Raw genomic sequence first — 56889 nt, 5'->3', positions numbered from 1 at the left:
GATACGGCAATCGGGATCGCCACGCGAACACTCGCGGCCGAACAATAACGCTACGTTAATCCAGAGTTATTTGTGGGATCGTGGCGCCCTCCTCGGGCGACGCTCATAATTGCATCGCGTTGCACACAACTCACGCGCAGTTTCAGCATCTCCTGAAGCCCGGTAGACAACGTAAGAGCATGTCTGCATACACGCTTGCATGGTCGAGCGGCTTCCTGAAGTGCAACGCATACCTGCAAACGGTGAGGACACGATGAAGAACCATCAACTTCGCGCGCTCGTCGCCATTGCGGACGCGGGCAGCGTTCGCGGCGCAGCCCGGGCATTGGAACTGTCGCCGTCGGCGATCACCCAGGCGCTTAAAGATCTCGAAGACGACGTGAATGCCCCGTTGATTCAGCGTACCTCTTCGGGTGCGACGTTGACCGAATGCGGCAATACACTTCTCACTCACGCGAGACTGATCGTGGCGCAAGTGGAGCGCGCTCATGGCGCGATGAAAGAGATGCGGGCTGAGCCGTCCGGCAAGCTTGCCGTTTCCATTACGCCATGGATAGCACTCTGTTTTCTTCCGGAAATATTTATCCAGTTCCGCAAGAGAATGCCGAATGTCCAACTGGAGATGTTCGAAGGTCTTATGTCGATTGCGAATCCCCGCTTGCGCGACGGGAGCATCGAGCTATTCGTGGGACGGCAGGCGCCCGACATCGCCAATACGGAATTCAATTTCCGCCCGCTCTTTTCTTGCGGCCTGGCCGTTGTCGCGCGGCAGGGGCACCCGCTTGCGCAGTCGCGCTCTCTTGCCGACCTCATGGATGCCGACTGGCTCGTCTCGCTCGACTCGGACATGGAGTGCCGTCTCTCGAAGAAGATGTTCTATCGCAATGGCTTGCCGGAACCACGTAACGTCCACTTCACCCATTCATTGACAGTGGCCGCATCAGTACTGCAAAGAACCGATGCAGTTTCTATCTTTCCGTGGCCACTCGCAGAGATTTGCGTGACGCGCTATAAGTTCTGCGCTTTTCCGCTGAGAGAAGAACTTGCCGACACTTCGGTCGGCATCGTCTCGCGCAACGGGAATCCTCTCAGCGCGGCGGCGAATTGCCTCGTCGACATACTGCTGGAAACTATCCGCGACAGCGACAAGGCAGGAACGGCAGAAGCGAAGCGGGTGCTGCAATCGACGGAGCTGCTTTTCTAGCACGCTGACAGTTAAGTCGTGCCGGCGTCCAGGTACTGCTGCGAACGCAGTACCCGGACGCCGGCTGTTCATAGGGTCAACGAATTGGCTTGCCGTCGCGCGTGATCAGAATCGCTGTCTCTGCATGATATTTCGCGTGCACGCTGTCACCAACGGCAATCTTATCGAGAGGTACGTCAGGCGCTATCTGCAACAGCATGCTGCGCGTGGGGCCACGCAATACGATCTGCCGATTCTTACGATCCAAACGCTGCACGGTTGCGACAATGTCGACGTTGCGAAGCTTGACGGACATACCGTGAGATATCGGCGTCGCCGTCTCTTCCTCGACGCGCGAACGGACGCCCTTCGTCTCTACCTTTTCCGCCGACAGCAGCAATGCGCCTGAGTACTCGACATGAACTTCGTCGCCTACTTTGAGAAGTCGCACGTCCGCAACCTCGGGATCGACTTCCACGACCACCGTTTCCCCGCGCGCTCCCTGGACCGTGATGCGACTCGTCTGCACATCGACGTTGATGATACGGCTGGTAAGCCGGGCCATCGCATCTGCACCCACTGCACTGGCCGCAGTGGCTGACGCAGGCGCACGCGTCACTTGTGCGTGGGCCGCTAGTGGGTGACTCAGCAATATCGCCGTAGCAAAGGCGAGGTTCAGCATACCCGGCGATCGTAGTGTGAGTGCACGCATGTCTTGCTCCTGTTCCTGATTATTAAGTGTGGCCAAAGTCTCGTGACAACTCGCAGCGTTTGAACGATTCGGTCATCCGATCGGTGTCAGTAGCGAACGTATCGCGAGCCGATAGGGACTGTGAAGACGCGCGATCGTGAACGCGTTAATCGCCTGCGAACAGCGTGCGCAAATGGCCTTCGAACTTCAGGGGACACGGGGTGCACGACGGATACATAGCACCGGCGGAACGCAATGTGTTTGCATCGCGCTTAATGGTTCGTGTTTGGTTTTCCTTTACATGTACGTCATTTCCGTTCTTTCCGCTCACTGTCGCTTGCATTAACTTCTCATCACGTTGCAGCGAGTAACGAACCCCGAGCCTCCACTTTCAAGGTCTGAGTGGTGGACTTTCGCGGCCGCTTAACGCGGCCGTTTTTTTCGCAGGAGCGTCTATGAAGAAACTCGTTTCCACTGTGTTGTTCTGCCTGTTCAGCGCCGCATCTGCATGCTGGGCACAGACCGAAACGGAAAAACCGTCAGCGGGCACAAATGACCAGATCGTCCAGATGCATCAGCAGATCTCCGCGGCCAATCGCACCTATGACGCAAAGGTGGCAGCAGCGAAACGCGTCTATCTGCGGCAGAAAGCAGCCGCAGGCAAAGAGCGCGACGCGTCCATCGCCGCGGCGCGCGACGGTGTTCCCTCATCTGGAACGCAGTAAGCGGTTGCATTGAAGCGGCCGGAAAACGCATGTTCCGGCTCGCGATGTGAAGACGATCCAGCACTGGTAAAACAGGAAGAAGAGAGGCGTCGAACATGAAAAGAGACCATACCGCGCGAGCGTCGTTGCGCGACAACTATCAAGAGCCGGACGCGTGCACCGTCGTCGCTTCGGATAACGAAGCGGAGAAGAACAAGGAGGCGGCAAAGCGCAAGAGGCTGAGTGCGTCGAACCTCGACGCCATCATGACGCCGGGAGTCCGATACACCTGCGTCGCGCTCGCGAAACAGTTGAACAGCAGTACGCGGCAAGTGAAGGCTTCGCTGAGCCAGTTAGTCAGCGCCGGCACGATTCGCCACGTGCAGGAAGACCGCATCGGCAGATACTGGGTTCCCACCAAGGAAGAGAGGCGCGAGTTCGAGCAAGGGCGCCGTGAGCGCAGAAGGTCGCTTGGCCATATGCTCGAAGGTTACGACTCCGAGTTGCGCCGGATACAAAGTCTCTGCATGCTCGTGCGCAGATCGTGATCGTGACGACAGCCGTTTTTGCGTAAACTGGCAAATGCCGGCATTCGCCGGCTTGCTTGCGCGCATCGGATTAATCTGCCGGCGACGCCCGACGTGGCGCGCATCGTGCTCCCGCGTATGCAATCGCTGCTTACCGAAGAGCCATCGAATGAGTCGACAGAAGTCCCTTCCTCACACGCCGACGCACTGCGGCCGCGCGCGGTGCGGCATCGAACGCTAGCAATGGTCGATATCGTCGATAGCGCGACCCGCAGCCGCATGATGTCCGGCATTCGCGGGCGCAACACCAAGCCCGAAGTTCTGATCCGCAGCCTGCTGCATCGGCAGGGCTTTCGCTTTCGTCTCGATGCGCGCGATCTGCCGGGACGTCCCGACATCGTGCTGCCGCGCTATCGCGCCGTCGTGCTCGTACACGGCTGCTTCTGGCATGGCCACGACTGTCATCTTTTCAAATGGCCGCAGACGCGCCCCGAGTTCTGGCGCGAGAAGATTGGCCGTAATCGCAGCAACGACGACAAGGTGCGCGCCGCGTTGCTCGACGGCGGCTGGCGCGTCGCGGTCGTATGGGAATGCGCTTTGCGTGGCGCCAATCGCGATATAGAAGGCGTGCTAACGCGGCTCGTCGAATGGCTGAAAAGCGATGCGCCGAGCTTCGAGGAGCGCGCGTAGCACCTTACACCGGGCGTTGCGGCGAGCGAACCGAAAGCACGCGGTGATACACTCAATCGGCTTACCCGAAGCGACGCTCGGCCGCCCGGCATGACGTCGGCGCGGCGCTGAAACCGTTCGCTTCGGCCATCGAAAACCCGTCAAGAAGGGAGGCACATAATGGCTGATTTCCGTCTCTGGTCCGACGATTTCTCCAACAACGGCTTCATGCCGAAGGCACACGAATACAGCGACAAAGCCTTTGGCGTCGATGGAGAAAACATTTCGCCCGCGCTGCAGTGGGAAGGCGCGCCGGCTGACACGCAGAGCTTCGCGCTCACCGTGCACGATCCCGACGCGCCGACTGGCAGCGGGTTCTGGCACTGGGTGGTGGTGAATATTCCCGCCGACGTGCGTTCGCTGCCGCGCAACGCCGGCAAGGCCGACGGCTCGCTGCTGCCGCAAGGCGCGCTGCAGGTGCGCAACGACTACGGCACGGTCGGCTTCGGCGGTGCTGCGCCTCCGCGCGGCGACAAGACACATCGCTACATCTTCCGCCTGCATGCGCTGAGCGTGCCGCATCTGCCGATCAATGCCGAAACCACCAATGCGGTCGCGCGTTTCATGACGCATATGAACGAGATCGACTCGACGACTCACACCGGCCTCTACGAACTCAAATAACGGCAAGCTTGCGATGCCGCGCCGCCCGAACGCGGCGCGCATGTGACATGGGCGATGCCGGCGCGCTCATCCGTTGCACGCCGGCATCGCCGCGTCCCGCGAACCGTTTTGCAACGGCGCGCGATACCCACGGCTCGCTGTCCGACCGGCGGTTTGTCCAAGGCACATTCAACAACCGATGCACGCACAACCATCGCGCAATAGTGGCGCAGTACCGCCCGACGCAGAGCAGACAGGCGCGGCCGACAGCGCCGCAGCGTCCAATCCCGAACACGGCCTGCCGACGCCGCAACGCTATTGGGCGATGCTGGTCATTGCGCTCGCCCTCACGCTGGCAGTACTGGACAGCGCCATTGCCAATGTCGCGTTGCCCACTATCGCGCGAAACCTCCGGGCGAGTGCGGCCGGCTCCATCTGGGTCGTCAATGCGTATCAGCTTGCCATCACCATTTCGCTGCTGCCGCTCGCGTCGCTTGGCGACCGCATCGGCTATCGGCGCATTTATCTCGGTGGCCTGATTCTGTTCACGGTCGCGTCTTTCGGCTGCGCGCTTTCCACGTCGCTGTCGACGCTCGCGATTGCTCGCGTCGTGCAGGGCTTCGGCGCGGCGGGTGTCATGAGCGTGAACACGGCGCTCGTCCGCATGATCTACCCGCCGACGCAACTCGGGCGCGGCGTCGCAATCAATGCGATGGTGGTCGCCGTGTCCTCGGCTGTAGGACCCACCGTGGCCTCGGGGGTGCTCGCCGTGGCCTCGTGGCCGTGGCTCTTCGCGATCAATGTGCCGATCGGCATCGCGGCGATTGTGGGCGGCTTCAAGGCTTTGCCGATGAACCGCGGCCACGATTCGCCGTACGACCTGTTGAGCGCGGTCATGAACGCGTTCGTATTCGGCCTGCTGATTTTCGCGGTCGATGGTCTCGGGCACGGTGAACGGCTCGGCTATGTCGCCGTGGAATTCATCGGCGCGGTGGTGATCGGCTACTTCTTCGTGCGTCGTCAATTGAGCCGTCCGGCGCCGCTGCTGCCGATCGATTTGCTGAGGATTCCGATCTTCGCGCTGTCGATCGGCACCTCAGTCTGTTCGTTTTGCGCGCAGATGCTCGCTTTCGTGTCGCTGCCTTTCATGTTGCAGGACACGCTCGGTTTCTCGCAGGTCGATACCGGTCTCCTGATGACGCCATGGCCCGCGGTCATCATCATCGCTGCGCCGATTGCCGGGGTGCTGTCGGACAAAGTGTCGTCAGGCTGGCTGGGCGGCGTCGGACTGGCCACCATGACCGTCGGACTGCTGCTGCTCGCCACGCTCGGAGCGCATCCCGAGCCGGTGCAGATCGCATGGCGCATGGCGTTGTGCGGCGCCGGTTTCGGTATCTTCCAGTCGCCTAACAACCGCACGATGCTGTCGTCGGCGCCGCGTGAGCGCAGCGGGGGCGCGAGCGGCATGCTGGGCACCGCGCGCCTGACCGGGCAGACGCTCGGCGCGGCGCTTGTCGCGTTGATTTTCGGAGTGGCGCCGCACAACGGGCCAGTCCTCGCTCTGTATGTGGCCGCAGGGTTTTCGGCAGTGGCAGCGGTGGTCAGCACCCTGCGCGTAACGCAACAGGCGAAGGCGCGGCCGGCCTGATCAACATTTTTTGTGAACTCAACGCAAAAAAGGCGCGGATCGCTGCGAACGATCCGCGCCCTTCTCTTTCTTTTCTTCGACAACCTCGCTCAGACGTGACGAGCGCGCGCGGCTCTGCGAGAGCCGCGCTGCCGCAAAATTCCTATGACGACGCCGTCACGTCAGCGAGCTTTACCGCTTTGGCCGTCACGGAAGACGCCGTAGCGACGTTGCGCAAATCGCCGAGGAAGGTATCGCGCCACACGGACAGGTTGTTCTCGCGCATCGGCGCCATCATGTCCGCATGGCGGGCCTGACGTTCGGCGAGCGGCATCGAAAGCGCACGTTCGAGCGCTTCGGCCATCTGCGAGAGATCGAACGGATTGACAACCAGCGCACCCGGCAGCTGCTCGGCCGCGCCGGCGAATTGCGAGAGCACCAGCACGCCCGGATCGGCCGGATCTTGCGACGCGACATATTCCTTGGCGACCAGGTTCATGCCGTCGCGCAGCGGCGTCACGTAGCCGACCTGCGATTGACGGAACAGCGCCATCAGCAGATTGCGTTCGTACTTGCGGTTCAGGTACTGGATCGGCGTCCAGTCGAGCTGCGCAAAGCGGCCATTGATACGCCCGGCCTCGCCTTCCAGCGTCTGACGAATCCGTTGATAGGTCTGAACGTCCGCGCGCGTCGGCGGTGCGATCTGCACGAGCGACACACGCCCGTGCCATCCCGGCGCATTCAGCAGCAGGCGCTCGAACGCCTGGAAGCGTTCGACCAGACCCTTCGAATAATCGAGGCGATCGACGCTCATGATCAGCTTGCGGCCGCGCATGCCGTCGCGCAGGCTGCGCACCGGCTTGCGGTCGGTGAACTGCTCGGCGGCCTTGGCGATCGCGTCCGGATAGATACCGATCGGATACGCACCCACCTTGAGGAAACGGTTGCAGGCGTGAACCATGCCGTCTTCACTCGACGTGCCATGATGGCCCCGCTCGATGAAATCGACGAACGACTGGCGATCCGCCTCCGTCTGAAAGCCGATCACGTCGTAGCTGCACATCGCCTTCACGAGTTCTTCATGCGGCGGGATCGTGCGCAGCACCTCGGGGACCGGAAACGGAATGTGCAGGAAGAAGCCAATCGGGTTCTTCACGCCGAGGTCGCGCAGGCAGCGCGCAAACGGCAGCAAGTGGTAGTCGTGAACCCAGATAATGTCGTCGGGCCTCAGAAGCTCCTTGAGCTGCTTGGCGAGCGTCGCATTGACGCGCTGATAGCCCGCATATTCCTGTCGATCGTAACGCGACAGGTCATTGCGATAGTGAAACGTCGGCCACAGCGTCGCATTCGAAAAGCCGCGGTAATACTGGTCGTAGTCACGCTTGGTCAGGCCAACGGTCGCATAGGTCACGTTGCCTTGTTTCTCAATCAGCGGCGGGGACGGCTCGCTCACCGTCTCACCGCTCCAGCCGAACCAGACTCCGCCTGTTTCCTTCAACGCATCCAGCACGCCGATCGCCAGGCCGCCCGCTGCGGGCCGCCCTTCCTGGGTCGGCGCAACACGATTCGATACCACGATCAGTCTGCTCATTGGTGCTCCACCTAGTTCAGTTGTTTCGTTGCATACGGACATGTGCCAAAAAGGTGCATGCAAGTCGCGTGCCGTTTTTGCGGAAGCGGAGGACAAAAAATGTATGCAAATGTGACGGGCGAGCAAAAACCCGCAGCACGGGAACGCCGCGAAGAACTTCCTTCCGTTTCCTACGACGAATCGGCGAACGCCGTTCTCGCGTGATTATTTGCTGGGCGGAGAGCCTCACGCGTCCTGCTCGGAGCCCAGGTCGCGCTGGTAGTCGAGGCCTTCCGGGCGGACTCCGCCCTGGTTGTACTCCCCGTCAGGTGGTGCGTGCGGAGCGACGCGATTCTGCGCGGACGGATCGTGGTGAGGCGCCTGAGGGGCGGGTGCGGCCGATGAATCAGGCGCGGGCGCGGGGGGCGACTCGGTAGAAAGCGGCGGACCATTCCTGGTCGCCGGGGGACGGCCGTCGCGCTTGGAGTGACGCGCCGAACGCCGCAGTGCTGGATGTCTCATGGTCGATGCCTCCGGGCAAAGCCGCGCCGCCCAGACAGTGGCGGCATCTACAAGTCTCGGAACGACGCCGTAACTGCCGGTAAAACGTGCGCCGCATTTGTAACATGTACACAAGTTTGCGGCGCGTGACTAGGGCGCAACCCGCTCGCCATGTCAGAGTTGCAGAGAGATTGGCGGGCGCTGACTGGCTTGGGGAGTTTGCGTGGGCTGCGGCGGCGGATCGCCGATCGGCGGCTCGACCGGTTCGATCGGCTGAGGACTCGGGTCGGGCACAGTGTCGGGTTCGCCCGGCGTCGGCGGCTCGATCGGCTCCGGACGATGTGCATGCTTTTGAAGCGGCGACGCGGGAGCGGCAACGTGTTCCGGCATGTCAGTGATCCTCGTTATGCGTTCTACCGAAACGCAGCAAGGGTTGTGCCGTTACCGAAGCGCTCCCCGGCTAAAGCGGGGGCGACTGAGCGCTAAGCGTCCGCGCCGCCCAGCGCGCGCGATTCGTCGGCGGAATCGCCTTCTTCACGCGCGTCATTGCCGTATTCCACGAGGCGGTTATAGAGCGTCTTCAGGCTGATGCCGAGAATCTCGGCAGCGCGCGTCTTCACGCCCCCACACTGCTCGAGCGTGGCCAGAATCAGCTGACGATCCGCTTCTGCGAGCGACGTGCCGAACGGGATGGTGATCGCCGTACCGGCCGCCGGCTTCGACAGCGTGATCTGCAGCGGCACGGTGGCCGTGCTGTCCGAATCCGTGCCGGACATGATGTGCGCACGCTGCACGTAGTTCTTCAGTTCGCGCACGTTGCCCGGCCACGGGTACGACAACAACATTTCCTTCACCGCGGGCGGGAAATGTTTGCGCGTGCCATGACGCTCGTTGAGCTCGTCGAGAAACGCCTGGGCCAGCAACTCCACGTCTTTGCCCCGGTCGCGCAGCGGCGGCAAGCTGATCGGGAATACGTTCAGCCGGTGGTAAAGGTCCAGCCGCAGCTTGCCTTCCAGCACCGCCTGCTCCGGATCGCGGTTGGTCGCGGCGATCAGGCGCACGTCCGTTTCGATTTCCTTTGTCGTGCCCACGCGCATGAACATGCCCGTTTCGAGCACGCGCAAGAGCTTGACCTGCAGCTCGATCGGCATCTCGGTGATTTCGTCGAGGAACAGCGTGCCGCCGTTCGCGCGCTCGAAATAGCCCTTGTGCTGACGGTCGGCGCCGGTGAACGAGCCGCGCTCGTGACCGAACATTTCCGATTCGATCAGATTCGGCGAGATCGCGCCGCAGTTCACGGCGAGAAACGCATGCTTGCGACGCAAGCTCAACTCGTGCAGCGTCTGCGCGGCCACTTCCTTGCCGGTGCCCGATTCGCCGACCAGCATGACCGAAGCCGCCGTGGGCGCAACGCGGCCGATCTGGTCGTAGACCTCCTGCATCGCCGGCGAATTGCCGAGCATCAAACCAAAGCGGCCCATGCGGCGCAATTCGCCGCGCAGAGTGCCGATTTCCGCCTTCAGGTCGCCGGCACGCGGCAGGCGCGAAAGAATCGCCTTCACGCGCTGCATGTTGATCGGTTTGACCAGGTAGTCGGTGGCGCCCATTTTCAGCGCGTTCACCGCCGACTCCACCGTGGCGTGGCCGGTGATCACGATCACTTCCACGCCGGACCGCGGATCGAGATCTTCGAACAAGTCGACCCCGCTGCCGTCCGGCAGCTTCAGGTCGGTAAAGACAACGTCCGGCATTTGCCGGACGAGTTGAATGCGCGCTTCGCGCAAATCGCCCGCGGTGGCGGTGGTCAATCCGTCTTCCCCGATGATGGCGGAAAGCGCCTCGCGGGTACCTGCGTCGTCATCGACAATCAGTACATGTGGCATCGCGTCTCGAAAGCCTGCAAGCGTGGGAGAAGAGCATGCGGCGGGGCATGCTAAAAAGGGCGACGACCCTCGCGCGGGCGGCGGCGAATGCGACTCGATGTGAGCGCACGCCAACCTGCATCAAGCAAGGGACCGCCGATTTCATTCAATACTGCAACAATACACGCAGAAAGCAGGACGTGATCGGCACTATTGTTCTGTATTTACCTATTATACGGCTTTACTGAGACAAATTAACAGTACCGCCAAGGCGCCGCATCCCAGGGATTTCATGCGGCGCCCTGGCGAAAAGCAAGCTTAACTGCTGTGCGGGAACGGCCAGGCGTCGGGATGTGCGGAGCCGTTTGCTCCATGGGCGCCGGGGCCCGTGCTCGCCGTCAGAGCCGCGCCGGGCGCGGACGACGACGACGGCGCGGTAACGGCGCCGCCCTCGCCTTCCCAACGGTGCAACTCACGTCCTGTTGCTCCCTGCGCGGCACGGTTTCGCTGGACATAGCGGACCGCGAGGAAGCCGCCGAGCGCCATCAGCGCGCCGAAGATACCAATTTTGGGTCGAGCCATCGTGAACTCCTTGTGGTCGTTGAATGGAGAAAGGTGGCGGCGGCGATCGTGCCGCCGGTCACCGTCGATAAATCGCGAGGCGTTGGCCGGAATAAAGGCGTGGCAGTTTGCAGGTCCCAGCGAACGCTCAGCGGGGGACTTGGCCATAATCGGCGGTGTCGAGCTGGAAATCAGTCAATCATCAGCTGATAGCCGGCCGTTAACGCGCAGTCAGGACGCCCAGTACAAAGCCCACGCCGGCTGCAATGGCGACCGAGCTCCACGGGTTTTGCCGCACGTAACGTTCCGTGTTGACGGTCGCCGAGCGATAGCGGCGCTGAGCGTTATCCTGCGCATCGCCGAGTGCGGATTGCAGCGTTTCCACATGGGTGCCCAGTTTCTGGCGCAATGCGCCTACGCCCTCGCCCGGCACATTGGCAGCGAGTCTCAGCATTTCTTCCGAGTCCTTGAGCAGCACCCGCAGATCCTCGACGATCTTCTGGCCGCCGAGTGCAAGCTGTTGCGTCGTGTCAGTCATCGTTTCACTCCTCGTCTAGGGTCAGCGTTCGCGCGCCGCGTTGTTAGCGGCGACAGCGCACGCGTGTCGGGAGGAAGGCGCAAACCCTGTGCCCGGTAACTTTAGCGAACACGCTGTCACGCGGCATTCACCCCTGGCACTTTCGACCGACTTGCGGCCACAGTTCGTCGATAGCTGACACATAGATTGCAGGAAGCGCCGTCGAAGTGGTTAAATCGACTTTTGTGAGATACGACTTCAAGAGCTGTCTCGTTCCCAGGCCTGCGCGCCGCAACAACGAACTCATTTGCACAGGACTTCCCCGTTTATGGCGTCAATCGATGTGGACTCGCCCACTGTGTCCGCTGGCGGCAGCGCTTCCGCTCAGGCGAAGCAGCGCGTCACGGACGGCATCGCGGGACTGAAATCGTACGGCCTGCTTTACGGCTCGTCGCCGGTGATGCTCGACTTGTATGAGCAGATCGAGCGCGTCGCGAGCACCGACGCGACCGCGCTGATCATCGGCGAATCGGGCACCGGCAAGGAACTGATCGCCCGCACGATTCACGATCAAAGCAGCCGCAAGGACGCGCCCTTCGTCGCCGTCAATTGCGGTGCGATTCCCGACGAACTGATCGAGGCCGAGCTTTTCGGCCACGAGAAAGGCAGCTTTACCGGCGCCGTTCAAGGGCGCATCGGCTACTTCGAGCATGCGAACGGCGGCACGCTGTTCCTCGACGAAGTCACCGAAATGGCGCCCGTGCGTCAGGTGAAACTTTTGCGCGCGCTCGAGACCGGCACGTTCTATCGCGTGGGCGGCAACGAGCTGATCAGCGGCAACGTGCGCGTGATCGCCGCTACCAATCGCGACCCGGCCGTGGCCGTCAAGGAAAACGGCCTGCGTGAAGACCTGATGTACCGTCTGGCGGTTTTCCCGTTGCGCGCGCCGCCGCTGCGCGAGCGCGAGAACGACCGCGAACTGCTGGCCCAGCACTTTCTCGCGCAACTCAATCAGCAGGAAGGCACCAGCAAGAGCTTCAGCAAACGCTCGATCGAAACGCTGCGCACATGGTCGTGGCCGGGCAACGTGCGCGAGTTGAAGAACGCGGTGTACCGCGCGTTTATCCTCGCCGAGAAAACGGTCGAGTTGCCGCATCCTCATCTTGCGTCGAAGGTGAAGCGGCCAGTCACGCAAGGCGACGCGATGAGCGTATGGATCGGCACGCCGCTCGCCGACGCTCAGAAGCAGATCATTCTCGGCACGCTGAAGTACTGCGGCGGCGACAAGCGGCGCGCGGCAAAAGCGCTCGGCGTCAGCCTGAAGACGCTTTATAACCGCCTGAGCGCGTACGGCGACGAAGGCGCGGAAGAAGATACCGAACATTAACCGCGTCTGTGCAGAACTTCCTCCCGCAATCAGTTCGCACCACCAATCAAATCGGCCTGTCATTGAACAGAATCCGGTTTGACCCGCACCATCTTTTGCAATTTCTTGCACTTTTCCGCTGCCATTTACAAAACGCATCCTGCAAAATGCAGCAGCCCATTTTTCGTCGATGGGAAGAGGCGCTGCTTGTTCTGGGCGGCCTCTGCACGCGAACACGTAAGAAAAGTAGAGACAGGGAATGCGAAAGAAAATGGTGTGGGCCGAGTGGTTGAGACCGCGCTTGAAAACCCGCCCGGAACAATCGGCCGCGTGCCGACTGCCTGATGCCGCCAAGTTGGCCGTATTGGCGGTGGCGGTCTCGTCGGCGTTGAGCGGCTGCAGTTCGCTCTATACCGAAGGCGCCACGGCCGGCGCGGGTATCGCCGGCGCCGCGATTGCGGCGCAGGTTACCAATAACGCCGCTGTTGCCACCGGTATCGGTCTTGGCGCAGTGGCCGCAGCGAGAGCCGGCGTGCAGTACTCGGAGCGGGTGGTCCACCGGAACACGCAGGACGGCATCGCGAAGATCGCGGGACCGCTCGAAGTCGGCGCCGTCGCACCGTGGAGCGTCACGCACTCCGTTCCGATCGAAGACGACGAGCACGGCCGCGTCACCGTCAGCCGCACGATTAGCGCGGGCACGCTGGACTGCAAGGAAATCGTCTTTTCGGTCGACCACATCGCCACTAAGAACGTGCCTGCAAGCAGCGCGTTTTACGTCGCATCTATCTGCCGCGACGGCGAAAACTGGAAATGGGCTTCGGCCGAGCCCGCCACCGAACGCTGGGGTGCACTGCAATGACGGCGCATGTGCTTGCGACTGGAAAGCCGCTGCGTCGCCTGAGCCTGACAGCGGTTGCAGCCGTGCTATGCGTCAGCGCGACTCTGCTCACAAGCGGTTGCGCGTCGATCGGCGCGGCAAGCGGCGCCGCCGCCGGTGTCGCGTCGGGTCTCGTCACGTCGAATCCGGCGGTCGGCATCGGTGTGGGTATCGCGGTTCAGGCCGCAACGGACGAAGCCGTGGGCCGCTATATGCGCAGCATGCACACCGACCAGCAGAATCTGATCGCGGCGTTGGCGGGCGCCATGCCCGTCGGCGAAACGCGGCCCTGGTCGGTCAAACACACGCTGCCCATTGAAAACGGTCACGGCGAAGTGCGCGTCACGCGCGCGTTCGGCTCCGCGCTCGCGCTTTGCAAGGAATTCGTGTTCTCGGTGCGGGACGGCGACGGTCCGGGCGCTCACGAAGACTGGTACACCGCCAGCGCGTGCCAGCAGGACAAGGGTTGGAAATGGGCTTCTGCGGAACCGGCCGTCGAACGTTGGGGCAATTTGCAGTAGCGCGGACGCGCCAGCAAACATTGTTCTGATCACACGGCACAACGAAAAAACGGCAGGGTCTCCCCTGCCGTTTTCAATGAGCGACGCGCAGAAGCGCCGTCGCGCTCACGACTCCACGTCTTCCAGACTGAAGATTTCGGTCTGATCGTTGTACGAGAAAATCTCGCCGTAACGGCCCCAGTTGATGACCGCGTCGAGCGTTTCCTCTGCGGCGCTGTCGGACAGAAAATCCTCGAGTTCCTGTTCGAAGCGCACGCGCGGGGCGCGGTGCCCCGGCCGTTCGTTCAACACCTTCTTGATTCGCGCGGCGAGCGGCACATGCCGCAACAGATGCTCGGCGAACATCATCTTCCGTTCCTGCGTACCGAACTCCGCGAACACGCGTGCGGGCGGCGTCAGGAAAATATCGCCTTCGCGCACGTCGGCGAAACCGAGATGCTGAAGCACTTCAGCCACTGGGAACAGATCGTCCACCTCCAGATGCAGCGAGCGTGCGATTTCCGGCATGTCCGCGCGGCCGTGATACGGCGCCGCGGCCAGCGTCTCGATCAGACCAGCCATCAGGTTGGTCGACACATGCGGCAGCCAGCTGTGCAGCTCCAGACCCTTCCTCGTTTTCTCGTCCGTCTGACGCGCGGTCATCTTGGCGTAGATTTCGTCGACCAGACGGCGGAACGCAGGGTCGAGACGATTGCGCGGATGCTTGAACGGCACCTTGATCTCGGCGATCACGCGGCCCGGGTTCGACGACAACACCAGAATCCGGTCGCACATGAACACGGCTTCCTCGATGTTGTGAGTAACGATCAGCACTGCCTTGATCGGCATGCGGCCCTGCGTCCACAAGTCGAGCAGGTCGGTACGCAGCGTTTCGGCGGTCAGCACGTCGAGCGCGGAGAACGGTTCGTCCATCAGCAGCAGCGTGGGATCGACCACCAGCGCCCGCGCGAAACCGACGCGCTGGCGCATGCCGCCCGACAACTCGCGTGGATACGCGTTCTCGAAACCGTCGAGACCGATCAGGTCGATCGCCGCGAGCGCGCGTTCGCGCCGCTCGCGCGCCGCGACGCCTTGCGCCTCGAGCCCGGCTTCCACGTTTTGCAGCACGGTCAGCCACGGAAACAGCGCGAAGGTCTGAAATACCATCGCGACGCCCTTCGCGGGACCGTCGAGCGGCTTGCCCATATAGGTGACTTCGCCGTCGGTCGGCTCGATCAGACCGGCGATGATGCGCAGCAACGTCGACTTGCCCGAGCCCGAACGCCCGAGAAGACCGACGATCTCGCCTTCGCGCAGCGACAGGTTCGCGTCGTCGAGAACGAGTAGTTCGCCCTGCGACTTGTTGAAACCGCGGCACACGTCCTTGACACGCAGGATCTCTTCGCCGAGGCGCGGCGGCTTCGGCGGCGTCTGGATCGGCGCGGCGGTCATAGCAGCTTTAGGATTTTGCATCGCGTTATGCCTTCAATTCTCAAGAAACGCCGGGCCGCCCGAGCTTTGCACGGCCCCGTTGTGGGCCCGGCGCGAGCGGCAAAGTGGGGCGCGCTTAGTCCAGCCGAAGCTTGGCTTCGGCGTACGCGTACATCGGACGCCACAGCAGGCGGTTGAAGAGCGTCACGAACAGGGACATCACCGCGATACCCACGATGATCTTCGGATAGTCGCCCGCAGCCGTGGACTGCGCGATATAAGCGCCGAGCCCGTGCGCCGCAACCTTCGTGTCGCCCCACTGCACGAATTCCGCGACGATGCTCGCGTTCCACGCGCCGCCCGACGCGGTGATCGCGCCCGTCACGTAGTACGGGAAAATGCCCGGCAACATGGCCTGACGCCACCATTGCCAGCCACGAATGTGGAAATTCTTCGCCGCTTCCCGATAGTCGTTCGGATACGAGGTCGCGCCGGCAATCACGTTGAACAGGATATACCACTGGGTGCCGAGCACGATCAGCGGCGACAGCCAGATGTCCGGGTTCAGGTGGAAGCGAACGATCACGATCACGAATACCGGAAACAGCAGATTGGCCGGAAACGCGGCAAGAAACTGCGCGAGCGGCTGAATCTTCTCGGCCAGCGCCGGCCGCAAGCCGATCAGCACGCCGACCGGCACCCAGATCACGGACGCGATGGCGATCAGCACCACCACCCGCAACAGTGTGATGAGGCCGAGCATGAAAACGTGGCCGACTTCGTCGAGCGAAACGCCCGTGCGCACGTAAATGAAGACGCGATACACGACATAGACGGTGCCGATCAGGACCAGCGCCGCCCACACGATGTCGCCAAGGCGCGAGCTCTTCTGTATCTGCGGGATCTGGAAGCGCGGCCTTTGCAACGCGGGTAGTCGGAACGGCACGCGCGCAGCCTTCGCGAACATCCAGCCGAGCGGCACGAGCAAGCGGTGAATCAGGCGTGTGCGGCGGATCAGATCGAGCAGCCACGATTCCGGAGCGTCGCCCGAACTCGTGGTCTCCATACGGAATTTGTCAGCCCACGCGACGAGCGGACGGAACAGCAACTGGTCGTACGCGAGAATCACGACGGTCATCGCGAGAATCACCCAGCCGATCGCGTGCAGATTCTTGACGACGATCGCCTGCGCGAGATAGGCGCCGATGCCTGGCAGCGTGATCGTGTTGTTGCCGACGGTGATGGCCTCGGAGGCGACCACGAAGAACCAGCCGCCGGACATCGACATCATCATGTTCCAGATGAGACCGGGCATCGAGAACGGCACTTCGAGTTTCCAGAAGCGCTGCCACGAAGTGAGGTGAAAGCCCCGCGAGACTTCGTCGAGATCGCGCGGAACCGTGCGCAGCGACTGATAGAAGCTGAACGTCATGTTCCACGCCTGGCTCGTGAAGATCGCGAAGATCGCCGCGAGTTCGGCGCCCAGCACGCGGCCCGGAAACAGCGCGAGAAAGAACGTGACCGTAAACGATATGTAGCCGAGCACCGGCACCGACTGCAGGATGTCGAGAATCGGCACCAGCACGAGACCCGCCCGGCGGCTCTTCGCGGCAAGCGTACCGTAGACCAGCGTGAATATCAGCGACGCGACCATCGCCGCGAGCATGCGCAATGTCGTGCGCATTGCATACTCGGGCAGGTTCGCGGGGTCGAGCGAGATCGCCTGGGTCTTCAGCGTGGACATCGGCGCGAGCGTCTCGTGAAAGCCGATCGCCGCCATTGCGATGATGCAGATGATCAGCGGAAAGGCGACGAAGTCCCAGCGATTGGGCAGCACCCGCCATGCCGACGCATTGGCGGTGCGCTTCAGGTTGAAGCTGAAATCCATCAGACCCACTCCTCATTCATACAGGCGAACAAACGCGCGAACGAGGCCGCGACTTCGGCGCGGCGGTCTGACGATCGGTCCGGAAAGCGGAAATCAGGCATGGCAAAACGCGTGTGCGCGGTAAATCGTTAGCGTTGGTGACACGTGGACCAGCGACGGAAGTGCCCACGGGTAAGCCGCCCCGCAACCCCCAACCGTCAAGCCAGAATCCTGTCGCCGCAGGCGCCGCCCGTAGGCTGGCGAGCTTTCCTTTGTTTTGGACGGCACGACACTACACCATCCTATGTTTCAGGCACAACCTTTGAAGGCAAATCGCGACAACTTATAGCGGCCGCCTGACAACAGCCTGGCAATGACCTGACAGCGGCCTTCCGCCGGCAGCAAGCAGCCGTTCCGCGAGCCTATTTTTTGGGCAGCCTCACGACCATTGATCGAAAAGCCGGTCAAGCTCATTGATGCCGCGATTGCGGAATTACGCTTCGCTTTGTCACGCGGGGCATCAAGAAACCGGCCGGGCTGCCGTTAAGAGCCTGATGGGTGAAACCCATGAGATCTCACGCCTCAATAACGGTGGCGTCTGGCCCCATGCCGGTTAGAATCCACAAAGATGCACTGCGTTGGTGGCTTATCCCGAGCACCAGCGACGGCGCACGAACGGCCGTTCCCACAATCGCGAAACGCGGGGCGAAACAGCGCCGCGGCGCTGCCACGAATAGCAAGTTGCATGTCTAAGCCAGACGGATCAGAGGGTCGATGAACAGGACAACCTTGCGCCAGGCAACCGGCCCGATCGTCTTCGTGCTGATCTTACTGGCTTGCTGGTTCGTGGCCGGCATGGTCGCGGACCGGATGGTACAGCAAGAACTTGCCGCGACCTTGCACGCCCAGCGCCAGATGTCGGCCTCTATTGTCGACAACATGGCGGAGGTGATAGCAAGCGACCTCGCGATGTCGCGGGCCATTCCTGCAACCATGGCCGAAATGGACGTGGTTCAGAACGCATTGGTGCAATCCCGGAATTATGCCGCGAACGGCGAGACGACGGAACCCGCCCTGCGCGCCGCGTTGCTAAAAGACCCGCGAATGACCGCCGTGAGCACCTTCCTGCACCGCGCGCAGGGCTTCTCCGGTCTCGATCAGGTGTGGCTCGTGAATGCGAATGGCATCTGCGTGGCCGCGAGCGATGTCCTCACCGATATGCCGCGCAGTTCCTTTGTCGGCGTCGACATGCGCGTGCGGGCTTATCTCACGAGCGCCCTGCTCGGCGCGTTCTCGGAAGCCTATGGCGTAGGCCGCACGAGTGGCGAGCCCGGCATCTTCATCGCCGTGCCGGTCTACGCGGACGGAGAACTCACAGGCGCAGTCGTCGCCAAGGTGGGGATCGCGCGGCTGCGCCACTGGGTCGCCCATGCGGGGACCTTCGTCGCCGACGGTAACGGCGTCATCATCATGGCGCACGACAGCAAGCTCGAAGGCCACGCACTGCCGGACTCCCCAGTGACGAAGATGCGCGCAGCGGAGCGCAAGCTGACCTATCGCCGCGACACGTTCCCGGATATCCAGATACACGTGGACGCGCAGGTGCGCGAGGCAGCGCCGTGGGTGTCCGCCGCTGTCGCGGAGCAGCTGTTCGCTTCGGCGGGGCAGCCGGGACCGTCGCTGTATCAGACTCGCGGCGGTCTGAATTCGGGGCTATCGGCGCATCTCGTCGAGCCGTTGCCCGCCTGGCCCGAACTGCTGCGCAACCATAAGCGCGATCATCTGCTGGTATTCCTGACGCTCGCCGGCACCGTCGCGCTTGCATGGGTGATCACCGTCTCGTACGTGCGCGAGCGGCGTCACCATCGGGCCACGCGCGACCTTGCCGAACAGTTGCAATCGGCCAATACGCTGCTGTCGGCGGAGGCGCGTCATGACGCATTGACCGGCGCGCTGTCGCGCCGCTATTTCCTCGACTTGCTGCGCCATGAAATCGACCGTGCGCATCTGGGCAATCAGCCACTGTGCATGGCTATCGCGGACCTCGATCACTTCAAGCAGATCAACGACCGCTTCGGCCATGCCGCGGGCGACCGCGCGCTCGAACATTTCGTCGACACGTGCCGTGCGGAACTGCGCGGTGCCGATGCAATCGGCCGGCTCGGCGGGGAGGAGTTCGGGTTGCTGCTGCCGGCCACCGATCTTGCCGGGGGCCGCGAAGTGGTCGAACGCTTGCGCCTGCGCCTGAAGGCCGTGCCGTCGGCGAAGCTGCCCGCCTCGGTCACGCTCAGCGTGAGCATCGGCATCACCGAACTTTCCGTGGACGACCTCCCCGAACGGATCATGAGCCGCGCCGACACGGCGCTCTACGCCGCGAAGACCGGCGGCCGCGACCGCACCGAAGCACTGCCGCCTGACGACACCGCGCCGTCCGCGCGCACGGTGGCCAACATCTGGTAACCGCGTGTCCGCTGTCTGACGCAACGCAAGCCGAAGCGCCGGGCTTCCCGCAAGCAAGCAGGTATGATCGACACTGACCTTGGTTGTCGCTACCGCTTTAACGGGAGATTCGCATGAAGGGAAATCTGGTCATCGTTTGCCGCGATCAGGATGCTGACGCGTTCGACCATCTGCTGGCCGAATACGGCGCGTTTCAGACGCGCCTGTCGTCCACGGCCTGGTATCTGAAGCTGGATGTTGCGCCGGAGGTCATTCAGGAAGAAATCCTCGCGCGCCTCGGCAAGTACACGACGCACTATATTTTCGAAGCCGAAACCGTGACCTGGAATACGGTGGATAGCGAAGCAGCGAATGCGCTGAACACGCTCTTCTCCGACTAGCGCGGCGCTTGGCCCAGCTCGATGCCGCGTTCTGGTTCCTCACCCACGTTCATCAAGACGGCTTGAAAAGAGGCTCGAGCAGCGGGCATCGTGCCAAGGGCGCGGGCAACAGCAGCGAAAGACGCGGCGCACGGCCGCGCCTCTGACCACATCACCAGACGCTTTCCGAGGCCGTCTTCACCTGAGGCACGGCGGAAAACGGAAAGCTCATCAAGACCCGCAAGCCACGGCCGCCGTGGTTGCCGATCTCCCACTCTCCGCCCGCGCGCCGGACCAGCCGCTCGACGATGGCGAGCCCCAAACCGCTGTGACCGTTGCCGCCGCGCGCCGGGTCGAGCCGCACGAAAGGCCGGCTTGCATTGACGAGATCCTGCGCGGCGATGCCCTTGCCGTTGTCGCTCACCGACAGCGTGAAGCCTTCTGCGGTGCGTGCAGTGGCAACGACGACTGGCGGCGCGCCATAGGCGTGCGCGTTGTCGAGCAGGTTCGACAGAATTCTGTCGAGCGTCGCGGCGGGAAGGCGGAAACCGGGACCCGCCCGCAGCTCGGTTTCCACGGTCGGCGCGCCCGAGGCCACTGCGCGATAACTGCGTACGACCCGTTCGCATTGCGCGTCGACTTCGACCGGTTCGCTGCGGTCGGCGCCGTCGTGCGCGAACACCAGGAACTGCTCGACGATGTGCGTCATGGAATCGACATCGCGCACGACGCCGTCGCGCATCTTGGCTTCATCCATCATTTCGGCGCGCAGCCGCAAGCGTGCAAGCGGCGTCTTCAGATCGTGTGCGACACCCGCGAGCATCACCGCGCGGTCGTTCTCGGTACGCGCGACTTCCTGAACCATCTGATTGAAGCCGTGCGTCAATTGCCTCAACTCGCGCGGTCCGCGCTCGGGCACGGGCGGCACCGGCAGGCCACGGCCGAATCGCGCAACCGCCTGGGCAAGCGAGCGCAGAGGCTGCTGCAGCGCCCATGCGGCGAAGAGCGCCGCCATGACCGCGAACGAGAAGATCATGACGAGCCACAGCACGGTGCGGTCGAGCGAACGCGGCGGTCGCAGCGGCTGAACCGGCACGACGATCCAGCTGTGGTCGGCGGTTCCGCGCACCCACAACGTGGGCGGGCCGCCCGGCAAGCCAGCGCGCACCTGCGTGCCGGACGGCATGCGGTCGCGAACGTCTTCGATAAAACGTTCCAGCGGCGGCGGCATGTTCGGGGATTCCGGCGGCACCTCGGGGCTCGTCGGATCGACCAGTTTCACGCGCGAAGGCAACGGCTGGTCGGGGTTACGGACGACGTGCTGACGCACCGCGTCGACGAGGAAAGTGGCTTCTTCGACGGCGTAACGCGCTTGCAACTGGTTGCGCTCGAGGCGCATGAGCGCGTACCACGCGAAATGCGACAGCAGCAACACCGCGACGACCAGCAATGCCAGCCGCCCGAACAGCGAATCAATGGGCCGGCGCATGCTGTTCGCCGTCGGGCACGAACACGTAGCCCCGCCCGCGCACTGTCTGGATGAAGCGCGGCGTGGACGGATCCGTTTCGAGGATGCGCCGCAGACGCCACACTTGCACGTCTATGCCGCGGTCGGTGCCGTCGTACTCGGGACCGTGCAGCAACTCCAGCAGACGCTCGCGCGTCAGCGTGCGCATGGGGTGGTTCACGAAGATTTTCAGCAGCGCGAACTCGCTTCCGGACAGCGTAAGCGGCTTGTCCTCCAGATGCAGCGTGCGGGACTGGAAGTCCAGCGTGAAACGGCCGAAGCTGAACGGCTCGCGCTGCTCGGGAGCAGCCGCCGACGGCAGCGTGCGGCGACGGCGCAAGACTGCCTGCACGCGCGCAAGCAGTTCGCGTGGATTGAACGGCTTGCCGAGGTAGTCGTCCGCACCGAGTTCCAACCCGACGATCCGGTCGACGTCGTCAGCGCGCGCGGTCAGCATGATGACGGGAATGTCGTCGCCCGATGCGCGTAGCTTGCGCAACGCCGTGAGCCCGTCGACACCCGGCATCATCAGGTCGAGCACGATCAGATCGGGACGCTCGCGCTCGAGCCTGCGTTCGAGCGAGCCCGCGTCGTGCAGCACCGACACTTCGATACCCTGGCGGGCCAGATAGTCGCGCAGAAGATCGCGCAATTCGACGTCGTCGTCGACAACAAGTATTTGAGTAGCCATGGAATGAAGTTTAACGCGCGACAGGAACGGTTTTCGATTTCAAGCAGGCCTCAAGGGTTACCGGGTGTTACCGTGAAAGCTGCACGTAATGGCCCGTAACAGCGGCACCAGGGCGCGTAACACAGCGGTCGATGCAGTTCTCTACGCTGTGTCTTACCGAATGCAGGCCGTCAAAAGTGATCGGATGCATCGTCGGCTATTCCATTACAAGGAGCATGACATGTCCACCAGAAAAATCTCGCGCGCCCTCGCCGTTGCCGCCACCGCTCTCGCCATCGGCGCGGGCGCAGCCTATGCGGCTCAACCCGCTCACGAGGCCCACGGCGGCCCCGGCGGTTGGCATGGGCACTTCATGAAGGAACTCACGCAACTTCATGACCAGTTGAAGCTGAACGCGGATCAGGAAAAGCAGTGGCAAGCCGCGCTCGACACCATGAAGCAGAGCCACGAGGCGATGCGCGCGAACCACGAGCAGATGAAGGACCAGTTCAAGTCCGCGCAGCAGCAGCCGATTCTCGATCTGAACGCAATGGCCGCCGCGCATCAGCAGATCGAGCAGAAAGACGCTCAGTTGCGCCAGCAAACCACGGACGCCTGGCTCAAGTTCTATAACGGCTTGAACGATCAGCAGAAGACAACCGTCAGCACCGCGCTGAAGCAGCGCTTTGCGAAGATGGAATCGCGTCACGAGAAGATGCGCGAGCGCTGGCAGCATCACCAGCAGGGTGCGGCATCGGCGCCTGCTGCAAATCAGTAAGCGACGCCAGTAAGCCACGCGCGACCGCGCAGCCAATGTGCGGTTCGATGAACGAAGGCCATTCGCGTGGTCGCCTTCAAAAAAGAACGCCACGGAGCTTCTCCGTGGCGTTTTTTCGTGTCTGCTCAGCTTCTGTTAGCGCGATCCCGCCGAGTGATAACGGGGAGACCTCGCGCTTGCGAGGTCGTTGCGCGCTCAACCAGTTACGCCAGGACCGCCTGCAGCCAACGCTCTTAGCCTTCGAGCCGGCCGAGGTCGAACAGCAGCACTTCGGCGTTGTGCCCTTTTTCCAGCGTCACCGTATCTGTCTCGCTGAGCTTGGCCGCGTCGCCCGCCTCAAGCGCCTCGCCGTTCACCGTGAGCGAGCCGCGTGCCACGTGCACATAGGCGAGTCGTCCTTGTGGCAGCGTGAACGTGGCCTGCTCGGTGCCGTCGATCAGCGCGGCGTAAATCGACGCGTCCGCGTGGATCGTCACCGAGCCGTCGCGGCCGTCGGGCGAGGCGACAACCCGTAGCCGGCCGCGCTTGTCGGCGGCCTCGAAGTGCTTCTCTTCGTAACCCGGCTGATCGCCCGCGCGTTGCGGAATCACCCAGATCTGCAGCAGATGCGCCTCTTCGTCCTGCGATGCGTTGAACTCACTGTGCATCACGCCGGTGCCGGCGCTCATGCGCTGCACGTCGCCCGGACGGATCGTGGAGCCGTTGCCCATGCTGTCGCGATGCGCAAGCGCCCCTTCGAGCACGTAGGTCACGATCTCCATATCGCGGTGTCCGTGCGTGCCGAAGCCCTGGCCGCCCGCTATGCGGTCTTCGTTGATCACGCGCAGCGGACCGAAATGGACATGCTGCGGGTCCCGATAGTCGGCAAACGAGAAGCTGTGATACGAGTCGAGCCAGCCGTGGTTGGCGTGGCCGCGTTCGTCGGAACGGCGAATTTCGATCATGAGGTACTCCCTGTCAAATCTGGCGATGGCCAGAATGTATGGGCTGCGCGCCCGCCGCACAATCGGCGCGAATGCACCGGATCGTTTCGCAAATCCGCGTAATCGCACGAGGCCGCGGCCGATCTCACTTTGGCTGAACCCGCCTACGCGTCGCGCATACGCAACGCGTGCGCCGCCGCGCCCGTCCGACCGGCATTGCGCACTGGCGCCGCGCCCCTGTTCGGGTAAAATACCGCGCTTTTCATCGTACATGGTGGCCGCAAAAGCGCCTGAACGCCGAAACGCCGCGCAGGGGACCCATAGCGGCGCGACAATTTTGGCCGCCTAGAATAGCGGCGCCGGCCACAAGCCGGCGTTCGTCGGGATCGGACACCACGACGATCAGTTTGACCCAGGAGAAACATGAAGAAGCTCGCACTGTGCGTAGCGCTCGCCGTCATGGCCACCGGCGCCATGGCAAAAGAATGGAAAACCGTACGCATCGGGGTCGACGCCAGCTATCCGCCGTTCGAATCGAAGGCGCCCAGCGGCCAGGTCGTCGGATTCGACGTCGATCTGACCAAAGCGCTGTGCGCAAGAATGAACGTGAAGTGCGTGTGGGTCGAGCAGGATTTCGACGGCATCATCCCGGCACTGAAGGGCAAGAAGTTCGACGCGATCGTGTCGTCGCTGACCGTCACGGACAAGCGTCGCGAGCAGATTGATTTCTCCGACAAGCTGTTCGACGCGCCCGCTCGCATGATCGCCAAAGCCGGCTCGCCGCTCCTGCCCACCGCCGAATCGCTGAAGGGCAAGCGCATCGGCGTCGAACAGGGCACGACCCAGGAAGCCTACGCCAAGGCTTATTGGGAGCCGAAAGGCGTGACCGTCGTGCCGTATCAGAATCAGGATCAGGTCTACGCCGATCTCACCTCCGGCCGGCTCGACGCCGCGCTGCAGGACGAGATCCAGGCCGACGCCGGTTTCCTGAAGACGCCGCGCGGTAAAGGCTTCGCGTGGGCCGGTCCTGAAGTGAAGGACCCGAAAACCATCGGCGAAGGCACGGCCATCGGTCTGCGCAAGGAAGACTTCGATCTGCGGACCATGTTCAATCGGGCTCTTGCAGAGGTTCATCAGGACGGCACGTTCACGAAGCTCGAAAAGCAGTACTTCGACTTCGAGATCTATCCTGGGCACTAAGCAGGCACTGATCGGACACTGAGCACGGTTCACAGGCGGGCCACCGCTTCAGGCACTTCGCCTGCTCGCGCGAGACGCGGGCACCATGGAACTCGGGGCTCGCCCGCATGGGCTTCCCTCGGGCTTCGTAATACAGTCGGTCTAGTTTCAAAGAGAGTCGAAAAGCGCGCTGCAAGACCGCCAACGGTCATGCAGTCATGATTTGCACAGCGGTACGCTGTGCGCCGCGGATCACAGCGAGCGAAGCTCGCGGTACATGCGGTGCAGAGCCGGCCGCGTCTTTCGCGGTGCGTCGCAAACGCATCGTCAAGGACCCGATATGTTCCTTCAAGGCTACGGCCCGCTGCTTCTCAACGGCACCTGGCAGACCGTCAAACTGGCGGTGTTGTCTCTGGCGCTTGCTTTCTTGCTGGGCCTCGTCGGCGCGGCGGCGAAACTGTCGAAGAACCGCTTCTCGCACGGTGCCGGCACGGTCTACACCACGCTCGTGCGCGGCGTGCCCGACCTCGTGCTGATGCTGCTGCTCTTCTACAGCATCCAGATCTGGCTAAACAATCTGACCGACCTGCTCGGCTGGGATCAGATCGACATCGACCCGTTCGTGGCCGGCGTCGCGGTGCTCGGCTTCATTTACGGCGCGTACTTCACCGAGACGTTCCGCGGTGCCTTCCTCGCCGTGCCGCGCGGCCAGCTCGAAGCGGGCGCGGCCTACGGCATGACGAGCTGGCAGGTGTTCTCGCGCATCATGTTCCCGCAAATGATGCGCTTCGCGCTGCCCGGCATCGGCAACAACTGGCAGGTGATGGTCAAAGCCACCGCGCTCGTGTCGATCATCGGCCTCGCGGATGTAGTCAAGGCTTCGCAGGACGCGGGCAAAGGCACCTTGCGGTTTTTCTTCTTCACCCTGTTCGCGGGGGCGATCTACCTCGTCATCACCACAGTGTCCAACTTCGTGCTGATGTACCTCGAAAAGCGTTACTCGACCGGCGTGCGAAAGGCGGATCTATGATCGAGATCATTCAGGAATACTGGCGCAACTATCTTTATACCGACGGCTATCGCTTCACCGGCCTCGCGATCACGCTGTGGCTGCTCGTGGTGTCGATCGGCCTCGGTTTCTGCCTGTCGATTCCGCTCGCCGTGGCGCGCGTGTCGAAGAAGAAATGGCTCTCCACTCTCGTGTGGCTCTACACGTACATCTTTCGCGGCACGCCGCTCTACGTGCAGCTACTGCTTTGCTACACGGGCTTGTATAGCCTCGAGATCGTCCGCAATCACGAGCTGACCAACGCGTTTTTCCGCGAAGGTATGAACTGCACGTTGCTCGCGTTCACGCTGAACACCTGCGCCTACACCACCGAGATTTTCGCCGGCGCCATCAAGGCTACGCCGTATGGCGAAATCGAAGCGGCACGCGCTTACGGCATGTCGTCGTTCACCCTGTACCGGCGCGTGATTCTGCCTTCGGCGCTGCGCCGCGCGCTGCCGTATTACAGCAACGAAGTCATCCTGATGCTGCACGCCACGACTGTCGCATTCACCGCGACCGTGCCGGACATTCTCAAGATCGCGCGCGACGTCAACTCGGCAACGTATCAGTCGTTCAATGCGTTCGGTATCGCCGCCCTGCTCTATTTGTGCATTTCTTTCGCGCTGGTGTGGCTGTTCCGCCGCGCCGAGCGCCGCTGGCTCGCTTACCTGCGGCCGCAAGGCAAGTAACCGGCGCATTGCGCCAGCACGTAAGCACGCCCAAGGATTCTGATGAACACAACGAAGCAAAAGCTCTTCGTCGACGAGCTTCACAAACAGTACGGCGATAACGAAGTTCTCAAGGGCGTCACGCTGAAGGCCAATGCCGGCGACGTGATCAGCGTGATCGGCTCGTCCGGTTCCGGCAAGAGCACGATGCTCCGCTGCATCAACTTTCTCGAACAGCCGAACGCCGGGCGCATTTTCGTGGACGGCGAAGAAGTCCGCACGCAGATCGCCAAGAACGGTGCGTTGCGCGTGTCCGACCCGAAGCAGTTGCAGCGCGTGCGCACCAAGCTGTCCATGGTGTTCCAGCACTTCAACCTGTGGTCGCACATGAACGTGCTCGAAAACATCGTCGAAGCGCCCGTGAACGTGCTCGGCCTCAAGCGCAAGGAAGCCGAAGATCGCGCTCGCGAGTATCTGGAGAAGGTCGGTCTCGCGCCGCGCCTGGAGAAGCAGTATCCGTCGCATCTGTCCGGCGGCCAGCAGCAGCGCGTCGCCATCGCGCGCGCTCTGGCGATGCATCCCGACGTGATGCTGTTCGACGAACCGACCTCCGCGCTCGATCCCGAACTGGTCGGCGAAGTCCTCAAGGTCATGCAGACGCTCGCCGAGGAAGGCCGCACGATGATCGTTGTCACGCATGAGATGGCATTTGCGCGCAATGTGTCGAACCACGTGATGTTCCTGCATCAGGGCCGCGTGGAAGAAGAAGGCCACCCCGACGAAGTGTTCCGCAACACGCGTAGCGAGCGCCTCAAGCAGTTTCTTTCCGGAAGTCTCAAATAGCGGACATATCGGAGAACCTGGTATTTGAGACAAACTCATGTGTCTCATTTACCGCTTGTAGTGAAAGTAGTTTTACAAGGCGCTTACGAGCGCCTTTTTTGTTTCGGTCACCTGCGTAATCCATGCATTTCGACCGCGAAAACCCCGCCGTACCGCCCTTCCAGCCCCTCGTTTTCGCACTACCTTGCCGTTTTGGAAGCGTCAATAGTGGCAATCCTTAATCTTGCTCCCGCCGATCCGTGATTCCCTTGTCACGCAAGGGATTCAGCTATTTTTCAAGGCGCTTGAAAGCGCCTTTGCACACATCCGTATTGCAATTTGGAGACACAGGTCAACGCCGGTACTAATTTCTTCTCCCACACAAGTGTATTTTTGATAAATTAGTAACCAAAGTAGCAAAACAAAGTTCATTAAAAGTAGTTTTACTTCAAAGCACAGAGGAGAACCGGTCGGCGAGGGATCGGCGTGACGACGAGACAGTCCCAAGGCTGCACGTCAGGACAGGAGACCTAATCCGCCCGCTAATCTCCCTGGTACCGATTTCTGTTCGGAGCGCTTACGTCCGAACACCATTCGCAGTACTGGGTTTCACTTTTTGACAGGGTATGGAGGAGAAGATGAAGAAAGCTTTGCTCGCCGCTGCGCTGATGTCGGCCGGCGTTGTTGCGCATGCCCAAAGCAGCGTGACACTGTATGGTCGCCTGGACGCGGGTATCGAATACATAAGCGGTCTGCCGAACGCCAACTACACCGGCTCCACGTCGCGCTGGCGCGCGGAAAGCGGTGACTGGGGCACGAGCCTCTGGGGCATGAAGGGCGTCGAAGACATCGGCGGCGGCAACAAGGTCCTGTTCCAGTTGGAAGGCTCGTTCAACACCATGACGGGCGCAGGTCCTGGCGGCGGCGGTCTCTTCAATCGTTGGGCAACGGTCGGTCTGTCGAACAATACGTACGGTACGTTCACGATGGGTCGCATGCTCTTCATCTCGAACGGCGTGTGGGACTTCGACCCGTTCGGTCAGTCGAACTGGTCGTCGGCATCGCTGGTGCGTGGCCGCAACTGGCCGCAATCGAGCAACAACCTCGCTTACCAGTCGCCGAAGTTCTACGGCTTTGACATGTACGGTCAGTACGCACTGTCGAACGCAACGAACTGGAACGGTAACGGCACGACGCCGCAAGGCCGTGAAGCAGGTCTGCAGCTGACGTACACGTCGTCGCTGTTCCAGGTTCGCGGTATCTATGACGAAATCCGCAACGCCGCAAACGGTAACTTCACCGACCCGTTCACCGCATCGCGCGAATACACGGCAGCCTTCAACGTGTTCCTCGGTCAGTTCAAGATCCAGGGCGCATACCAGGCAGTCCGTACGTCCGCCGCTGCTAGCGCTGCAGGCACGACGCCGACGTCGCTCGATCACGAATGGGGTGGTGTGACGTGGCAAGCCACGCCGGCCGCAGCCCTGATCGCGGCGGTGTATCACGTCAACGCCAACAAGAACGGCGGCAACGCAACGATCTACACGATCGGCGGTTCGTACAACCTGTCCAAGCGCACGCTGCTGGACATCCAGGTTGCGACCGCGCGTAACAGCAAGACCGCTAACTTCGGTCTCGACGCGAACGCTGCAGGCCCTGGCGGCAACATCACTTCGGGCGGCACGACTACGTACAACGAGAACCCGCTGCCTGGCCACAGCCAGACCGGTGTGTACGCAGGTATTCAACACTCGTTCTAATCGAACGGTGTTCCCCGAAGGCACTGCCTTCGGGGCTTAGAAGTTCTTCAAGAGAATCTTTTTCACGCTGCTGCGAGAGGCGCGTATCGGTGCGATGTCCGAAAGGGTATCGCACCGTTTTTTATTGGCGCACGGCGTTTTGCGATGTTGCGCGAGGCTCGCGTGGTGCTTGCGCGGACCTTGTTTCGGCGCCGGCGCACCGCTTCGGTGCGCGAGCGGCTTTACACTGCCGCTTCGTTTTCTTCGCCGGTACGGATTCGGATCACGCGCTCGACGTCCGCGACGAAAATCTTGCCGTCGCCAATCTTGCCGGTGCGGGCTGCGCCGATGATCGCGTCGATCACCTGATCGCATTGATTGTCGGCCACGACCACCTCGATCTTCACTTTCGGCAGGAAGTCGACCACATACTCTGCACCACGATAGAGCTCGGTATGGCCTTTCTGGCGGCCGAATCCTTTGACCTCGGTGACGGTCAGGCCCGTCAGGCCGACTTCAGCGAGCGCCTCGCGCACTTCGTCGAGTTTGAACGGTTTGATGACTGCGGTGATGCGCTTCATGGCGAACCTCGTCTCGTGACTGGAAGAGTGAAAAGGAATGGATGATTTTTATTCTACGCCGCGCCGGATGCGTTGCGGCAGTCCGGCGACGCGCGCCGCCGCGACCCGCCGCCCTTTAGGGCAGTCCGGCGCAAGCGGCGCGCCTCTTCACTCCACCGGTTCGGTGTAGCGCGACGTGATCGGATAACGCCAGTCGCGACCGAACGCGCGATGCGTAACGCGAATACCGATCGGCGCCTGTCGGCGTTTATATTCGTTGATCTTGATGAGCCGCGTAACGCGCTTCACGTCTTCGGCCGCGTAACCCGCGGCGATGATTTCCGCGAGCGAGCGGTCCTCTTCCATATACATGCGCATGATCGCGTCGAGCACGTCATAGGGCGGCAGGCTGTCCTGGTCGGTCTGGTTCTCGCGCAATTCCGCGGACGGCGCGCGCGTCAAAATCCGCTCGGGTATCACATTCTGCTTGCCGAACGCCGTGGCTTCATTGCGGTAATGGCACAGGCGATAGACGAGCGTCTTCGCGATGTCCTTGATCACCGCGAAGCCCCCGGCCATGTCGCCGTAAAGCGTGCAGTAACCCACCGCCATTTCGCTCTTGTTGCCGGTGGTCAGCACGATCGAGCCGAACTTGTTCGACAGCGCCATCAACAAGGTGCCGCGAATACGCGCCTGAATGTTTTCCTCGGTGGCATCTTCCGGACGGCCCTCGAATTCCTGCGCGAGCGAGCTGCGGAACGCGTCGAACATCGGCGCGATCGCAATTTCATCGTAGCGTACGCCGACGCGGCGTGCCATTTCCGCGGCGTCAGTGGTCGAAATGTCAGCCGTGTAGCGCGACGGCATCATCACTGCGCGCACGCGCTCGGCGCCGAGTGCGTCGCACGCGACCGCCAGCACCAGCGCCGAATCGACGCCGCCCGACAGACCGATGAGCGCGCCCGGAAAGCCGTTCTTGTTGACGTAATCGCGCACACCCATCACGAGCGCCGCATAAACCTGCGCTTCGAGCGAAAGCTCCGGCGCGATGCCGCCGTTGCCGCCGCTGTTGCCGCCGCCGTTGCCACCTTTTGTTTCGTCGCGCACCGGGCGAGCCGCTTCAAACTCGACGATTGCGGTCGCCTCCTCGAACTGCGGCATCTTCGCGACCAGTTCGCCCTGCGCGTCGAGCACGAACGACCCGCCGTCGAACACGAGTTCGTCCTGCGCGCCGACCATGTTGACGTAGACCATCGGCAGCCCGGTCTCGCGAATCCGCGCTCGCAGAATGTCGAAGCGCACCGCTTCCTTGTTCAGGTGGAACGGCGAGCCGTTCGGAATCAGCAGCACCTGCGCGCCCGCGGCCTTCGCCATTTGCGCGGACGACGCATGCCACGCGTCTTCACAGATCACCACGCCGTACCTGACGCCGTCGAGCTCGAACACGAACGGCTGCGCGTCTGATGCGAAATAGCGCTTTTCGTCGAACACCTCGGTGTTGGGCAGATCCTGCTTGCGATAGGTGCCCGCTACCTTGCCGTCGACAAGCAGCGAAGCCGCGTTGAACGTATCGACCGGCGGCACGCCGCGCTGGATCGGCGCGTTTGCATTACCATGACCCTGGGCCGCACTGTCGCCCACCTCGCGTAACGGATGGCCGACAATCACATGCAGGCCGGCGAACGGCTTCAGTTGCGCGGCGAGATCGGCCAATGCAGCAGCGCTCGCGGTATAGAACGCGGGGCGCAGCAGCAGATCTTCGGGCGGATACCCGGATAACGCGAGTTCCGGCGCGACCAGCAGCTTCGCACCGGCGTTGTGCGCGTCACGCGCGGCAGCGACGATTTTCGCGACGTTGCCGGCGAAATCGCCGACGGTGACATTGATTTGAGCGAGAGCGATTCGTGTCTTCATGGCAGGATCGACGGGCAAGCGAAGAGCTTGCGGAGGGCTTGCAAATAAAGCGGCTTGTTTTGGGCTCGACGGAACGGCCAACTCGGATAAACGAACGACGCAGTGCTTGACGTGATATAACGCGCGCCGCGTCGCTCATTGGGACAGTCACACAAGTTGAATCAGGAACGCTTTGATTATCGCACGGGCATTCTGGCGTCGCCCTCCGAGGTGGACGCGGCCGAATGGAACGCCCTTCTCGCTCAGCAGCCACAGCCCACGCCTTTTCTGCGGCATGAGTTTCTAAGCGCGCTGCACGCAACCCGTTGCGCGGTTGCGGACACGGGCTGGGCGCCGCAATTCGTCACGCTGACCGACCCGCTGACCGGCAAGCTCGCGGCGGCCGCGCCGGTTTATCTGAAGGGTCACTCGTATGGCGAGTACGTGTTCGACTGGGCCTGGGCCGACGCCTACAAGCGCAACGGCTTGCCCTACTACCCGAAGCTTCTGTGCGCCGTGCCGTTCACGCCCGTGCAAGGCAACCGGCTGCTGTCCGCCGACGCGCACGCGCTGCGGCATCTCGCGGCCACGCTAATGGCGTTCGCCGAGCAGGCCGATGTGTCCTCACTGCACGTGCTGTTTCCGACCGAAGCCGAAGCGGGTGCGCTCGCCGACATGGGCATGATGCAACGCGAAGGCGTGCAGTTCCACTGGCTCAACGACGGCTACCGCGACTTCGACGATTTCCTCTCGACGCTCGAACAGAAGAAGCGCAAGAACATTCGCGCGGAACGACGCAAAGTACACGAGGCGGGCGTCACGATGCGCAGGATTCGCGGCGAAGACATTCAGGACGCCGACTGGCGCTTCTTCAGCAAGTGTTATCGGCAAACTTACCGCGAGCACTTTTCGACTCCGTATCTGAACCTCGATTTTTTCCGCATGATCGGCGCGTCGATGCCGGAGAATCTGCTGCTCGTGATCGCCGAATATGAAGGCAAGCCGATCGCGAGCTCGCTCGTCGTTTATCAGCGCGACGCGAAAACAGGCGGCACGCTGTACGGCCGTTACTGGGGCGCGCTCGAACACGTGCCGTGCCTGCACTTCGAAACCGCGTACTACCAGCCGCTCGAATTTTGCATCGAAGAAAAGCTCGGCGCATTTGAAGGCGGCGCGCAGGGCGAACACAAGATGGCCCGAGGCTTTTTGCCCACGGTCACGCGCTCGGCGCACTGGCTCGCGCATCCCGCTTTCGCCGATGCCGTCGGCCACTTCCTCGACAATGAAAAGAACAGCATCCACGCGTATGTGGACGAGCTGCGCGAACACAATCCGTTCAAAGGCTGACGCGCATCCATGGCGTGGTTTCTTTATTTGCTCGAATGCTCGGACGGCAGCGTCTACACCGGCATCGCAACCGACGTGCAGGCGCGCTTCGACAAACACGTGAGCGGCGCGGGCGCGCGCTACACCCGTTCACGCAAGCCGGTGCGCGTGCTGGCATCGTTCGAACTGGCAGACCGCTCCAGTGCTTCGCGTGCCGAGTATTGGGTGAAGCGCCTTGCGCCCTCGGAAAAGCGCGTGCTCGCGGCGGGCGGACGCACGCTCGAGTCGGTGGTGCCGGTCGTGGAACCCGCTTCGACCAGCATCGAAGAGGCGACCGAGGAAAACGGCGCTTCCTGACGGCGCGGTTGCTTAGCCCCGCGCCTCGCGCATGCGCTCGGTGAGTAAGCGCTGCATCAGCGCAAGCTCACCCACTGCATCGGCTTCGAGCGACGTCAGCCGCTCGCGCGCCGGAAGGTCGTGTCGCAGCGGCAAAATCGTCCGATTCAGCGCGGCCTCGATATCGGCGTTCACAGCCGCGAGCCACACGCGAAGCTCGTCGTGGCTATCCTGCATCTCGCGCCGGTTCGCACTCAGCCGAAGCTGCGTCGCCGTGCCCGCCATTTTTCGCAACAGACTCAACACCGTCAGCGTTACCGTATCGACTAGCGAGTCCTCCAGCTTTTCGAGGCGAATCCGTGCGATGGCTTCCTCGGCGTTGTTGCTGCCGAGACCGGCCGCGCGGCGCAAACGCTCCATGTCCTTTTCGCTTCGACGAGGCGATTCGAGCGCCGCGATCAGATACGCGAGATTCGCGCGGACCGCGTCGCTGAGATACGTGCGGTAGTCGCCCTTCTCCCGCGTCGGCCACAAATAGAACGTCGCGAAAAGCGCCAGCACGCAGCCGAGCACATTGTTGCCGAGCCGCGTGAGCGCGTATGCGAATTCACTTGCGCCCGGTGTCGCGAAGTCGGCCACGAGCACGAAGGTCGGCGTGAGGAACAGCACGAACAGGCTGTAGCTGACGGGGCGCAACGCCATCGTCGCCATGACGAGCGGAAAGACCGCGAGTGAAATGCCGAGCGGCGAATGAATCGCATAGCCGATGCCCGCAGCCAGCACGCCGCCGACGATGCTGCCCGCCGCGCGCTCGATACTGCGCGGCCAGGTCGCCGCGATCGAAGGCTGCAGGATCAGCAGCGTCGCCATCGTCGCCCAATAGCCGAATGGCAAGCCGAGCGCGCGGATCACGAGAAAGCCCGCGGTCGTCGTCACGCCCACGCGCGCCGCGTGACGCAAACCGACGGACTCGAGCGACAGGTTCGCCTTCAGCGTCGCCCAGACGCGCGCAAGCGTTGCAGCGACGCTGTCCGCGAAGCGCGGCGGCGGCGCTTGCACCGGCGTGAAATCGACGAGCTCGAAGTCTGACTTGAGTTTCACCGGCTCCATCAGCGCGTTTTCAAGGCGCCCCGCGAGCCGCCGCACACGGAGTTGCAACTCGGCGAGAAGCTCCCAGCGCCCTTCGTTCGCCTGTGCGCCGATGCTGCGCAGCGTCTCGCCCATGCCCGTGAGGAGACGCGCCGCGCGCGTCGCGCGCCGTTCATCGCCGGGCATTTTTTCGCACGCACCGGAGACGGCGATCAGATAGGCGAACAACGCCTCGCCTTCCGTCAGCAACGCGAGCAGCGTGTCGTAGGCCTCACGTGCGCCGGTTCGCGTCGCCGGCACGCTGGCCAGTGTCTTGCGGGAGCGTTCGAGCGCCGCGCGCGCATCCGCGCGGAATTTCGCGGCGTGCGTCGCCCACTCGCGCGGGGTGCTGCGCTGCTGAAGCAGACGCGCGCTGTCGAGCGCAATGTCCGCGAGCCGCACATACACCGTCCGCAGTGAAGCACGGCTCGTGCCGAATGGATGGATGCGCCAGACGGTCAGGCTCAACGCGACCGCGAACAGACAGCCGATCAGATAGACGCCGAGAAATGCAAGACCTTCGCGCACATCGCGCATGGGCCGATCGACCATCACGACGCAAGCGGTCGCGGCGAGAATCGTCACTTGCGACGTCGCAGCGCCCCAGATACGTCCGAACGCGCCGAGGCTCGTGAAAATAAGCAACGCAAGCGCGGCGAACGCCGTTCCCTCTGCCGACGCGAAAGCGGTCAGTCCGCCGCATAGCGTGGAGAGAAGCGCGAAGCCCATCATCGAGGCAAAGCGGGCGCGGTTCGAACCGGCGGCATCCGCGAGACAGGTCCAGAACGCGCCGATCGCGGCCCACGCGAAGGTGGGATCGTGCAGCAGATTGCCGAGCGCAAGCATCGCCGTGGACGCGCATGCGGCGCGCAAGCCTTCGGAGAGACTCGCCTCGCTGGCGGAAAACGACACCATCCATACCGGCCGCTTGCGATAGATCGCCGTCGCGATCGCATACAGCCGATTCGACCATCGGGGCGAAGAAGATGCCAGGTTGGACTTGCGGTTCATCATCCGGACGGTGTGCTCCCAAAGCGGGCTTGTTGCTGGTTTGGCGCGGGCTTGTTGCGGGCTCGCTGCTGCGCTTTCGCAGACGTCCTGGCAGTGAGCCGAATCCACCGCGAGCCACAAATAATAAGGGTTTACACCGAGATATAAAAATGGCTTCGGTTCATCTTCGGGATGCACTGCGGCTATACCAGCATTTCGACGCTCGACGTCACAATCCTCACATCGAATAAAAAACCGCGCGGCCCCTTCGGGCTCGCGCGGTTTTTTGCATGAGGCGACTGGATCGGCGAAACAGTGATTCTTCCGATCAGCGCGTCGAGCCGCTTACTTCTTGTGGTTCGCCACGCCTTCGCTGATTTCCTTGTGCGCGGCTTCGATACCCGCCCAGCCTTCGACCTTCACCCACTTGCCCTTCTCGAGCGCCTTGTATTGCTCGAAGAAGTGCTTGATCTGGTCTTTCAGGTACGCCGGGACGTCGTCGATCGACTTCAGGTCGGCAGTCATCGGGCAGATCTTGTCGTGCGGGACGGCGATCAGCTTTGCGTCCACGCCGGATTCGTCGGTCATTTGCAGCATGCCGAGCGCGCGTGCGCGGACCACCGAGCCAGCCAGCAGCGGAAACGGCGTGATCACCAGCACGTCGACCGGGTCGCCGTCGCCCGACAGCGTTTGGGGAATGAAGCCGTAGTTGGCGGGATAGCGCATGCCGGTGCCGATGAAACGGTCGACGACGAGAAGGCCCAGATCCTTGTCGGCTTCGTATTTCACCGGGTCGCTCTGCGCCGGGATTTCGATGATGACGTTGAAATCGTGCGGAAGATCTTTGCCTGCGGGGACGTGATTGAAGCTCATGAGCGCTCTCTGGTCAGGATGGAATTTGGAGCACGGCATGCGGCGCGTGGGCTCGAGGGCATGCATCGTAAAACTTGCCTCGAGCAGGAGCGCAGCGGCCGGACAGTGCGGAATGCGCCATTATAGCCAATCGGCCGATGGCGTCCGTCGCCGGATCGGCGCGATAATCGTCTGGCGTCTCTCGATTGTGCCTCTGGTTTGTGAACACCGCGTAACGGCATCCGCTTCGGCGTCTGGCTGAACGTACGCCGGCTGCGCGACATCTCAAGGAGTCTGCATGGAAGAAGCCCGACACTTCATTGGCGGCGAATGGTCCGCTGCTTCAGGCGGCGAGACGATCGCCGTGCTCGATCCTTCGGACGGCCAGCCGTTCACGCAACTTGCGCGGGGCACCGCGGCGGATATCGACGCCGCCGTCCATGCCGCGCGCCGCGCGTTCGAAGGCGCCTGGGGCGCGGCAAGCGCGGCGGAACGCGGACGTGTGCTGTATCGGCTGTCGATGCTCGTCGCCGCGCGCCAGGAAGAACTGGCGCAACTCGAAGCCCGCGACACCGGCAAGCCGCTCAAACAGGCACGCGCCGATTCCGCCGCGCTCGTGCGCTACTTCGAGTTTTATGCAGGGGCGGCCGACAAACTGCATGGCGGAACACTGCCCTATCAGGCCGGCTATACGGTGATGACCATCCGCGAGCCGCACGGCGTAACCGGCCACATCGTGCCGTGGAATTATCCAATGCAGATTTTCGGCCGCAGCGTGGGCGCGGCACTTGCCGTGGGCAACGCATGCGTCGTCAAGCCGGCTGAAGACGCGTGTCTCTCGGTGCTGCGCGTCGCCGAACTGGCGGCCGAAGCGGGCCTGCCCGCAGGCGCGCTGAATATCGTCACTGGTTACGGACATGAAGCGGGAGCGGCGCTCGCACGTCACTCGGGCATCGATCACATTTCGTTCACAGGCTCGCCCGAGACCGGCAAGCTCGTCACACAAATGGCCGCCGAAAACCACGTGCCGGTCACGCTCGAACTCGGCGGCAAGTCGCCGCAACTCGTCTTTGCCGATGCGGACCTCGACGCCGCGTTGCCCGTACTCGTGTCGGCGATCGTGCAGAACGCCGGGCAGACGTGTTCGGCGGGCAGCCGCGTGCTGATCGACCGCGCGATTTACGAGCCGTTGCTCGACCGGCTGAGCGGCGCGTTCAACGCGCTGCGCGTGGGCCCCTCGCACGCGGATCTCGACTGCGGGCCGCTTATCAACGCGAAGCAGCAACGGCGCGTGTGGGACTTTCTCTCCGACGCGCAACACGACGGCATAGCAATGGCCGCGCATGGCGAGGTGATTCCCGAAGCGCCGGAAAGCGGCTTCTATCAGGCGCCCACGCTATTGCGCGATGTGCCCGCGAGCCACCGTCTCGCACGCGACGAAGTGTTCGGACCCGTGCTCGCCGCGATGTCCTTTAGCGACGAAGACGAAGCGCTCGCGCTCGCGAACGGCACGCAATACGGCCTCGTCGCGGGCATCTGGACACGCGACGGCGCGCGGCAAATGCGCCTCGCGCGGCGTCTGCGCTCGGGCCAGGTGTTCATCAACAACTATGGCGCGGGCGGCGGCGTCGAGCTGCCGTTCGGCGGCGTCAAGCATTCGGGCCACGGGCGCGAAAAGGGTTTCGAGGCGCTGTATGGCTTCACGGCGCTAAAGACAATTGCGATCCGGCACGGCTAGTTCGCAAGCTGAACTTATCCATCACCACTCACAACAAACAGCGGAGACACTATGCGGTTGACAGGTAAAACGGCCATCGTCACGGGTGGCGGCTCGGGTTTCGGCGAAGGCATCGCGAAGACCTACGCGCGCGAAGGCGCGAACGTCGTGGTCAACGATCTGAACGGCCCCGCCGCCGAGCGCGTCGCGAGCGAGATTGCGCTGGCCGGTGGCAAGGCCATCGCCGTCGCGGGCAACGTCGCGCAACGCGAGGACTGGCAGAAGCTGCGTGAAGCGGCACTCGAAGACTTCGGCAGCGTGCAGATAGTCGTCAATAACGCGGGCACCACGCATCGCAACAAACCTGTGCTCGAAGTCACCGAAGCCGAGTTCGACCGCGTGTACGCGGTGAACGTCAAAAGCATCTACTGGAGCGTGCAGGAGTTCGTGCCGTATTTCCGCGAACAAGGCGGCGGCAGCTTCATCAATATTGCGTCGACGGCGGGCGTGCGGCCGCGCCCCGGACTCGTCTGGTACAACGGCAGCAAGGGCGCGGTGATCATCGCGAGCAAGTCGCTCGCCGTGGAGTTGGGCCCGGACAGGATTCGCGTGAACTGCGTGAATCCGGTGATCGGCGAAACGGCGCTGCTGTCGGAATTCATGGGCGTTGAAGATACGCCTGAGAACCGTCAGCGCTTTCTCGCCGGCATTCCGCTCGGGCGCTTCTCGACGCCGCAAGATATTGCCAACGCCGCGCTCTATCTGGCTTCGGACGAAGCGGAGTTCATCACCGGCGTGTGTCTTGAAGTGGATGGCGGCCGCTGCGTGTAGAGCTTGCGTTCTACGTTGACGTTGGCGCTGCGTTCGGCTTCGGCTTTGTCGTCGCAGCGCCGCTCACGGCGCTCATAGCCACGCCCTGAGCAAGCCGCGTTCACGCGCGGCGCTTGACGGGCTCAGTGTTTTCCCCCGGTATCTAATTGCCGTGCGAGCCGCGCCGCACGGCTAGAATCAATCGACGCGGCACTTCAATTCGACAAGAAAAGAGGAGACACCATGGCTAGTCCCGCAAATCCGCTCCACCATCCCGGCGCGGGCGCGCCGCCTTCCACTTTCGAAGAGGCGACCTATCGCAAGGTCAACTGGCGGCTCGCGCCGCTCCTGATGCTCTGCTACGTGGTCGCGTATCTGGACCGCGTGAACGTCGGCTTTGCGAAGCTGCAAATGACGAGCGACCTCGGCTTGAGCGATGCGGTTTATGGCTTTGGCGCGGGCATTTTCTTCGTCGGCTATTTCTTCTTTGAGATTCCGAGCAATGTGATTTTGCACAAGGTGGGCGCGCGAGTGTGGATCGCGCGGATCATGGTCTCCTGGGGCGTGATCTCCATGCTGACCATGTTCGTCACCACGCCGACCATGTTCTATGTGATGCGCTTTCTGCTCGGCGTCGCGGAAGCCGGCTTCTTCCCGGGCATCATTCTGTATCTCACGTACTGGTATCCGTCGCACCGGCGCGGACGGATGACGACGTGGTTCATGACGGCTATCGCGCTGTCGGGTGTGATCGGCGGGCCGGTGTCGGGCTATATCCTCAAGACGTTCAATGGCATGAACGGCTGGCACGGCTGGCAATGGCTTTTCTTGCTGGAAGGGATACCGTCGGTACTCGTCGGCATCCTGGTGTTCGTTGCGCTCGACGACCGCATTGCGAAAGCAAAGTGGCTCACGAAAGAGGAAAAGGAACTGCTCGAGCGCCACGTTTCCGCCGAGGAAGCCACCAAGCACGACATGCCGATCCGTCAGGTGCTGACGAGCGGCCGCGTGCTGATGCTGAGCTTCACGTACTTCTCGTTTGTGATGGGTCTGTACGGCGTGAGCTTCTGGCTGCCGACTATCATCAAGGCGACCGGTGTGACCGATGCGTTCGCGATCGGTCTGCTGTCGGCGGTTCCTTTCGCGGCGGCGGTCGTCGCAATGGTGTTCGTTGCGCGCAGCGCGGACCGTACGCGCGAACGGCGCTGGCATATCGCGTTGCCCGCTTTCGCCGGCGCGATTGGTTTGGTGCTGTCGGTTGTGTGGGCGCAGAACACGCTGCTTGCAATGGCTTCTCTCACGCTCGCGACTATGGGCATTCTCACTACGTTGCCTTTGTTCTGGAGTTTGCCTACGGCGATTCTCGCGGGCACGGGTGCGGCTGCCGGTATCGCGATGATTAATTCGATTGGTAATCTCGCGGGGTTTTTGAGTCCGTATGCTGTCGGCTGGTTGAAGCAGGCGACTGCCGCTAATGACTCGGGGATGTATATGCTTGCGGCGTTTATGGTCGTTGGCGGGTTGCTGGCGATTAGCGTGCCGGCGAAGATGGTTAATCGGTGAGTTGAAGCGTTGTGTGTGGTGGGGCCCCGGTGGCTGTGTGCTGCCGGGGCTTTTTGTTTTTTGGGGATAGTGGGACAGCGTCGCAGGAGAAGGCGACTTGGAGCGCATTGAGTTCTTCGTCAGCAATGTGGCGGCTTGCAGACGTTGTCGGCGTCTAATAGAGGAACGGCAGCTTCCTGGATCATCGAACTTAGGCTCACGCCCTTTTAATCGCATCCAAATAAAACTGAAAAGCGCGTCGACAAAATGCGTCGCGCATTAAATCGCAACTTTCCTAAAGTTTCCGGTAAACCCGCCGATAGATTCGTGTGGAAACTTGAGTACTAGTTAAAAAAACACGCTACACCAATAAGAACCGGGGAGCTTCGGCGCGCACGCTCGCGTGCCGGAAGCGAGAAACTTGCAACGCCGATGGAATAACCACGCGTGCGGCGACGCACTGCACCTTCCACGTTCGCCGTATCCACATACGCGCGGCTCGGACGCCTCGCGCCTTGCGCGAGCGCACCGCCGCCTCGCAGCGACACATCTCGCTGCTCCCCATTCTCTTGCCGCTTTCGCTCGTGCGCCCCGCGCGCACGCTGACTGATGTTCCCGTTCCAACACCAAGGAGAATCGATGGAAGTGTCAAAAACTTGTGGCGTCGTCCTCGCCGCCGCCGCGATTGCGGCACTAGGCGGCTGTGCGACAGAGTCGTCGCGCTCACTCCCGGTTGCGCCGGTGGCCAGCGCGCAGCGCCCGCCCGTCGGCAAGGCCGTGCAAATCTCGGTCGGAAAGTTCGACAACCGCTCGAGCTATATGCGTGGCATTTTCTCCGACGGCGTCGATCGTCTTGGTAGCCAGGCCAAGACCATTCTGATCACTTCGCTGCAACAGAGCGGCCGTTTCAACGTGCTTGACCGCGACAACCTCGACGAAATCCGCCAGGAAGCCGGCTTCACCAAAAAGGCGCAGGCGATCAAGGGCGCGAATTTCGTCATCACCGGCGACGTCACCGAATTCGGCCGCAAGGAAGTCGGCGATCACCAACTATTCGGCATTCTTGGCAGCGGTAAGAACCAGATCGCTTACGCGAAGGTCAGCATCAACGTCGTCGATACCACGACTTCGGAAGTCGTCGCCTCGGCGCAAGGCGCGGGCGAATACAGCCTCTCCAATCGCCAGATCATCGGATTTGGCGGCACCGCGAGCTACGACTCGACGCTCAACGGCAAAGTCCTCGACCTCGCGATCCAGGAAGCCGTCAACCATCTGGCCGAACAGGTCGACGTGGGCGCATTGCGCACCGCTCGCTGAGCGCGCGTCGTCCACATTTATTGCTCGATAAAACAACGAATACTACGGGGTTCCCATGAAATACACCGGCATGCTTCGAGGCCTTCGCCTGCCCGTCACGACAGCAATGCTGCTGCTCGCGGGCTGCGCGAACACTACGCCACCGCTCTATCAGTGGACCGGCTACCAGCCCAGCGTCTACGACTACCTGAAGGGTGAAAAGGGCCCGCAGGAACAGATCGACGCGCTCGAAAAGGCGCGGCAGCAAATCAACGCGAAGGGCAACACGCCGCCGCCCGGCTTCCATGCGCAACTGGGCATGCTGTACGCGAACGTCGGTAACGACACGAACGCCATGCAGGAATTCGACGCCGAGAAGCAGCTCTTCCCGGAGGCGGCGACCTACATGGACTTCCTGATGAAGAAACCAAAACAACAATAAGCGAGCGTACCGATATGTCCAGAATCTCTTCTCTCAAGCTCTCGCTGGCGCTGTCCGCGCTCGCGCTGCTCGCCGCTTGCGCGCAGCCCGCGAAGCACTTGGATTACACGGCGTTCAAGCATGCGCATCCGCGCTCGATCCTCGTGCTGCCGCCCGATAACACGACGACGGATGTGAATGCGTCGAACAGCGTGCTCTCGCAGATGACGATGCCACTCGCCGAGGCGGGCTACTACGTGATCCCGGTCGCCGTAATGGAGGAAACGTTCAAGCAGAACGGCGTCACGACGGCGGGTGATATCCAGCAGACATCGCCGGCGAAGCTGCGAGAGATCTTCGGCGCGGATGCGGTCCTGTACTCGACGATCTCGCAATACGGCACGCAGTATCGCGTGCTGGTCAGCGCGACGGTGGTGACGGCGTCGGCGAAACTCGTCGATCTGAAGAGCGGCGATGTGCTCTGGCAAGGCGCCGCGACGGCCAACAGCGAAGAAGGCAACAACAACGGGGGCGGTGGCCTGATAGGCATGCTCGTGATGGCTGCGGTCAAGCAGATCGCGAACTCGCTCACGGACAAGAGCCACGATATTGCCGGTATCACGAGCTATCGTCTGCTGCACGCGGGAGCGCCGACGGGCCTGCTCTACGGTCCGCGCTCGCCAAAGTACGGCACGGACTAAGCGGCGTTCGCGCTTGCGACGAGTCTCGCCGAGGCGTTTTGCATCGGCGAGACCAGGCACTACCTCGCGAATCCACGCAAACATCGCGCAGACCAGGTTGACGGCGTCGGTCAGCCACGTTTCGAAGGTCGGTCGGTAGGGCGAAGTAGACGCTCGCCGGCAGAACTTCGCGAACGCGACGCCCGCCCTTCCCCAGGAATATCGATCACCACTCTGCACTGCGCGGCGCGACTTACAACGCCTCGCCTAACACCGCCTAATGCCCCGCATGCCGACCACCATCGACGTGCAAGATTTCCCCCGTAACAAACTCCGCCGCGGCCGCGAATAGCCGGCCTCAGGCAGCCAGTGCCTGCCAGTGCGAAAACCCAATTTCAACCTACACTTGAATAGCGCACTCGGCGACGTGCTTCCTGCAGGACGCAGGCCGTCACCGGCGATCGCTCACCTGGCGGCCCGTATTCGCGGAGCAATAGTGACGCCTGGAGGCAATCATGATCCGAGCAATCTGCACGCTTCTTTCGCTTGCTGGTCTTTTCGGGGCGAGCGTGAACACCTTCGCTGGCACCATCCGGATCGAATCGGGCACCTATGGCGCTAATTGTGGCGCTCATCATGGCAATTCCACTCGTGCGTTGGCTCTGCACTGTAACGATGTCGATACCTGCCGCTACCCGGTTTTCTCGCCGGCGACCTCTCGTACTCGAAGTGCCTGCAAAGCCGATTTCGTTGCCGAATGGTCGTGCGGGCCGCGAGAATTTCATCAGGCAACAGTCAGCTCTGCCGCGAATAACGGAGGAGTTCTCGTGCTCACTTGCGTCCCTTCCACCGGTGCAGGCAAATAGCCGATTCGAAAAGGGCAAGCGTCTGACTCGCTCGTAATCGGCATTACTTTCGCCGTGTTTTCGCCCGAGCGAAGATCGCGGCGCGACCGCTCCATCAATGAAAAAGTCGTTCCATTCATGCCCGTCTAATCAAGAGTCCGCACCGGGCGGCCCCTCCTGTCCAGCCTGACGAGCCTGCGAAACTCGCAACAGCGTTCGTCGCGCTTGTGGAAGGATCTGCCGGCGTCCACCGACTTCGCGGCTCGTCGGCACACGGCTCGCGCAGCGAGCGCCATCTGCGCGACTCGGGCAAGATGCAGTTATCGCCCACCTACGCATGCTGGCAGGACTGTTATGAAAAAGATCGGCTTTCTCACGTTTGGCCATTGGAGTCCATCGCGACATTCACTCGCACGTTCGGCCTCCGATGCGCTCCTGCAATCCATCGAGCTCGCTGTCACTGCCGAGGAACTCGGGGCCGACGGCGCGTTTTTTCGCGTGCATCATTTCGCGCGCCAGCTAGCGTCGCCGTTCCCGCTTCTGGCTGCGGTCGGTGCGAAAACGAGCCGCATTGAGATCGGCACCGCTGTCATCGACATGCGTTATGAAAACCCGCTCTACATGGCGGAAGACGCCGGGGCGGCCGATCTGATCGCGGGCGGGCGCCTGCAACTTGGCATCAGCCGAGGCTCCGGCGAACAGGTGATCGACGGGTGGCGTTACTTCGGTTATGCGCCCGGCGAGGGCGAGACGCATGCCGATCTCGCGCGGCACCACACCGAGGTATTTTATGAGGTGCTGCGCGGCGAGGGATTTGCTGAACCGAATCCGCGACCGATGTTTGCAAACCCGCCGGGACTGCTTCGGGTCGAGCCTCACTCCGAGGGGTTGCGCGACCGGATCTGGTGGGGTTCGGGCTCAGATGCAACGGCGGTCTGGGCGGCCGGAATGGGCATGAACCTCCAGTGCTCGACACTGAAGAACGATGAGTCGGGCCGCCCTCTTCACATCCAGCAAGCCGAGCAGATCCGGGCGTATCGGCAGGCGTGGAAAGAAGCCGGACACACGCGAGAGCCGCGCGTGTCGGTCAGCCGCAGCATTTTCGCGCTGATGAACGATCGCGACTGGATGTATTTCGGACGCGATGCGAATAGCGACGACACGGTCGGTCTGCTCGATGACAACATCCGAACGATTTTTGGGCGCAGCTACGCGGCACCGCCCGATACGCTCGTGAAGCAGCTTGCAGCGGACGAGGCGATCGCGGAAGCCGACACGCTACTGCTGACCGTACCGAACCAGCTAGGCGTGGAATACTGCGCGCACGTCATCGAGTCGATCCTGACGCATGTTGCCCCGGCGCTCGGCTGGCGTTAGTACGGCGGACTGGCACCCGCCGGCGGGAACGTTCTGGCGACGGTCTGCGTTTTAACGCAACTTCGCTCCAGTTGCTATGCTAGTCACCATCGACCAGCACTGGAGCGAGCATGGCCGACCCGCACGTTCTTGATAACGATCCTCACCCGACGCACGGCGTCGCTGCTCAAGCGAGCCCGTGCGACGAGCTCATCATCCGCGCGCAGCCTACTGCGCTCGACAGTCCGTGCCGGCGCAAACGTCTTGCGCTCGCCGCGACGATCCTCGGCTCGAGCATGGCGTTTATCGACGGCTCTGTCGTCAATGTCGCATTACCCGCCATCCAGAGCGAGTTGCACGCGAGCGTCGCGTCGATGCAGTGGATCGTCAACGCCTACCTTCTCTTTCTGGGATCGCTCGTACTGGTGGGCGGATCGATGGGCGACAAACTCGGCCGCCGCACGGTGTTCATTGCGGGTGTCGCGGTCTTCACGCTGGCGTCGGCCGCTTGCGGGCTCGCGCCGAACGCGGGCTCACTGATCGCCGGGCGTGCGGTGCAGGGCATTGGCGCTGCGCTCTTCGTGCCCAGCAGCCTCGCGATCATTGGTGCCGTGTTCGACGGCGAAGAGCGCGGACGGGCAATCGGTACGTGGGCAGGTGTCGGCGCGATTACGTCGGCGCTGGGTCCAGTGGCCGGTGGCTTGCTCGTCGACGCGTTGTCGTGGCGCGCGATCTTCTTTCTCAACGTCCCGCTCGCAGCGGCAACCATTGCGCTCGCCGTTTTGTCGGTGCCGAACAGCCACAAGCCCGATGCGCCTCAACAGCTGGACTGGCCTGGCGCGCTGAGCGCGGCAGCGGGGCTCGCCGCACTCACCTATGGCCTGACCGAGGCGTCGGCGCGTGGTTTCGCGCATCCCATCGTACTGTGCGCAATCGGCGTTGGGGTGCTCGTGCTGGCTGCATTCGTGATGATCGAAGCGAAGAGCCGTGACCCGATGATGCCGCTCGAAGTGTTCCGCTCGCGCGATTTCACCGGCGCGAACTTGGTCACGCTGCTGCTTTACTTCGGTCTGGGCGGCGCATTTTTCTTCCTGCCGTTCACGCTGATCCGCGCACACGGCTACACCGCCACCGAGGCGGGCGCAGCGTTGCTGCCGGTGCCCGTGATCATCGGCTCGTTGTCGCGCTTGACGGGCGGTCTGACGACTCGCTTCGGTTCGCGGGCCCTATTGAGCGCTGGCCCGTGCATCGCCGGAATCGGTTTTGCGATGCTTGCGCTGCCGTTCGTGCGCGGAAACTTTTGGACCGGATTTTTGCCCGCGCTCGTCGTGCTCGGGCTCGGCATGACCATCACGGTCGCACCACTCACGACGACCGTGATGGCCTCAGTGCCGGGCCACCGCGCAGGCGTCGCCTCGGGAATCAACAACGCGGTCGCACGCGTGGCGAGCCTGCTGGCGGTTGCGGTACTCGGCATTGTGTTCGTGTGGTCGCATAACGCAGCGCTGTCGGCGCGCCTCGACGAACTGCACGTTCCTCACGATGCACGCCAGACCGCGTTACTGCAATTGGACGCGCAACCCCGTGCCGCAGCCACCGATGCCTCTCCTACGCATTCGCAGACACTCGCGGCGCAGGCGGAAGCCGACGCCATTGTTGACGCGCTGCGCGCCGTCGCGCTGGTGTCCGCAGCATGCGCGTTCGCAGGAGCGGCGCTCGCCTTCGCCACCATCGAGCCGCGCAAGTGACGCGCTTCGCTTACCGAACATGTCTGCTCGCGGCATCCCGGAAGCCCGTTCTTTGCCAGCTTAAGAAACGACGACTGTAAATTCGAGCCCTGATTCGAAGTCGAGCGTCGTTGTCGAAAAGCGCGGATCGTCGTCAAGGTAGCGCTTGTACGGCTGAACGGCGTCCTCGGCCGTGTACATGTTGTCGGCGAGAACGATAGAGCCAGGGCGCAGCAGCCGCTCAATCTGCTTGAAGAGATTCAGATAGGTGTTGGCCCATACGTCGATGAACACCATATCGAAAGTGCCTTCCAGTTGGGCAACGGTCTGAAAGGCGTCGCCCTCCCACAGGTCAACATAAGCCTCTACGCCCGCCGCTTTGACGTTGGCCCGAAGTTGCGCACACTTGAGCGGGTCGGATTCGGTCGCTGTCACCACTCCACTGCCCAACGTGCGAAGGGCTTCGGCGAGATATAGCGTGGACACGCCGCAAGAACTGCCGAGTTCGAGGATTCGAGCCGGTTTATGCGCAAGCACCATGTTGTGCAGAAACTTACCCGTTTTCGCTGACACGGCTAACGATAAAGGAGTGCCTTGCGACGACTCGAAATCTTCGCTGGACAGTCCGAGCGTTTCGAGAAACCGGCCGCGCAGTCGAGGTGCGAGCGTGTCGTATTCCTCCGCGAGGGTCAGGAATTCGTCGCTCGATCCATCGAACTGCGCCTGTGCGCGGGCTATGACTTCTGTCTGACTCTGTTCGTGAAGCCGCCGCAAAAGAACTGCGCTTGACGAGGTCATGTGCGCTCCTTGACGAGATCGGTAGTGTTGATGAGGCACCCAGCGCTGCCCGGTTCATCGGGCAGCGGGCGGTGTCGTTCCGCCATCAGCCAAGACGTTGGACCCTATGCCGTTCTGGCGAGCTTGATTGCGCGTTCAGGACATGCGCTCACGCAGAGACCGCACGACCGGCACGCGTCCGCGTTCGGCGTGTAGGCGACCTTCATTCCATGCACACGCAGCTTGAAACGATGCATGAAACCGAGACTCAGATAATCGACGTCGTCGATGCGCCGGATCTCAAACACATTCTCGGGGCAAACATCCAGACAATCGCCCTTACCTTCGCAGCGTTTCAGGTCGACGACTGGCGCAATCACGCCCGGCTTCTGTTTGCAGTCCGCCGTTGATATTTCGCGCATGTTCATTCTCCCTCGCGCCGGGCGCGGCCTGATCGCCATGCAGTCTGAAAATGCTCCCGCTCCTCCGGCGTCATGGCTTGCCATTTGCGCCAATGACGCCGTTCGCGCCATCCGCCGTGTCCTCGGAACCCGCCAAACAGGATGCGGCTCAAGACCAGCAAGCCCAGCGCATGCGCGAAGTCGATCGTACGGGCGCCGACGAACAATGCCGGAATCACCCAGTTCCATAGACTCATGACCACCCAGCCGAGCACGCCAATGGCGACCACCACAAGCAGTACCTTACCCACGCATCTGATTCGAAATTTCATCCGTCGACTCCTCTAAATACCCAGTTCGTCATAAATGGCTTGCAGCCGGGCACGCAGGTGCAAGACCGCGTAGCGTTTGCGCGCAAGCAGCGTATTCAGCGTGACGCCGCTTTCCGCCACCATGTCTTTGAAGGACCTTCCTTCCAGTTCGTGGCCGATAAATACCTCGCGCTGGTTCGGCGGCAACTCGTCAATCGCGTCCTGCAACGCTTTGAGCAACAGCGCGCGAGCGTAGAGCGCTTCGGGACCCGCGTCGGGCGACGGCAGCGCGAGGTCCAGGCGATACTCACTGTCGGTGTCGTCATCGCCCTCGGACAGGTCTGTCAAAGGCTGCTCTCTTTTCTTACGAAATCGATCGATGATCCGGTTGCGCGCGGCCCGGAAGAGCCACGCGCTCGCCTGTTCGATCGGAGCGGGCAGCCGGTACGCCTGCACGAATTCATGGAACACGTCCTGCAAAATGTCCTCGGCATCGTCGGGATCGCGTATTCGTCGCCGGATGAAATTGACGAGCCTCGTGCGCTCACGCACCACGGTCGCGGTGATGTCGTTGTCGCGTTCGGTCATCGTGTGCGAGGTGGGTGGCGGTTCCATGCGTCTGAAGACGTTTCAGGCGCGCGAATATTGTGGGGGTGCGGAAATTCTTTTCCGTTCGCAACCGTGAATTGGGCGGGTTCAGCGCTCCTGTTCCGGGAATTGCTCACGCAGATCCAAGCTACAGTTGATGCACTTGTAGCGAGGCAGATCAACAATGAGCAGATATCAGACGGTCCTTCTGGAAATTTTGGCTAGTGAGGGATTCGAGGATTGCATGTCCCCGGGAGCGCCAGTCTCGTCCGCGAGCATTGCAGACGAAGTGACGCAGCTGTGCGCCGACATGCAAGGGCAACTGACGAGGCTCGCACAGTTCCGCGATTATCCCGACCTGATGCTGACGGCGGTGGACGAACTGATGATCAACGCCGACGTTCTGCGCGTGCTGGCCGCGGCCCGGCTGAAGCTGGAACTGGCGGCGGCAGAGGACGGTTCCAGTACGCTCGCCGCACCTGAAGGAGCGGTACTCCACTAGTCTCCCGGAGAGACTGGCCAGCTAGACAGAGCGCCGCTCGAACGTGCATTCGTGCACGGCGCTCAAGTCCCGAAGTTTCGGGCTGCATGGTAATGCGGTGCGAAAGTTGGGGAGTTGAAGACTTCCCGTCGAGCAACACGCGACGAGCGACGACATCGTCAGACGCTCTTCGCATTGCTGCCCAGCGCAAAGAGCGGTCTCACACGATGTTCATCGCCAACGCACTCTCACGATAGTGCTGGCTCGCCTTCTCTGTGTCTCCCAACTGCTCGTGAAGCCGAGCCAACGCACGGTGCGACCGAATCTTCAGCGTCTCATTGTCAGCAAGCTTCAGCGCACGCTCCAGGAACGACTGCGCCTTCCCCCACAACTGCTGATGCAGACACAACCGGCCCAATGCGAACAGCAAATCCGCGTCGTCCGGACGATCCTTTTGCCACGCTTCGGCCTTCTGGATGAGCGGCAACGCATCGCCGCCCGCAGTATCCGGATAACGACGCAGCAAGCGCGCGTCCCAATTCTGCGCGAGCGCTTCTTCAACGATCTTGCGCGCCTCATGCGGACGATTCAGCGCCACCAGCAGTTCGGCAGCTAGATCGGCGAGACGCGGCGAATGACGCTCCGTCGGCGTCAGCGAATTCCACAGTTCGAGTAACGCATCGGCGTTATGCCGACGATCGCGCAGCAGATTCTCCGCCGCCAGTTGCCGCAAGCGCACCGCCACCGCTGGGTGAATCGCCTCGCGCTTTTCCAGCGTCTTGACGAGCTTGAGCACCTCGCCCCAGTTCTTCAATTGCTGCTGCGCGCGCAACATGATCTGCTGAGCGTGAATGCGCCGCGCGCCCTGCGATTGCATTTCGGTGAGCGCGGTCAGCGCGCCGTCCGCGTCGCGGCCGTCGGCGCGCATGTCGGCGGTGGCCATCAGACGGGCGTCCTGCCAGTCGGTTTCGTCGATCTGAGCGAGCCATTCGTCGCGCCGCGCGTATTCATGCATGCGATGCGCCGCAGTAGCCGCGATCAGGCCGGCCGCGCCCTTGTTGTCGCCGTTCGCGAGCGCGTCTTTCGCAGCCTTCTCCGCGCGGGAAAAGCGCCCGGCATACAGATTGCCGATCGCGTCACGCAGCGCGGCATGCGCCTTCGCGACGCGCGAGCGCGCACGGTACGCGGCCACACGCTGCGGCATGCGCCAGATATTGCGCACGATGCGCAGCAGCGCATACAGCAGAATAAACAGCACCACGAGCCCAACCACGAACAGATTGAGCGACATGTCGACGCGGTACGGCGGATACACCAGCATCACCTGGCCCATGTCGAAGCGTCCGACCACCGCGAGCGCGACCGCGATGGTGAAGAGCAGCGCGAGCCATAGAAGTCCCCGGATCGCCATGATTAACCTCGGCCCCGGTATTGATTGACGGCTTGCAGGCTCGTATTCAGATTCGGCAATTCGACCGCGGCCGATCCGGCTTCGACCTGCTTGACGAGATCGACAACGTTCTGTGTTTTCTTCGACGACATGTCGAAGTAACGCGTCAGCGCCGTCTGCGCGCCCTGCAGGTCGGACTTCAGCGTGGTCTGGTTACGCGAGAGCAGCGCAAGACGCGCCGACAGCAAACGCAGCTTCACGTTCTCACGCACGAAGTAGCCCTGGTCCGGCGCGACCATCATCGCGTCTGCGTTGTCGATGCGGCGCACCTGCACGAGGCTCGTCAACTGCTGGCCGATGCCGCTCGTCAACTGGTTCCACCACACTTTCCAGCGCGGCTCGCCGGTGGCCGCGGACACCTTGGCCGTATCTGCCCATGTGGCCGCACGCGGCGTGGCATGGGCAATCGGCGCTTCGCCGGAAAGCGGCAGGCTGTCGATCTGATCGACCGCATTGTCGAGCTTGATCGCAAGACCCGTCAGGTCGGTGGAAGGCGCGGCCTTCAGTTTGTCGATGTCCTGGGCGATGGCCTTACGGACCGCGACCGCCTGCGTGCTATCGGACGCCGCGAGCCGCGTGTCGGCGCTTTGCAGCGCGAAGAGCGCAAGCTGCGTGTTGCCGGTCAATTGCAATTGCTGGCTTGCGGCAGACAGCATCTGACCGACTTCCGCGAGCGTCCAGTCGTCGCGATTGCGCGCGAGATCCGCGTACTGTTGCTGCAGCGCCTGCTGTGCAGCCTGCGCATCGGCGAGCTTGCCTTCCAGTTGCGCGACCTGCGAGTCGGACTGACGCACCGTGGCGAGCGCCTGCTCGGTTTTGATACGCAGTTCGTTGGTTTGCGTGTCGTTCGCCTGCTGACGCTGCGCGATGTTCTGCTCGGTGCGCTCCACCTTGCGATTGAGCGCATAGCCGCCCACGCCCGCAGCGCAAGCAAGAACCACGACGACAAACCACAGCAGCGGTCCGCTCGCGCTGCGACGCTTTTGCGCTTCGTAAGGCGTGAAGGGTTGGTTCGGCGGCAACGCGGCGGTCGCGGCCGGCTGGGGTGAAGCGTTCGTGGATGCGTTCGTTTCAGTCATGCGTGATTTAGCCGGTGAATGAGCCGGATTGGACGGTACCGGTTGAACTACGGTCGGCAGATCGGCGAGCAAGGTGCGGGCAATGCGCTCGTCGCCCGCGCCTGACACCGTAATCCTATCAAAACCCAATGCCCGCGCGGTCTCAGCAATACGGGGATGAGGCGTGACGAGCGCGGCGTGCTTGAGCTGCGCGAGTTCGTCGGCGGTGAGATGCTCTTGCGCGAGTTCGTGCAGATTGCGCACGCCTTCGGAGCTGGTGAGAAGCCAGGCATGCGGTTCGCCCGCAAGCAGTCGGTGCACACGAGCCCACGCGCCAATCGACGGTTCGGGCACGAGCCGCCGGTACGCGGCGACCGTCTCCACCTCGGCGCCGGCCTCGCGCAAACGGTCGGCCAGCCACTCGCGGCCACCGTCGCCGCGCACGATCAGAACACGCTTGCCTTCAAGATTCGCCTCGCCGAGCGCCGTGTCGATCGCGGCGAAGAGGCCTTCGGAGTCGAAGCGCCCGTTATCGTCGTCGGCGCCGGATGCGGGACTGATGATCTGGTGAGTCGACGCGCTGACGCCGTGACGCGCGAGCGCCTGCACGCTGCCCGGGCCGACCACGCCGACCGGCAATGCGTGCGGCCAGATCGCGCCGCTCTTCGCGAACGCATGATCGATCGCGTTCGGCGACACGAATATGACGAGCGCATAGCGTTCGAGAGAGGCGAGCGCGGCGCGCAACGGCGCGTCGTCGGCGACGGGCGCAATGTCGATCAGCGGGAAATCGAGCGTCGCAATGCCGGCCGAGGTGAGGCGTTCTATCAGTTCGCTCGACTGACCGGACGGTCGCGTAATCACGACCGTGAACACCGCCTTGCCGGCGGATGACGATGCGTTGCCGGGAATGTCGGCCGCCATCAGTCGCCGGACACCGGGATGCCTGCCGAGCCGGAGTCCGTGCCGGAGTGTGCACCGTCTCCCGGTGCCGCGGGACCGCTCGCCGCGCTGAGCGCGCGGACGATGTCCATTGCGCCTTGCTGTTCTAGCGCGCTCGCCACTTCGCTGCCCAAGGCGATCGCGCGTTCGACGGTCGGCGCGGGTGCCGACGCCTGCGCGCTCAGCACGCGCTGGCCATCGGGCGTCGCCACGATGCCGCGCAAATGTAGCGCGCCGTCATGCCATGTTGCATACGCGGCGAGCGGCACTTCGCAACTGCCGCCGAGCGAACGTGACACCATGCGCTCCGCTTCGACCGCTGCCGCCGTATGTTCGTGATGCAGCGGCGCGAGCCATGCCGCGAGGTCGGCGCGATCGGCGCGAATCTCGATGCCGAGCGCGCCCTGCCCCGCAGCAGGCAAGCTGTCGTCCGGATCGAGCAGCGCACGGATACGCTCAGCCAGACCGAGGCGCTTGAGACCTGCCGCAGCGAGAATGATCGCCGCGTAATCGCCGCGATCGAGTTTGGCGAGGCGCGTATCCAGATTGCCGCGCAGCGGCCGCACCTGGAGATGCGGATAGCGCATGCGCAGCATCGCTTCGCGGCGCAGGCTCGATGTGCCCACCACCGCGCCGGCCGGCAGCGCGGCAAGCGAGTCGTAATCGTTCGACACGAGTGCGTCGCGCGGATCTTCGCGCTCCATGATCGTGGAGAGCGCGAAGCCCGCGGGCAATTCCATCGGCACGTCTTTCAGCGAATGCACCGCGAGATCGGCGCGGCCATCGGCGAGCGCCGCTTCGAGTTCTTTGACGAACAGTCCCTTACCACCCACCTTCGACAAAGTGCGATCGAGAATTTGATCCCCGCGTGTCGTCATTCCGAGGATTTTTACGTCACAAGATGGATATAATTTGTGCAGCGCACATCGCACATGCTCCGCCTGCCACATGGCGAGGCGGCTTTCTCGCGACGCAATCACAAGCGTGTGGGGTGGCGCGGCAAACGTCTCGGTGTTCATTAGCTTGTCGATTGAATGACGGGATGGAATAACAAACAATGTTAGCACGCGCCCTCGCGCTCACCCCCCGGTTCGCCCGCCTGTGGCCCTTACGGAACAAGGCTCGAATCGAGGCGCGCAGAGGCGCCGTGCCAACGCGGTATCAATGGAGGAGACGGGCTTGGCGCCATGCGCCGCTGTCTGGCTGCGACCTGTTCACGCACGCTCGTTCGCGCACCGCGCCGCCGTATGCGCGATGATCCAATGCGGCGCAACATGCGCCGCGTGCAGAGCTTGTGCGGTCGCGCGGCCTTCCTCCCCGGCGTATTGCCATCGGTGCATACCGCTTCAAAGCAGTTCACGTTGCAGTTCCAGTGCAGTTTTGAGTTCCGCAGTAGCAGTTCATCACTTAACAGACCCTGGCTTCCCTGAGGAAACCCATCGTGACGTCTTCCGGATCGGCGCGCCCTGCCCGCCGCAACACTGCATCGCCCAACGCTTCCACTGTCGACGCCGACGCGTCCACAGCCTCCGCATCGTCTAGCGCAGGCGCCGCCCAGCCCGGCAAAGCCAAACGGGCGCCCTCCAGCGCGAAGGCTGCGAACGCCGCGAAAGCCATCAAGGCCGATAAGACCACCGTGCCGGCCAAGCCGGAAAAAGCCGTCAAGGCTTCGAAAGCGGACAAGCCGGCGAAAACTGCGTCCGCCACGAACAAGGCCCTGGTGAAGACGAACTCGAAAGCGCAAGCCAAAAACAAAGCGGAAGACAAGGCTGAAAACAAAGCGCCGAATCTGCAAGCCGTCTCCGGGGACACCGTCGTCGCCGCGCCGAAAACCAACGGCCGCACGCGTGCCGACAAGGACCATCCGCTCTTCCAGGACATCCGCTATCTGGGGCGGCTGCTCGGCGACGTGCTGCGTGAACAGGAAGGCGACGCCGTGTTCGACGTCGTCGAAACAATCCGCCAGACGGCCGTGCGTTTTCGCCGTGAAGACGACAACGCCGCCGTGCAGACGCTCGACAAAAAACTGCGCTCGCTGAGTCCCGAACAGACGGTCAGCGTGGTGCGCGCGTTCAGCTACTTCTCGCATCTCGCGAATATCGCCGAAGACCGCCACCGCAATCGCCGTCACCGGATTCACGCGCTGGCAGGCTCCGCCGCGCAGCCGGGCACCATTGCCTATGCGCTGGAGCGGCTCGTCGAAGCGGGCGCCGCCGCCACGCCCGTGTTGCAGCAGTTTTTCAACGACGCGCTGATCGTTCCCGTTCTGACGGCGCACCCAACGGAAGTGCAGCGCAAGAGCATTCTCGACGCAGAGCACGACGTCGCGCGCCTGCTCGCGGAACGCGATCAGCAGTTGACCGACCGCGAACGCGCGCATAACGAAGCAATGCTGCGCGCGCGCGTCACGTCGCTGTGGCAAACGCGGATGCTGCGCGACTCGCGGCTCACGGTCGCCGATGAAATCGAAAACGCGTTGTCGTACTACCGCGCGACCTTCCTCGAAGAAATCCCCGCGCTGTACACCGATATCGAAGAGGCGCTCAAGGAACACGGCCTCGAAGCGCGTCTGCCGCCGTTCTTCCAGATGGGCAGCTGGATCGGCGGCGACCGCGACGGCAATCCGAACGTCACGGCTGAAACGCTCGAACATGCGATCGCGCGCCAGGCGGAGGTGATCTTTGAACACTATCTCGAGCAGGTGCACAAGCTCGGCGCGGAATTGTCGGTGTCGAATCTGCTCGCCGGCGCGAGCGACGAACTCAAAGCGCTCGCGGAAATCTCGCCTGACCGTTCGCCGCACCGCACGGACGAACCTTATCGCCGTGCGCTGATCGGCATGTACACGCGGCTCGCGGCAAGTGCGCGCGTGCGTCTCGGCGAAGGCAGCGTGCCGCTGCGCAGCGCGGGCCGCGGCGCAGCGCCGATTCGCGCGACGCCGTACGACGACGCGTCCGAATTCGTGCGCGATCTGCACGTGCTGATCGATTCGCTCGCCGCGCATCATGGCGCGCCGCTAGCCGCGCCGCGTCTCGCACCGCTCGCTCGCGCAGCCGAAGTATTCGGCTTCCATCTCGCGAGCATCGACTTGCGTCAGAGCTCGGACATCCACGAAGCGGTGATCGCCGAACTGCTGAAGCGCGCGGGCGTTCATGACGACTACGCCGCGCTCGCCGAAAGCGAGAAGCTCGAAGTACTGCTCGGCGAGCTTGCTCAGCCGCGCCCGTTGCGCCTGCCGTATGCCGAGTACTCGGACCTCGTGAAGAGCGAACTCGGCGTGCTGGAGCAAGCACGTGTCACGCGTGAAAAATTCGGCGCGCGCGCGGTTCGCAACTACATCATTTCGCATACCGAGACAGTCAGCGACCTGGTCGAAGTCATGCTGCTGCAAAAAGAGACCGGTCTTCTGCAAGGTCGGCTCGGCGACGCGAACGATCCGGCGAGAGCCGCGCTGATGGTCATCCCGCTCTTCGAGACGATCCCTGACTTGCGCAACGCGCCGCACATCATGCGCGATCTGCTTGCGCTGCCGGGCGTCGACTCGATAATCGAACATCAGGGCAATGAGCAGGAAGTCATGCTCGGCTACTCGGACAGCAACAAGGACGGCGGCTTCCTCACGTCTAACTGGGAATTGTATCGCGCGGAACTCGCGCTCGTGTCGCTCTTCAACGAACGCGGCATCACGCTGCGTCTTTTCCACGGACGAGGCGGCACCGTTGGCCGTGGCGGCGGCCCGACTTATCAGGCGATTCTGTCGCAGCCGCCCGGCACCGTCGACGGTCAGATTCGCTTGACGGAACAAGGCGAAGTGATCGCGAGCAAGTTCGGCAATCCGGAAATCGGCCGTCGCAATCTTGAAACGGTGGTGGCTGCGACGCTCGAAGCGTCGTTGCTGCCGCATGGCACGGCGCCCGCGGAACTGCCGGTTTTCGAATCCACGATGCAGCAATTGTCCGACGCGGCCATGGCCTCGTATCGCGCGCTCGTGTATGAAACGCCCGGCTTCAAGGAGTATTTCTTCGAGTCCACGCCGATCTCGGAGATCGCCGAACTGAACATCGGCAGCCGTCCCGCGTCACGCAAGTTGCAGGATCCGAAGCAACGCAAGATCGAAGATCTGCGCG

General features: G+C 62.6%; 54 protein-coding genes (2 of these 54 running past the window's edge). 31 read left to right on the top strand and 23 right to left on the bottom strand.

Going from position 1 to position 56889, the window contains the following annotated elements:
* Both J2W46_RS14495 and J2W46_RS14490 read left to right on the top strand, forming a co-directional pair.
* Nucleotides 1-48 carry the 3' portion of a LysR family transcriptional regulator gene (locus tag J2W46_RS14495; protein ID WP_204520427.1) on the top strand. Its footprint begins 840 nt before the window's first position, so 48 of the gene's 888 nt are visible here — the last part of the coding sequence; the start codon falls outside the window, past its left edge; its stop codon occupies nt 46-48.
* A gap of 205 nt (nt 49-253) precedes the next feature.
* The gene (locus tag J2W46_RS14490; RefSeq protein ID WP_310354535.1) at nt 254-1204 is read left to right on the top strand and encodes a LysR family transcriptional regulator; all 951 of its coding nucleotides are present in this window, start codon (nt 254-256) and stop codon (nt 1202-1204) included.
* Nucleotides 1205-1280: 76 nt separating this feature from the next.
* Here the strand turns inward: J2W46_RS14490 and J2W46_RS14485 are convergent, their stop codons facing one another.
* Nucleotides 1281-1895 (bottom strand): hypothetical protein, encoded by a 615-nt coding sequence (locus J2W46_RS14485; RefSeq protein WP_310354534.1) that lies wholly within the window; start codon nt 1893-1895, stop codon nt 1281-1283.
* A gap of 434 nt (nt 1896-2329) precedes the next feature.
* Between J2W46_RS14485 and J2W46_RS14480 the strand changes: the two genes are divergently transcribed.
* The 5 genes from J2W46_RS14480 to J2W46_RS14460 all read left to right on the top strand — a co-directional run bounded on the left by J2W46_RS14480 (nt 2330) and on the right by J2W46_RS14460 (nt 6085).
* Nucleotides 2330-2599 carry a hypothetical protein gene (locus J2W46_RS14480; protein WP_131319746.1) on the top strand — a complete coding sequence of 90 codons (270 nt, stop codon included), beginning with the start codon at nt 2330-2332 and terminating at the stop codon, nt 2597-2599.
* Between the two features lie 95 nt (nt 2600-2694).
* Nucleotides 2695-3126 (top strand): hypothetical protein, encoded by a 432-nt coding sequence (locus J2W46_RS14475; protein WP_310354532.1) that lies wholly within the window; start codon nt 2695-2697, stop codon nt 3124-3126.
* Between the two features lie 222 nt (nt 3127-3348).
* Complete coding sequence (locus J2W46_RS14470; protein ID WP_310354530.1) at nt 3349-3795, top strand: very short patch repair endonuclease; 447 nt, start codon at nt 3349-3351, stop codon at nt 3793-3795.
* A gap of 159 nt (nt 3796-3954) precedes the next feature.
* On the top strand, nt 3955-4458 hold the full coding sequence (locus J2W46_RS14465) for a YbhB/YbcL family Raf kinase inhibitor-like protein (RefSeq protein ID WP_020065276.1): 504 nt from the start codon (nt 3955-3957) through the stop codon (nt 4456-4458).
* 178 nt (nt 4459-4636) lie between these two features.
* A complete protein-coding gene (locus J2W46_RS14460; protein WP_310354528.1) occupies nt 4637-6085 on the top strand; it encodes an MFS transporter in 1449 nt (482 codons plus the stop codon).
* A gap of 142 nt (nt 6086-6227) precedes the next feature.
* Here J2W46_RS14460 and otsA read toward each other — a convergent pair whose 3' ends face one another.
* The 6 genes from otsA to J2W46_RS14430 form a co-directional block, all read right to left on the bottom strand.
* Nucleotides 6228-7655, bottom strand: a complete 1428-nt coding sequence (otsA, locus tag J2W46_RS14455; protein ID WP_310354526.1) for an alpha,alpha-trehalose-phosphate synthase (UDP-forming) — start codon at nt 7653-7655, stop codon at nt 6228-6230.
* A 225-nt stretch (nt 7656-7880) separates the two neighbouring features.
* On the bottom strand, nt 7881-8156 hold the full coding sequence (locus tag J2W46_RS14450; RefSeq protein ID WP_084690001.1) for a hypothetical protein: 276 nt from the start codon (nt 8154-8156) through the stop codon (nt 7881-7883).
* Nucleotides 8157-8309: 153 nt separating this feature from the next.
* Nucleotides 8310-8525, bottom strand: coding sequence for a hypothetical protein (locus tag J2W46_RS14445; protein WP_087751317.1), 216 nt, complete (start codon nt 8523-8525; stop codon nt 8310-8312).
* A 92-nt stretch (nt 8526-8617) separates the two neighbouring features.
* Nucleotides 8618-10018, bottom strand: a complete 1401-nt coding sequence (locus J2W46_RS14440) for a sigma-54-dependent transcriptional regulator (RefSeq protein ID WP_020065271.1) — start codon at nt 10016-10018, stop codon at nt 8618-8620.
* 297 nt (nt 10019-10315) lie between these two features.
* Nucleotides 10316-10579, bottom strand: a complete 264-nt coding sequence (locus tag J2W46_RS14435; protein ID WP_020065269.1) for a hypothetical protein — start codon at nt 10577-10579, stop codon at nt 10316-10318.
* 199 nt (nt 10580-10778) lie between these two features.
* Nucleotides 10779-11096 carry a DUF883 family protein gene (locus J2W46_RS14430; protein WP_020065268.1) on the bottom strand — a complete coding sequence of 106 codons (318 nt, stop codon included), beginning with the start codon at nt 11094-11096 and terminating at the stop codon, nt 10779-10781.
* A 307-nt stretch (nt 11097-11403) separates the two neighbouring features.
* On the opposite strand from J2W46_RS14430, the gene J2W46_RS14425 reads away from it, so the two are divergent.
* The 3 genes from J2W46_RS14425 to J2W46_RS14415 all read left to right on the top strand — a co-directional run bounded on the left by J2W46_RS14425 (nt 11404) and on the right by J2W46_RS14415 (nt 13842).
* Nucleotides 11404-12462 carry a sigma-54 interaction domain-containing protein gene (locus J2W46_RS14425; protein WP_020065267.1) on the top strand — a complete coding sequence of 353 codons (1059 nt, stop codon included), beginning with the start codon at nt 11404-11406 and terminating at the stop codon, nt 12460-12462.
* A 238-nt stretch (nt 12463-12700) separates the two neighbouring features.
* Nucleotides 12701-13303 carry a hypothetical protein gene (locus J2W46_RS14420; RefSeq protein WP_310354523.1) on the top strand — a complete coding sequence of 201 codons (603 nt, stop codon included), beginning with the start codon at nt 12701-12703 and terminating at the stop codon, nt 13301-13303.
* Complete coding sequence (locus J2W46_RS14415; protein ID WP_310354521.1) at nt 13300-13842, top strand: hypothetical protein; 543 nt, start codon at nt 13300-13302, stop codon at nt 13840-13842. The genes J2W46_RS14420 and J2W46_RS14415 overlap by 4 nt, the downstream gene beginning before the upstream one ends.
* 105 nt (nt 13843-13947) lie before the next feature.
* Here the strand turns inward: J2W46_RS14415 and J2W46_RS14410 are convergent, their stop codons facing one another.
* Entirely contained in the window at nt 13948-15294 is a 1347-nt protein-coding gene (locus J2W46_RS14410) for an ABC transporter ATP-binding protein (RefSeq protein WP_013338552.1), read from the bottom strand.
* Nucleotides 15295-15388: 94 nt separating this feature from the next.
* The gene (locus J2W46_RS14405) at nt 15389-17140 is read right to left on the bottom strand and encodes an ABC transporter permease (protein ID WP_020065263.1); all 1752 of its coding nucleotides are present in this window, start codon (nt 17138-17140) and stop codon (nt 15389-15391) included.
* A gap of 753 nt (nt 17141-17893) precedes the next feature.
* Here J2W46_RS14405 and J2W46_RS14400 point away from each other — a divergent pair.
* Together J2W46_RS14400 and J2W46_RS14395 are read left to right on the top strand one after the other, a co-directional pair.
* Nucleotides 17894-19579, top strand: coding sequence for a sensor domain-containing diguanylate cyclase (locus tag J2W46_RS14400; protein WP_027804193.1), 1686 nt, complete (start codon nt 17894-17896; stop codon nt 19577-19579).
* 113 nt (nt 19580-19692) lie between these two features.
* Nucleotides 19693-19959, top strand: a complete 267-nt coding sequence (locus tag J2W46_RS14395) for a double-stranded DNA-specific endonuclease (RefSeq protein ID WP_020065259.1) — start codon at nt 19693-19695, stop codon at nt 19957-19959.
* Nucleotides 19960-20110: 151 nt separating this feature from the next.
* Here the strand turns inward: J2W46_RS14395 and J2W46_RS14390 are convergent, their stop codons facing one another.
* Both J2W46_RS14390 and J2W46_RS14385 read right to left on the bottom strand, forming a co-directional pair.
* On the bottom strand, nt 20111-21427 hold the full coding sequence (locus tag J2W46_RS14390) for an ATP-binding protein (protein WP_310354518.1): 1317 nt from the start codon (nt 21425-21427) through the stop codon (nt 20111-20113).
* Nucleotides 21411-22136, bottom strand: a complete 726-nt coding sequence (locus tag J2W46_RS14385; protein ID WP_013338547.1) for a response regulator — start codon at nt 22134-22136, stop codon at nt 21411-21413. Before J2W46_RS14385 ends, J2W46_RS14390 begins: the two co-directional genes overlap by 17 nt.
* Nucleotides 22137-22356: 220 nt before the next feature.
* Here J2W46_RS14385 and J2W46_RS14380 point away from each other — a divergent pair, with 220 nt between their 5' ends.
* Nucleotides 22357-22893, top strand: a complete 537-nt coding sequence (locus tag J2W46_RS14380; RefSeq protein ID WP_020065257.1) for a periplasmic heavy metal sensor — start codon at nt 22357-22359, stop codon at nt 22891-22893.
* A 233-nt stretch (nt 22894-23126) separates the two neighbouring features.
* Here the strand turns inward: J2W46_RS14380 and J2W46_RS14375 are convergent, their stop codons facing one another.
* Nucleotides 23127-23837, bottom strand: coding sequence for a pirin family protein (locus tag J2W46_RS14375; RefSeq protein ID WP_310354516.1), 711 nt, complete (start codon nt 23835-23837; stop codon nt 23127-23129).
* A 402-nt stretch (nt 23838-24239) separates the two neighbouring features.
* On the opposite strand from J2W46_RS14375, the gene J2W46_RS14370 reads away from it, so the two are divergent.
* The 5 genes from J2W46_RS14370 (at nt 24240) to J2W46_RS14350 (ending at nt 29296) form a co-directional block, all read left to right on the top strand.
* Nucleotides 24240-25016, top strand: a complete 777-nt coding sequence (locus J2W46_RS14370; RefSeq protein WP_310354514.1) for an ABC transporter substrate-binding protein — start codon at nt 24240-24242, stop codon at nt 25014-25016.
* Nucleotides 25017-25335: 319 nt separating this feature from the next.
* Nucleotides 25336-26025: an ABC transporter permease gene (locus J2W46_RS14365; RefSeq protein ID WP_020065253.1), complete on the top strand. Its 690-nt coding sequence runs from the start codon at nt 25336-25338 to the stop codon at nt 26023-26025.
* Entirely contained in the window at nt 26022-26735 is a 714-nt protein-coding gene (locus J2W46_RS14360; RefSeq protein ID WP_020065252.1) for an ABC transporter permease, read from the top strand. The genes J2W46_RS14365 and J2W46_RS14360 overlap by 4 nt, the downstream gene beginning before the upstream one ends.
* 42 nt (nt 26736-26777) lie before the next feature.
* Nucleotides 26778-27557 carry an ABC transporter ATP-binding protein gene (locus J2W46_RS14355; protein WP_020065251.1) on the top strand — a complete coding sequence of 260 codons (780 nt, stop codon included), beginning with the start codon at nt 26778-26780 and terminating at the stop codon, nt 27555-27557.
* A gap of 617 nt (nt 27558-28174) precedes the next feature.
* Entirely contained in the window at nt 28175-29296 is a 1122-nt protein-coding gene (locus J2W46_RS14350) for a porin (RefSeq protein ID WP_088172923.1), read from the top strand.
* Nucleotides 29297-29517: 221 nt separating this feature from the next.
* Here J2W46_RS14350 and glnK read toward each other — a convergent pair whose 3' ends face one another.
* Nucleotides 29518-29856, bottom strand: a complete 339-nt coding sequence (gene glnK / locus J2W46_RS14345; protein ID WP_006048444.1) for a P-II family nitrogen regulator — start codon at nt 29854-29856, stop codon at nt 29518-29520.
* A 147-nt stretch (nt 29857-30003) separates the two neighbouring features.
* Nucleotides 30004-31749 (bottom strand): NAD+ synthase, encoded by a 1746-nt coding sequence (locus J2W46_RS14340; RefSeq protein WP_310354511.1) that lies wholly within the window; start codon nt 31747-31749, stop codon nt 30004-30006.
* Nucleotides 31750-31905: 156 nt separating this feature from the next.
* Between J2W46_RS14340 and J2W46_RS14335 the strand changes: the two genes are divergently transcribed.
* Complete coding sequence (locus tag J2W46_RS14335) at nt 31906-33075, top strand: GNAT family N-acetyltransferase (protein WP_027775625.1); 1170 nt, start codon at nt 31906-31908, stop codon at nt 33073-33075.
* 9 nt (nt 33076-33084) lie between these two features.
* Nucleotides 33085-33411: a GIY-YIG nuclease family protein gene (locus J2W46_RS14330; RefSeq protein ID WP_310354510.1), complete on the top strand. Its 327-nt coding sequence runs from the start codon at nt 33085-33087 to the stop codon at nt 33409-33411.
* A gap of 12 nt (nt 33412-33423) precedes the next feature.
* Here J2W46_RS14330 and J2W46_RS14325 read toward each other — a convergent pair whose 3' ends face one another.
* Nucleotides 33424-35532, bottom strand: a complete 2109-nt coding sequence (locus J2W46_RS14325; RefSeq protein WP_310354508.1) for an FUSC family protein — start codon at nt 35530-35532, stop codon at nt 33424-33426.
* A gap of 321 nt (nt 35533-35853) precedes the next feature.
* The gene (ppa, locus tag J2W46_RS14320) at nt 35854-36381 is read right to left on the bottom strand and encodes an inorganic diphosphatase (protein WP_027775628.1); all 528 of its coding nucleotides are present in this window, start codon (nt 36379-36381) and stop codon (nt 35854-35856) included.
* Nucleotides 36382-36658: 277 nt separating this feature from the next.
* On the opposite strand from ppa, the gene J2W46_RS14315 reads away from it, so the two are divergent.
* From J2W46_RS14315 to J2W46_RS14275, 9 genes are all read left to right on the top strand, one after another.
* Nucleotides 36659-38098 (top strand): aldehyde dehydrogenase family protein, encoded by a 1440-nt coding sequence (locus tag J2W46_RS14315; protein ID WP_310354507.1) that lies wholly within the window; start codon nt 36659-36661, stop codon nt 38096-38098.
* Between the two features lie 51 nt (nt 38099-38149).
* Nucleotides 38150-38908 (top strand): SDR family oxidoreductase, encoded by a 759-nt coding sequence (locus J2W46_RS14310; protein WP_027775630.1) that lies wholly within the window; start codon nt 38150-38152, stop codon nt 38906-38908.
* A gap of 222 nt (nt 38909-39130) precedes the next feature.
* The gene (locus tag J2W46_RS14305) at nt 39131-40450 is read left to right on the top strand and encodes an MFS transporter (RefSeq protein WP_027775631.1); all 1320 of its coding nucleotides are present in this window, start codon (nt 39131-39133) and stop codon (nt 40448-40450) included.
* Between the two features lie 618 nt (nt 40451-41068).
* Nucleotides 41069-41746 carry a CsgG/HfaB family protein gene (locus J2W46_RS14300; protein WP_087751329.1) on the top strand — a complete coding sequence of 226 codons (678 nt, stop codon included), beginning with the start codon at nt 41069-41071 and terminating at the stop codon, nt 41744-41746.
* Between the two features lie 55 nt (nt 41747-41801).
* A complete protein-coding gene (locus J2W46_RS14295; protein WP_020065237.1) occupies nt 41802-42167 on the top strand; it encodes a DUF4810 domain-containing protein in 366 nt (121 codons plus the stop codon).
* A 14-nt stretch (nt 42168-42181) separates the two neighbouring features.
* Complete coding sequence (locus J2W46_RS14290; RefSeq protein ID WP_020065236.1) at nt 42182-42847, top strand: DUF799 domain-containing protein; 666 nt, start codon at nt 42182-42184, stop codon at nt 42845-42847.
* A 494-nt stretch (nt 42848-43341) separates the two neighbouring features.
* Complete coding sequence (locus J2W46_RS14285) at nt 43342-43692, top strand: hypothetical protein (RefSeq protein WP_310065613.1); 351 nt, start codon at nt 43342-43344, stop codon at nt 43690-43692.
* Nucleotides 43693-44025: 333 nt separating this feature from the next.
* Nucleotides 44026-45048: an LLM class flavin-dependent oxidoreductase gene (locus J2W46_RS14280; protein ID WP_310354504.1), complete on the top strand. Its 1023-nt coding sequence runs from the start codon at nt 44026-44028 to the stop codon at nt 45046-45048.
* A 110-nt stretch (nt 45049-45158) separates the two neighbouring features.
* Nucleotides 45159-46775, top strand: a complete 1617-nt coding sequence (locus tag J2W46_RS14275; RefSeq protein ID WP_310354502.1) for an MFS transporter — start codon at nt 45159-45161, stop codon at nt 46773-46775.
* Between the two features lie 60 nt (nt 46776-46835).
* Here J2W46_RS14275 and J2W46_RS14270 read toward each other — a convergent pair whose 3' ends face one another.
* The 4 genes from J2W46_RS14270 to J2W46_RS14255 form a co-directional block, all read right to left on the bottom strand.
* Nucleotides 46836-47552, bottom strand: coding sequence for an O-methyltransferase (locus tag J2W46_RS14270; RefSeq protein ID WP_310354500.1), 717 nt, complete (start codon nt 47550-47552; stop codon nt 46836-46838).
* A 104-nt stretch (nt 47553-47656) separates the two neighbouring features.
* Nucleotides 47657-47953 carry a 4Fe-4S dicluster domain-containing protein gene (locus J2W46_RS14265; protein ID WP_204520410.1) on the bottom strand — a complete coding sequence of 99 codons (297 nt, stop codon included), beginning with the start codon at nt 47951-47953 and terminating at the stop codon, nt 47657-47659.
* Between the two features lie 2 nt (nt 47954-47955).
* A complete protein-coding gene (locus tag J2W46_RS14260) occupies nt 47956-48264 on the bottom strand; it encodes a hypothetical protein (protein WP_020065231.1) in 309 nt (102 codons plus the stop codon).
* A gap of 12 nt (nt 48265-48276) precedes the next feature.
* A complete protein-coding gene (locus J2W46_RS14255) occupies nt 48277-48858 on the bottom strand; it encodes an RNA polymerase sigma factor (protein ID WP_179214114.1) in 582 nt (193 codons plus the stop codon).
* A 217-nt stretch (nt 48859-49075) separates the two neighbouring features.
* Between J2W46_RS14255 and J2W46_RS14250 the strand changes: the two genes are divergently transcribed.
* Nucleotides 49076-49333, top strand: coding sequence for a hypothetical protein (locus tag J2W46_RS14250; protein WP_020065228.1), 258 nt, complete (start codon nt 49076-49078; stop codon nt 49331-49333).
* A gap of 199 nt (nt 49334-49532) precedes the next feature.
* Here the strand turns inward: J2W46_RS14250 and J2W46_RS14245 are convergent, their stop codons facing one another.
* From J2W46_RS14245 to hemC, 3 genes are read right to left on the bottom strand one after another with little or no spacing between them, the layout of a single operon-like run.
* Complete coding sequence (locus J2W46_RS14245; RefSeq protein WP_310354498.1) at nt 49533-50723, bottom strand: heme biosynthesis protein HemY; 1191 nt, start codon at nt 50721-50723, stop codon at nt 49533-49535.
* Between the two features lie 2 nt (nt 50724-50725).
* Nucleotides 50726-52744 (bottom strand): fused uroporphyrinogen-III synthase HemD/membrane protein HemX, encoded by a 2019-nt coding sequence (gene hemDX / locus J2W46_RS14240; RefSeq protein ID WP_310354496.1) that lies wholly within the window; start codon nt 52742-52744, stop codon nt 50726-50728.
* Nucleotides 52744-53781, bottom strand: a complete 1038-nt coding sequence (gene hemC, locus J2W46_RS14235; RefSeq protein WP_310354494.1) for a hydroxymethylbilane synthase — start codon at nt 53779-53781, stop codon at nt 52744-52746. The genes hemDX and hemC overlap by 1 nt, the downstream gene beginning before the upstream one ends.
* A gap of 422 nt (nt 53782-54203) precedes the next feature.
* On the opposite strand from hemC, the gene ppc reads away from it, so the two are divergent.
* On the top strand, nt 54204-56889 hold the 5' portion of the coding sequence (gene ppc / locus J2W46_RS14230; protein WP_310354492.1) for a phosphoenolpyruvate carboxylase. The gene runs 524 nt beyond the window's last position; 2686 of the gene's 3210 nt are visible here — the first part of the coding sequence; the start codon lies at nt 54204-54206; the stop codon falls past the right edge of the window.

The sequence above is a fragment of the Paraburkholderia strydomiana genome (genome assembly GCF_031456815.1).
In the GTDB taxonomy this organism is placed as follows: Bacteria; Pseudomonadota; Gammaproteobacteria; order Burkholderiales; family Burkholderiaceae; genus Paraburkholderia; species Paraburkholderia caledonica.
This window is presented reverse-complemented; position numbering and strand designations above follow the sequence as displayed.

Coding starts and splice junctions, on each gene's coding strand:
- J2W46_RS14490 (WP_310354535.1), top strand. CDS start 254: ATGAAGAACCATCAACTTCGCGCGCTCGTCGCCATTGCGGACGCGGGC.
- J2W46_RS14485 (WP_310354534.1), bottom strand. CDS start 1,895: ATGCGTGCACTCACACTACGATCGCCGGGTATGCTGAACCTCGCCTTT.
- J2W46_RS14480 (WP_131319746.1), top strand. CDS start 2,330: ATGAAGAAACTCGTTTCCACTGTGTTGTTCTGCCTGTTCAGCGCCGCA.
- J2W46_RS14475 (WP_310354532.1), top strand. CDS start 2,695: ATGAAAAGAGACCATACCGCGCGAGCGTCGTTGCGCGACAACTATCAA.
- J2W46_RS14470 (WP_310354530.1), top strand. CDS start 3,349: ATGGTCGATATCGTCGATAGCGCGACCCGCAGCCGCATGATGTCCGGC.
- J2W46_RS14465 (WP_020065276.1), top strand. CDS start 3,955: ATGGCTGATTTCCGTCTCTGGTCCGACGATTTCTCCAACAACGGCTTC.
- J2W46_RS14460 (WP_310354528.1), top strand. CDS start 4,637: ATGCACGCACAACCATCGCGCAATAGTGGCGCAGTACCGCCCGACGCA.
- otsA (WP_310354526.1), bottom strand. CDS start 7,655: ATGAGCAGACTGATCGTGGTATCGAATCGTGTTGCGCCGACCCAGGAA.
- J2W46_RS14450 (WP_084690001.1), bottom strand. CDS start 8,156: ATGAGACATCCAGCACTGCGGCGTTCGGCGCGTCACTCCAAGCGCGAC.
- J2W46_RS14445 (WP_087751317.1), bottom strand. CDS start 8,525: ATGCCGGAACACGTTGCCGCTCCCGCGTCGCCGCTTCAAAAGCATGCA.
- J2W46_RS14440 (WP_020065271.1), bottom strand. CDS start 10,018: ATGCCACATGTACTGATTGTCGATGACGACGCAGGTACCCGCGAGGCG.
- J2W46_RS14435 (WP_020065269.1), bottom strand. CDS start 10,579: ATGGCTCGACCCAAAATTGGTATCTTCGGCGCGCTGATGGCGCTCGGC.
- J2W46_RS14430 (WP_020065268.1), bottom strand. CDS start 11,096: ATGACTGACACGACGCAACAGCTTGCACTCGGCGGCCAGAAGATCGTC.
- J2W46_RS14425 (WP_020065267.1), top strand. CDS start 11,404: ATGGCGTCAATCGATGTGGACTCGCCCACTGTGTCCGCTGGCGGCAGC.
- J2W46_RS14420 (WP_310354523.1), top strand. CDS start 12,701: ATGCGAAAGAAAATGGTGTGGGCCGAGTGGTTGAGACCGCGCTTGAAA.
- J2W46_RS14415 (WP_310354521.1), top strand. CDS start 13,300: ATGACGGCGCATGTGCTTGCGACTGGAAAGCCGCTGCGTCGCCTGAGC.
- J2W46_RS14410 (WP_013338552.1), bottom strand. CDS start 15,294: ATGCAAAATCCTAAAGCTGCTATGACCGCCGCGCCGATCCAGACGCCG.
- J2W46_RS14405 (WP_020065263.1), bottom strand. CDS start 17,140: ATGGATTTCAGCTTCAACCTGAAGCGCACCGCCAATGCGTCGGCATGG.
- J2W46_RS14400 (WP_027804193.1), top strand. CDS start 17,894: ATGAACAGGACAACCTTGCGCCAGGCAACCGGCCCGATCGTCTTCGTG.
- J2W46_RS14395 (WP_020065259.1), top strand. CDS start 19,693: ATGAAGGGAAATCTGGTCATCGTTTGCCGCGATCAGGATGCTGACGCG.
- J2W46_RS14390 (WP_310354518.1), bottom strand. CDS start 21,427: ATGCGCCGGCCCATTGATTCGCTGTTCGGGCGGCTGGCATTGCTGGTC.
- J2W46_RS14385 (WP_013338547.1), bottom strand. CDS start 22,136: ATGGCTACTCAAATACTTGTTGTCGACGACGACGTCGAATTGCGCGAT.
- J2W46_RS14380 (WP_020065257.1), top strand. CDS start 22,357: ATGTCCACCAGAAAAATCTCGCGCGCCCTCGCCGTTGCCGCCACCGCT.
- J2W46_RS14375 (WP_310354516.1), bottom strand. CDS start 23,837: ATGATCGAAATTCGCCGTTCCGACGAACGCGGCCACGCCAACCACGGC.
- J2W46_RS14370 (WP_310354514.1), top strand. CDS start 24,240: ATGAAGAAGCTCGCACTGTGCGTAGCGCTCGCCGTCATGGCCACCGGC.
- J2W46_RS14365 (WP_020065253.1), top strand. CDS start 25,336: ATGTTCCTTCAAGGCTACGGCCCGCTGCTTCTCAACGGCACCTGGCAG.
- J2W46_RS14360 (WP_020065252.1), top strand. CDS start 26,022: ATGATCGAGATCATTCAGGAATACTGGCGCAACTATCTTTATACCGAC.
- J2W46_RS14355 (WP_020065251.1), top strand. CDS start 26,778: ATGAACACAACGAAGCAAAAGCTCTTCGTCGACGAGCTTCACAAACAG.
- J2W46_RS14350 (WP_088172923.1), top strand. CDS start 28,175: ATGAAGAAAGCTTTGCTCGCCGCTGCGCTGATGTCGGCCGGCGTTGTT.
- glnK (WP_006048444.1), bottom strand. CDS start 29,856: ATGAAGCGCATCACCGCAGTCATCAAACCGTTCAAACTCGACGAAGTG.
- J2W46_RS14340 (WP_310354511.1), bottom strand. CDS start 31,749: ATGAAGACACGAATCGCTCTCGCTCAAATCAATGTCACCGTCGGCGAT.
- J2W46_RS14330 (WP_310354510.1), top strand. CDS start 33,085: ATGGCGTGGTTTCTTTATTTGCTCGAATGCTCGGACGGCAGCGTCTAC.
- J2W46_RS14325 (WP_310354508.1), bottom strand. CDS start 35,532: ATGATGAACCGCAAGTCCAACCTGGCATCTTCTTCGCCCCGATGGTCG.
- ppa (WP_027775628.1), bottom strand. CDS start 36,381: ATGAGCTTCAATCACGTCCCCGCAGGCAAAGATCTTCCGCACGATTTC.
- J2W46_RS14315 (WP_310354507.1), top strand. CDS start 36,659: ATGGAAGAAGCCCGACACTTCATTGGCGGCGAATGGTCCGCTGCTTCA.
- J2W46_RS14310 (WP_027775630.1), top strand. CDS start 38,150: ATGCGGTTGACAGGTAAAACGGCCATCGTCACGGGTGGCGGCTCGGGT.
- J2W46_RS14305 (WP_027775631.1), top strand. CDS start 39,131: ATGGCTAGTCCCGCAAATCCGCTCCACCATCCCGGCGCGGGCGCGCCG.
- J2W46_RS14300 (WP_087751329.1), top strand. CDS start 41,069: ATGGAAGTGTCAAAAACTTGTGGCGTCGTCCTCGCCGCCGCCGCGATT.
- J2W46_RS14295 (WP_020065237.1), top strand. CDS start 41,802: ATGAAATACACCGGCATGCTTCGAGGCCTTCGCCTGCCCGTCACGACA.
- J2W46_RS14290 (WP_020065236.1), top strand. CDS start 42,182: ATGTCCAGAATCTCTTCTCTCAAGCTCTCGCTGGCGCTGTCCGCGCTC.
- J2W46_RS14285 (WP_310065613.1), top strand. CDS start 43,342: ATGATCCGAGCAATCTGCACGCTTCTTTCGCTTGCTGGTCTTTTCGGG.
- J2W46_RS14280 (WP_310354504.1), top strand. CDS start 44,026: ATGAAAAAGATCGGCTTTCTCACGTTTGGCCATTGGAGTCCATCGCGA.
- J2W46_RS14275 (WP_310354502.1), top strand. CDS start 45,159: ATGGCCGACCCGCACGTTCTTGATAACGATCCTCACCCGACGCACGGC.
- J2W46_RS14270 (WP_310354500.1), bottom strand. CDS start 47,552: ATGACCTCGTCAAGCGCAGTTCTTTTGCGGCGGCTTCACGAACAGAGT.
- J2W46_RS14265 (WP_204520410.1), bottom strand. CDS start 47,953: ATGCGCGAAATATCAACGGCGGACTGCAAACAGAAGCCGGGCGTGATT.
- J2W46_RS14260 (WP_020065231.1), bottom strand. CDS start 48,264: ATGAAATTTCGAATCAGATGCGTGGGTAAGGTACTGCTTGTGGTGGTC.
- J2W46_RS14255 (WP_179214114.1), bottom strand. CDS start 48,858: ATGGAACCGCCACCCACCTCGCACACGATGACCGAACGCGACAACGAC.
- J2W46_RS14250 (WP_020065228.1), top strand. CDS start 49,076: ATGTCCCCGGGAGCGCCAGTCTCGTCCGCGAGCATTGCAGACGAAGTG.
- J2W46_RS14245 (WP_310354498.1), bottom strand. CDS start 50,723: ATGGCGATCCGGGGACTTCTATGGCTCGCGCTGCTCTTCACCATCGCG.
- hemDX (WP_310354496.1), bottom strand. CDS start 52,744: ATGGCGGCCGACATTCCCGGCAACGCATCGTCATCCGCCGGCAAGGCG.
- hemC (WP_310354494.1), bottom strand. CDS start 53,781: ATGAACACCGAGACGTTTGCCGCGCCACCCCACACGCTTGTGATTGCG.